Raw genomic sequence first — 54521 nt, 5'->3', positions numbered from 1 at the left:
GGTCATACAAGTGCCAGCTCGGCTTGCTGTCGGTGGCATCCCACACCAGCTTCAGTGGGCCCTTGCGCAACGAGGCGCTGCCGTTGATTTCCCAGCCCAGGGCTTCGTCATGGGCGTGGATCTGGCTGTCCTTGCCTTGCAGGTAGTTCAGCGCCGATGTGCCTTGCGGCGGCACGATATCGCGGTTGCGGTAGTTGACGCCGGGCATCGGCGCACCGGCCAGTTGCAGCAGGGTCGGCATGATGTCGCGGACGCTGGCCAGCTCTTCGCTGCGGCCGGCCTTGATGGTGGCCGGGTAGTAGACAAAGGCCGGTACGCGGATGCCCCCCTGGTAGGTGGTCATCTTGTAGCGACGGCTGGGCAGGGCACTGACCTGGGCCCAGGCCGAGCCGATCATCAGGAACGAATCGCGGCGGCCATAGTTGTCCAGACGGTTATCGAAGTTTGCCTTGATCCACTCGGGATCGACACGGGTGGCGTTCTCCGGACCGTTGTCGGACATGAACAGGATCATCGTGTTTTCCAGCTCGCCGGTCTTGCGCAGGTGTTCCACCAGGCGCCCCACCTCGGTGTCCAGCGCTGTGACCATGGCGGCGTATACCTCCATGGTGCGTGCGGACTGGCGTTTTTGTTCATCGCTCAGCGATGCCCAGCTCGGCACGCCTTCCAATTGTGCTTGCAGGGGGAAGTCGGCGGGCACCAGGCCGGCTTCACGCTGGCGCTTCAGGCGTTCGTGGGCGATGACTTCGTAGCCTTGGTCGTAACGGCCTCGGTACTGCGCCAGGTACGCATCCGGCGCCTGCAGCGGCCAGTGCGGCGCGGTATAGGCGGCAAAGGCGAAGAACGGTTTGTTGCTGGCCTTGCCTTGGTCGATCGCGTCGATCAGGCGGTCGGTGTACCAGGTGGTGGAATAGAAGTCGTCGGGCAGCGCGATCGGCTCGCCATTGTGGCGATAGGTGGCGCTGTAGTTCGACTGCAGGTCCATATTGGCCTGCTTGAAGTGCGCCGCGCCGCCTTCGAGCAGCACATAGGCCTGGTCGAAGCCGCGGTTGTGTGGCTGCTGGGCCGGTTGCATGCCCAGGTGCCACTTGCCGGCGATGTAGGTGCGGTAGCCGGCGTCATGCAGCAGTTCGGCGAGGGTCGCGACATTGGCACCGAGCACGCCTTCGTAGCCGGCGCGAACCTCTGCACCGGCCGGCAGGCGCTTGCGCGTCTCCGACATCATGCCCAGCCCGACCAGGTGCGGGTCGTTGCCGGACATCAGCATCGCGCGGGTCGGCGAGCAACTGGGCGCCGCGTGGAAGTCGAGCATCAGGCGGCCGTCAGCCAGCAGTTTGTCCAGGTTGGGCGTCTGGATTTCGCTGCCTAGGGCCGACAAATCGGAAAAGCCGAGGTCATCAGCGACCACCAACAAAATGTTTGGTTGTTTAACGGTTGGTGCGGCCATGGCGTGGCTGGCACCGAGCATGAGCACGCCGAGGGCGGCAAGGGGGCGGAGGCAATTCATGGGGGGACTCTTGTTTTTGTAATGGGCTCAAAGTAGCGCATGGCCTATGAATAGACCGTGCGCCCTGGATTCTAGCGACGGATGAATGAATGCCGCAGCCGTGCGCTGCAGAAGTGTGCGATTAGCGAACGCTTGATGTTGATCATTCCTCGTACACGTGTAGAACGCTATTGACGGCGCATATGGTTAACAAAAATAATCGTTAACAGAGTTATCCAGTTTGTAAGAACAATTATAAAAACAAGTGAAGGGAAATTCTGATGATCAAGCCGTTGAACGGGGTCTGCCTGCCCCTCATAGTGCTTTCGCTGTGCCAGTCCGCCCACGCGGCCAGCCCGCTCGAAGAGAGCCGGCCGGGGAGGCCAGGGGCCCCTCGCTGGATCGAGGACTACCGCTTTCTCGACGACCCCGCCAAGGCCACGGCCCCCTTCGATGGCCTGCGCTACCATCGGCTGTCAGAGTCGGCCTGGCTGCAACTCGGGGCTGAGGCCCGCTACCGAGCCGATGCTTCGGACAAACCCTTCTTTGGCCTGCGCGGGCTGAACGACGATTCCTATCTGCTGCAACGGCTGCAGGCCCATGCCGACTTGCACCTGTTCGACGATGCCGTGCGAACCTTCGTCCAGGTCGAGAATACCCGCGCCTTCGGCAAGGACTTGTACTCGCCCAATGATGAAAGCCGCAATGAAGTACGACAGGCCTTCGTCGATTTCAACTACGACTTCGCCGCAGGGCGCTATACCACGCGCTTAGGTCGCCAGGAGATGGGCTTTGGCGACCAGATGCTGGTCACCTACCGCGACTCGCCGAACATCCGCCTGAGCTTCGACGGCGTGCGCGCCAGCCTCAACCTCAAGGACGGACGCAAGCTGGATGCATTCGCTGTGCGCCCGCTGAAAATCGGTGAAGACAGTTGGGACGACGGCAGCAACAACAACATCAAATTTTACGGGCTCTACGGCACCTTGCCGCTGTCGGCGTCCTGGAACATGGACCTGTTGGCCTTTGGCCTGGAAACCGACGACCGTAGCCTGGCCGGCGAGTCGGGTGACGAGCAGCGCTACACCTTCGGCACGCGGCTGTTCGGCCGCCATCAGGCACTGGACTGGAGCTGGAACCTCGTTGGGCAGACCGGCCACCTGGGTAACGCGTCGATCCGCGCCTGGGCGCTGTCGAGCGACAGCGGCTTCACCTTCACCCATCCCTGGCAACCGCGCCTGGGCATGCGCATCGATGCCGCGAGCGGCGACAGTGACCTGGGCGACGGAAAAGTCGGCACTTTCGACCCGCTTTACCCACGCAATGGTGTCTATGGCGAAGCCAGCCTCACCACCCTGAGCAACATCATCGTGGTGGGGCCGACCTTCGGCTTCTCGCCCTGGCGCACGCTGCGCATCGAGCCGGGCATCTTCGAAGTGTGGAAACAGCGTGAGGAAGACGGCGTGTACATGCCCGGCATGAGCATGCTGGCCAACACCCGTGGCACGGGGCGCCATGTCGGCACCATCTACCGCGCCAGCACGCGCTGGCTTGCCACTCCCAACCTGACCCTGGACCTTGACCTGAAGTATTACGACGTTGGCTCGGCGATCAAGGATGCCGGCGGCGAAAATTCGTCGTTCGTCACCGTACGTGCCACGTTCCGCCTTTGACCACCCGACCGACAACAACAACAGAGGGCCACACATGCATCATTCATCTGCATCATCGGGCAAGGCCGTGCTCACCATCGGCTTGTGTTTTCTCGTTGCCTTGCTGGAAGGGCTGGACCTGCAGGCCACCGGCATCGCCGCGCCGCACATGGCCAAGGCATTCAACCTGACCCCTGCCATGCTTGGTTGGGTATTCAGTGCCGGGTTGCTGGGGTTGCTGCCCGGCGCGCTGATCGGCGGTTGGCTGGCAGACCGCTTGGGCCGCAAAGCGATCCTGATCGTGGCGGTGCTGTTGTTTGGCGGCTTCTCGCTAGGGACCGCCCATGCCCAAAGCTACGATTCGCTGTTGATCGCGCGGCTGATGACAGGGCTCGGGCTGGGGGCGGCGTTGCCAATCCTGATCGCCCTGGCCAGCGAGGCGGCGCCCGAGCGTCTGCGCAGCACAGCGGTCAGCCTGACTTACTGTGGTGTGCCGCTAGGCGGGGCGGTTGCGTCGCTGATCGGCATGGCCGGCGTGGGCGACGGCTGGCGTACGGTGTTCTACGTCGGCGGCATCGCACCGATCGTGATCGCCTTTGTGTTGATGATCTGGCTGAAAGAGTCCCAGGCATTCCGTACCCAAGGCGTTGCCAAGGCGGGCAGTGAGGGTGTGCTTGCCCAATTGTTCGGGCCGCAGCAGGCAAGCCGCACGCTGTTGCTGTGGGTGGCATGTTTCTTCACCTTGACGGTGTTGTACATGTTGCTCAACTGGCTGCCGTCGCTGTTGATCGGCCAAGGCTTCAGCCGGCCGCAGGCGGGCGCCGTGCAGATCCTGTTCAACCTGGGTGGGGCGGCGGGTTCGTTCCTGACCGGCCGGATGATGGACCGCGGTTTTGCCGGGCGGGCGGTATTGATCGCCTACGCCGGCATGCTGGCGTCGTTGGCAGGGCTGGGGCTGTCGAGCAGTTTCGGTCTGATGTTGCTGGCCGGGTTCACTGCGGGGTATTGCGCCATTGGTGGCCAGTTGGTGCTGTACGCGCTGGCGCCGACGCTGTATACGACCCAGGTGCGCGCGACGGGCTTGGGCGCCTCGGTGGCGGTGGGGCGCCTGGGTTCCATGGCCGGCCCTCTGGCGGCCGGGCAGATCCTTGCAGCAGGCGCAGGTGCGGGGGGGCTGCTGATGGCCGCGGCTCCGGGGCTGGTGCTCGCGGCGTTGGCGGCACGTGCGCTGCTGAAACACCGAGCCCGCACGCAAAGCCCGGAGGCGGGTGAGACTGCGGCCCAGGACCCTGCATAGCAACTCCCTGGATGGGCTAGTGCTGCTTGCGCAATGCCTCCTGCTCCGGTTCGGCGACCGTGACCCGGTTACGGCCCGATACCTTGGAAAGGTACATGGCGCTGTCTGCGCTGCTGAGCAAGGCGCTGAGCTCGGTGGCAGGGGCCTTCGCGAACGCTAAACCTATGCTTGCGGTGACCGGGTGTTGCTCATTTACACGCAGTTTGGCTATCAGGGCCCGCAGGCGCTCGGCAACCTCAATCGCCGTGTCTGGCGGCGTATTGGGCAGCAGGATGGCGAACTCCTCGCCGCCCAGCCTGCCGGCAATGTCGTTGTCACGCAGGCTGGCACTGATCGCTGCACCGATGCGCTGCAGCACCTGGTCGCCTGCGGCATGCCCGAACGTGTCGTTGATCTGTTTGAAATAGTCGACGTCCAGCATCAACACGGCCATGAATGCACCTGCGTCCTTGCACCGGGCGTGCTGCGTCGACGCGTTGTCGAAAAAAGCACGTCGGTTGTTCAGGCCAGTCAGTTCGTCCGTGCACGAGGCCACCATGGCCAGCCGATGCGCGCGTTGCATTTCGTGTTTCAGGCGCCAGGCCGTCGTCAATGCCGAGGACAGGCTTTGCGTCGCGCTGACCACGAACCAGGCGAACACCAGCACCGCCAAGGCTATCCCTTGTTGCAGTGTGGAAGGTTGCAACAGTAGCCAGCCCGTAGAAGGCAGCAGGACCAGGCCCATCGACACCAGGGTCATGTTGCGGTAGGAGGAGTAGCACGACACCGCGCTGACAGACATGCCCACGGCAAACAGCATGATCAGCGTCTGCCCCAGCGCGTCGTCGGCGGGCATTACGGCAAAGGCGCCCCAGCCCCAGATGGCCGCCGACAGCATCAGCGTGACCCAGTAACGCCACTCCCAGCGTTCGGCTGTGCGCTGGTTGGCCGGTGCTCGCAGATAGGCGAAGAACATGGCGGCACGCACGCCGGTCGACAGGCCCAACAACGTCATCCAGACGATGACCCTTTGCTGGTCGAAACGCTCCCAGCCCAACCAGCACAGCATTACGGCGGCCAGGAAGCTGCCAAGCACCGCAGGCGCTGACTGGACGAACAGTTGCTCGAGCCGATCCGTCCGTACGGAGTGCGCTATTTCATCGCGGGGATCAAGGTTTGTCATGGCTGGTGACGCCACTCGTGACCGGTAGCGGATACCTGCACTTTGATGGCGCCTTGGAAAAGCCTCCTGGCGTTCACATGTGATGCCCTTCGCCATGTTTGATTGCTGGATTCAGAAAGCGTTGCGGTAGGTAGTGGCAGTGCAGAACTGGCTATCACCACGGCTACGGCACCTGCGACGTTTTCCGCATTTCATGTCGTTGCGCGGATCCGTTCCTTGGCCGAAGGCCAGGTTTCCCTCGCAAGTTCCGTATCACGAACATAGCCTGTTTTCCGGCAATTCGAAAGCCAATCGATCGCGACGGCCAACAAGTGGTCGAGCAAGCCAAGGCAGCTTAGGGCGTTGCCCGAACCACTGGCGCCGACCAACGTGCAGGCTTTCAGAAATCGAACGTCACGCCGGCATACAGTGCACGACCGTCACCCGGGGAGTGCAGGGAAGCATCCGCACCGTCCGGGTCGTACCACACGTACTCGTAGTAGCGGTTGGTGAGGTTCTTCAACTGCAGGTCGACACTCACCGTTTCGTTGACCTTGTAGGTCGCGCCAAGGTTCGTGAGCACGTAACCGCCATACCGGCCCTGGGTATTCTCGCGTTCCAGGTAGTAGTTGGTCTGGCCATTCATCCAGGCCGTCAATTGCAGGGCAGGGGTGGCCTGGTAGCTGATGCCGGTGTTCCACAGGTGATGTGGCACGTGATCGATTTCCTGGCCTTTGCTGCCTGGTAACGCGCTGCTGGGCTCAAGGATCTTGGAGTATTGCCAGGAGTAGGACATCCACACCTCGGTGCGTTCGTCCGGGTGCAGGTTGACCTGCAGGTCATAGCCCCAGCGGCGTGTTTCGCCGACGTTGTCCGACTCGCCGCTCGGGTCGTTCAGGCGACGGCTCACTTCGCCAGAGGCGTCCTGACGCCAATAGGCCACGCGGCCATCGACCCAGCTGACCGGGGTGAACTTGACGCCGGTTTCCCAGCCTTCGTTGATCGACGGGGCCAGGTCCTCGTTGCGCGGCGGCACCTTGTAGGCTGCGGCGCCCGTCCCGACCTGGAAGGTGCGGCCCCAGTTGGCGTAAACGCTGGCGAACTTCCACGGCGAATAGACAATGCTGAGCTTGGGCTGCTTGATCAACCCGTAGTCGTTGATGTCGTAGTCCTGCCCGGTCATCTTGTTGGTGAAGTCGCCACTGATCTTGTCCACCCGATAGGCCGGAACGATCTTCAGCGATTCGAACGGCTCGATCTCCGCCTGTACATAGGCACCGACCGTGTTGAAGTCGAAGTCCTGGTCGCGTGTCTGCGCCTGGCGTACACGCTCCACGGTGCGGTAGCGCTCGCTACGGTTCTGTTGCTTCTGCACATCGCTGCCACCCTCCAGCGCGAAGGCGTGCAGCCAGTCCACCTGTGGCCGCCAGGTCAGCGAGGTGATGGCGCCGTACTGATCTTCGTAGGTGTCGCGTTCCTGCTGTGAACTGGTGCGCCAGTACTGCGTCCAGCGACGGTCGTCATAGGTGTTGAGGTAGGTCTTGGCCGACCAGGACAGGGTCTCGGCCAGGTCGGTGTCGAAGTGCACGCTGACCTGGTTCATTCGCCGCGTGCCTTTGTCCGTGGCGTTGTAGTCATTGCTCATGCGCGGGTGGTGGCGGGCGTCATCCTCGGTCAGGTAGCCGGCCTCCTGGGCTTCGGACTCGTAGTGGCGGGCGATCAGGCCAAGGCGGTAGCTGCCATCGTCAGGGGTATAGAACCACTTGCCGCCGAAACTGTAGCGTTCGGTGTCGGCATGGTCGCGGTAACCGTCGACCTGCTGGCGGGCGAAGAAGTAGTTCTGCGTCCAGTTGCTGGTCTCGATGCCCTTGGCCAGTTGCACCTCGCGGGTGTTGAAGCTGCCGTAGCGCAGGCGCGCCTTGTTGTAGTTGCCGCCGGTGCGCGTGTTGATGTTGACGTTGCCGGCGATGTTGTTCAGGCCATAGCGCGGGTCGCTGGTGCCGCGCACCACTTCGATGCTGTCGATGTCCATGGGGAACACCGAGTCGATGAAGGGCATGTTGCCGTCGTTGGTGTTGCTGGGGATGCCATCGATCAGCAACTTGACCGCGTTCACTTCGCCTTCGCCATTGAAGCCGCGGAACGAAAGCTTGCCGGAGGTGGTGCCTTGGTTGAACTCGGTGAGCATCACCCCCGGTGCCCGGCGGAACAGCTCCCAGCTGTAGGCAACCGGCATCTCCTCGAGGATGTCACCGCCCAGAATATCCACCGAACTGAGCACGCTGGTCGTCGCCAAGGGGCCGCTATTGGTGCCGGTCACATTGACCGCGCCGAGGGTGAGTACCGAGTTTTCGGCAGGCAGTGTTTCAGCGATGGCAAGTGACAGCGGGTTGAGGCCGAACAAGGCGAGCACGGGCAGTACGGCGCGTGCGGTACAACGGAACGCAGGCATGTGTGGTTTCCTGGCAAAAACGGTCGGGCAAGGTCAGGCGTCGTGCAGCGCACGCCATGACCACAAGACAGCAGCGACGGTTCAGGCCAGGGGTGAGGCGCGGGGATTCAGCCGAGGCCACTGTTCTCGTGGCAGCGGCAAGGCATGACGGTCTCCCAGTAGAAGGTCGGCCGGCCAGTAGCGGGGGAACAGATGGCGGTAGTAATCACCGCCTGCCAAGGCATGGCCGGCATGGCCACAACAGCAGTCACCACTCTGGTGCTTGGGTTCAGGGGAATGGTCGAGTTGCGGCAGGTCTGCCTTGAGCTGGTCCAACAGTGACTTGGGCAGGCTCTGGGCACCGTGCAGGCTGCAGAAACTGCCGAGAATCAACGACTGGCTGTCGAGGCGAGGTGATTGCAAGGCACGGTCGAGCGGCATCGCCAGCAGGTTGAACAGCAGGGCGAAGCAGGCGAACAGACAAAGATGTGCGCGAGCACGTGAAAGCATGAGTCACCCGAACGAACGTGGCGCGCATTAAGCCGCATCCGTTGCGGGCTGTACAAGTTCCGTGGTGCGCCATTTTGTCGCGGGCGTACCACGCTGAGGGCTCAACGACTGCGCATGCAGGCGGCCATCATGAACGTTCGGCTCAGGTTTTTTATTGGAATGCAGAGTCCAAGAGAGTGGCTATCCCTTCCGGTGTTTTATGCTTGGCAGGGTTCTCATCGGGCCAAACAAAAGCCGGGGCGTATTACCGTCCCGGCTTTTGTTTTTCAGAGAACAGCGGCAATCGCTTCGGTCGCAGCCAAACACGAAAGGCGCCCGGTCGGTGTCATCAGTAGCGCCACTGCACAGCGACTTCGAGGCTGCGCGGTTCACCCAGGTAGTACTGGGTGTTGGTCTGGTGGATGAAGCGGGCATACACCTCGTCGGTGAGGTTGCGCAGCCGCGCGCTGACTTGCACGTGCTTGTCCAGGTCGTGGGTCATGGACAGCCCGTAGACGGTGTACGACGGTACCCATGCGGTGTTGGCGGTGTTGGCGTACACCGATGAGACATAGCGGGCATCGGCCCCGACCTGCCAGCCGGGCGCCAGGTCGTAGGTCAACCAGAGGTTGGCCACGCGGTCGGGGATGTTGACCGGGTTCTTGCCCTTGCGCGAGTACACCACGCCGCCGATGGTCTCGTTGAATTCATCGTATTCGGCATTCACCCAACTGAAGTTGCCTGCCGCCAGCAGCTTGGGCGTGACCTTGAACGAGGCTGTCAGCTCGATGCCGGTGGAGGTCTGCTGGCCCGCCTGCTCGGTGGTGTTGGGCACGGTCGAGGAGGGCACGGAGATATCCTTGCGCACGATGCGATACGCCGCTGCCGTGGCCGAGCCGCGGCCGTCGAGGAAGTCGAACTTGCTGCCTACCTCGACCTGACGGCCGGTGCTCAGGTCGAAGTCGCCGACCTGGCTGATCGAGGCGCTGGTCAGGGTACCGCCTGGTGGTTCGGCCGAGGTGCTGTATTGGGTGTACAGGCTGACGTTGGAGGTCAGGTCATAGACCAGGCCCAGGCGACCGGTGATGGCGTCCCAGCGTCGGTCCAGCCTGGCTCGCGCCACATGGTCGACCACGTCAAAGTCGATATGGTCGTAGCGCAGTGCGGTGATCAATGACAGCTGATCGGTCAGGCGGGTACGGTTCTCGACGAAGGCCGAGGTGGTGTAGGTGGTGGTGGTTCTGCCCTTGGTCATGGGCGCGTCCATACCGGGGATATCGAGGAAGTGCCCGGGTTCGAAGCCGTTCGGGTCAACCGTGTCGAATGCCCCCTTGGACAGCGGGTAGTTGGTTTGCTGGTTGGTGCTGTAGTCCATGCCGAACGCCCAGTCGCTGGCCAGGCCGAACAACTGGCCCTGGTGGGTCAGCTCGAGCTTGTCGCCGTTGACCTCCTGGCCGTGCCGCTGGCGATAGCCGCCTGAGCGAGCGATGGCGCTGTTGTCGGCGTTGTAGCGATACACCTCGAGATTGCGGTAATCGCGCTGGCCGTTGTAGTGGTAGAAGGTATTACGCAGTTGGGTGTTGTCGTCGAAGCGGTAGTCGGTGATCGAGCGCAGCCACCGGGTGCGCTGCTCGTAGCGACCGTCTTCGACATTGTAGTTGTTGAAACGGTTGTGCTTGTCGATGTGCAAGGTACCGACCAGTGGCTGCAATACCGGTGTGCCCCAGTAGGGGCTGTCCTCTTGCTCTTCCAGGTATTCGATGGCCAGCGTGTGCGAGAGCTGATCGTTGATGTCGCTAAGCAGCGAGAAAGCCAGGTTGCCGGCCCCATTCTCCTGGCGATCGATATAGCCGTTGGTACTGGTGCGGCTGTAGTCGAGGCGGGCATAGTGGCGCGGGCCGTCGCCCGTGTTAAGCGCCTTGTTGAAGGCGACCGACGTTTCCATGGTGTCGTAGCGTGCATAACTGACGCGCCCTTCGAAGGTGTCTTCGTCACGGCTTGCCAGCCGGGTGATGAAATTGAGGCTGCCACCGACAGCGCCGCTGCCGTTGAGGAAGGAGGATGGCCCGCCGAGCAATTCGACGCGGTCGTAGATCCAGGCGCCCACCGGGCGCGCCGCGCCGCCATACTGCAAATTGATGCCATTGAACAACTGGCTGATCTGGGCACCGTTGAACCCTCGGTACGACACATATCCGCCCCAGCCGGGCGGAGCCGAGGCGTTAACCCCGGGCAGTGCATTGGCGGCGTCCTGGAAGTTACGTGCGCCGATGCGCTCCATGGTCTTGCGGTCGGCAACGCTGATGGAAGCGGGGTTCTCCCTGGCGCTGAGGTTCAGCCGTGAGCCGCTTTCGATGGGGCGATCAAGGTCAAGGCTGGTTGCCTCCTTGGGTTGATTGGCTGTGGCCGTGACATTGCTGGCCGGCAGGGTCAGGGTGTCATCCTGCGCCCAGGCACAGGTTGCGCTGCCAACGAGCAGCGCCAAAGTGGTCATGCGGAACATGCAAGGCTTCCTGGCTGAAATCGGTGAGCACACGTCCGCTGCCGATCAGGCGGCACGGGGACGTGGCGATGTCAGAACGCGAGAAGCGAAGCAGGAGAGGCGCGGGGATTGACCAGTGGCCAACGCTGCTTGGGCAGGCGTGGCGGAGGTTGGTTGGGTAAGGGGCTGCCCGGCTCGCCGGCGAGCAGGGTCAGCAGGCCGAAAAATACGGCCAGCAGCGTGGCGCTGAACAGGCTGGCGATCACGCAGTCACCGCCAGCAGGCAGGGCCGGATCGCTTAAGTCTTGCTCACCTTGGTACATGCCGCTGCTGTCAGCCGTGCACCAAGCGGCATCATCCATGCCAGCCAGGCGCAACCCGGCCATTTGCCCATGGCCCATGGCGCACAACAACGAGCCGAACAGGATGCTGAAATACAGCACCCAGGCGACCTGTGATCGTGTGTGGTGGGCCAGCTTCATGACGGGACTCGGCGTGACAACGGAATGATCAGGTTTGGAGTTGGCGACGGATTCTACATCTTCTGAAGCATCTGAACAGGGGGACTTTTCAAGCGCGAATATTCAATCGGGTACAGGCGCACGAGACTTATTGAACACCTATGAGTTCGGCAGCGAGAGCGCGGAGTTCGTCCTTGTCCTGTTGCAGCACAAGCCCATTGCCCGCGTGCGCAAGCAATCGCGCGGCATGCCGGCTGCAGGCGGGTTGAAATGCACGGGGGTTGATGTGCGCCAGGCTGACAAGGGCTTTGATCAAGCGCAGATTGACCTCCTGTAAAGCCGCGCCGTCCCGGCTGATCGGTGCAAAAAAATCGTCAAACAGGTCATCCGCCAGCAGTGCATGAACATAGACCTGCGGGCATTCGTTATCCGTGCTTTGCGCTACGGGATGCAGTTTCCCCCAACACGTCAGGCAGCGAATGCCGCGCCCAATGATGTCGATGGCTGTACCGGGATCATTTACCGCAGGGGACAGCGCTCGCGAGGCGATCTCTGACAACACCGAAAGCCCGAAGCGCGGGTCATGCTCGAACGTTCTCCTGAGGCCGATGGTCACGGCAGCGAAAATCTCGAGGTCCAGCGCGCCATTGTCATCGAGCGGCTCGCCATTCACGGCCACGGCCCGTGCCACCACCATACCCTCATGGACAAAGGTGCCAGGCAGGACTTCGAGATAAATTCGAATCTTGGTGTCCGTCGCAATCCTGTTTAGCGTAAGGACATCGATGTGCTGTACATAGCCGGTTTGGCTGCTTTTCACTTCATGGGCTACCCCAGGAAACTTGAAGTCAGGCGGGTAGGCTGCACCGCCCAGGCAAGGGTGTTCAACACGCTGCTCGATGGCTTTGATCACAGCTTTTTCGACACGGTCGATCGTCTCGCCCACGCGCCCTAGTTTGGAGAGGTGATCAATCCAGCGCAGCAAGGTGTAGATGATCAGAACCACAACCGCAATCGTCACGGTGAAAAGCACTACACGACCTTGTGTACCGTAGGCTCCGGTGCTCAGTGCAATGATACCGACGAGGCTGAAGAGAAAGGACCCGATAAAAGTGGCCAGAGCGTTCTGGGTCGTGGCGTCCTCCATGACCAGCGAAGTGGCGCGCGGGGTTACGCCACTGCTGGCGGCACTGTAGGCCGAGACCATTGTACTCAGCGAAAACGTCGTGACGGCAAGCATGCTCGAGGCGATGATGCCCAATATCTTGTCAACCGCATCTGCACCGATACGGGCAGGCAAGGTGACAGGGACCGCATCCTTGAGCACCACGGCCACCAACGCTGTAACCACCCCCAACAGGGAGAAAAGCGTTGCTCTGAACCAGAGACGCTTGGCAATTCTCGTAGCCAACCAACGCCAGCGAGCTATCATGAAGACCTCCTGTTGCCGAGAGTGTAGGCCCTTATGGGAAGTTGCAGTTATTCATAAGCTGTTCCTTCAATACCTCCACAGCTTTAGGCCTTCTGGGGGTGGACTTGTAAAGCAGGACGACCTGGCGCATGTAGCTGTCAGCCTCCGACACGGGTGTTGCATGTACGTCGTCAGTCTTCAATCCCGCCCAGTACGGGACAACAGAAGCCCCCATGCCTTTTGCGACCATGATGTGGATTGCATCTAGCGCATCCAGATTACACAGCACGTCGGGCTGCAGGTTATTGTCATCCAGGTATTGCTGTGCAATCTGCCCACCCCAGGCATTTGAGTCATATCGAATCAGGTTTCGCCCAAGAATCGTCGAGCGGACGTCGCTTTTGTCAATGGGGTCTTTGGTCAAAAGCATCAGGGGTTCTTCTCGAAGCACCTGCATACGCAAGGTTTTAGGGACAGTGAAGGGCGGACATACCATGATTCCCGCATCAAGCGCTCCGGAAGCCACGTGTTCGTAAAGACTGCGCGAGTCCCCTGGCGTGATGCGCAGCCTTAATTGCGGGGCAATGCTTGATAGCTGATTCATGGCCTCCGGCAATATGCCTGTCAACGCCGTAGAAATCGCGCCGATCTTGAGATAACCGGATAGGCAACTGGTGTCCAGATCTTCTTTCAGCTCTGCTGCCCCCTGGATCAGATCTCGAATCTTCGGCAACAACGACAGGCATTTCTCGGTCGGTTCGACAGCATGTGCGCTGCGGTTCAGGAGTTCGCACGCCAGCGATTTCTCGAGTGCTTGTATACGTTGGCTGACTGCAGGTGCTGTCAGGTTTTCCCGTCGAGCCGCCGCTGCAATCGAGCCAGTTTCTATTACTGCCATCAGGCTTTCGAGAAATCGAGTGTCCAAAACATTTCCTTTCGCTGAGAGATGGAAAAATGCGCTTTAGCACGTGCGCGAGGCTACGCTAACCTCCCCAAAAGTTCTATCAGAAACCCAAGAGGTTAGTTATGAAATCGTTATTTCATGTTTCATACCATGTTACAGATCTCGAAGCATCTCGTAACTTCTACGGTAACATTCTCGGCTGCAAAGAAGGCCGCGCGAGTGAAACTTATGTGGATTACGATTTCTTCGGTCACCAGATTTCGCTTCACAAAGGTGTGCCTTTTCCCACTACCCGTACCGGCAAAGTCGGCGACCATGAAGTGCTGATGCCGCATATCGGCTTGGTGCTGCATCTGGATGACTGGTTCGCGATGGCAGATCGCCTGGCGTTTCATGGTGTGCAGTTCGACATACCGCCGGTTGTACGATTCCCTGGCCAACCTGGGGAGCAGCGAACGATGTTTTTCCTGGACCCCAGTGGCAACCCGATCGAGATCAAAGGGTTCAAGGACTTTGAAGGTGTTTTTGCCACCTGATTGGCATAAACGTCCGGGACGCGCCTCCCGCTTTGTCTGCGTGAGGTAAGAGGCGTGTATCGGTGAGTGGCCACTCAATAAAAATAAAAGGTTCCAACGATGTGTTTGGCATTTTTGCCGGCCAATGTACAGTCCAAATTATAATAACTGGAGGACGTATGGCGAAGACTAGTCTGGTGACTAGAATTATTGCAGGTCTTGTGCTCGGAGTTGTAGTGGGGGCATTTCTCAATTTCTTTCCAGAGTACAAAGCCTGGATAACCAGCAACCTTTTGCAACCCGTCGGCGATATTTTCATCAAGATGATGAAGATGATTGTCGTACCCCTCGTATTCGCGTGCATGGTCGGCGCGATCGCAGGCAATGGTGATAACAAGGCGATAGGGCGGGTAGGGGTGAAAGCCCTGTTCTACTTCTTTGTCGTGACCAGCATCGCAATTGTTTGTGGCCTGTTGGTTGGCAACCTTGCACAGCCGGGCGTAGGGGCCAACTTGACGACCCTTGCAAACACCCAAACGCTCTTGCTTCCGTCTACCTCGGAGAACACAGGATTTGGTCAAGTCATCCTCAATATCATCCCGGACAATATCGTCGGTGCAATGGCGCAAGGGAAGCTGCTGCCTGTCCTGTTCTTCTCGGTCATGTTCGGCTTTGGGCTAAGTGCTCTGGACAAAGAGAAAAAAATGCCGCTGATCGCGGTAGTCAATGCCATTTCCGCGACGATGTTCAAAGTGACGCATATCGTGATGCATTACTCACCCATCGGGATTTTTGGCCTGATCGGCGTGACGGTCGCCAACTTCGGGCTTTCCGCATTGCTGCCTCTGGCAAAACTGATTGCCGTCACCTACATCGCGGTCATTCTGTTCGGCGTGGTCGTGCTGGGCGGCATCGCGAAGGTTGCAGGGATCAACATCTTCGACCTGATCAAGGCGATCAAGGATGAGTTGATTCTGGCGTTCAGTACTGCCGCCTCGGCGACTGTCATGCCCCAGCTGATTGAAAAGGTCGAGGCCTACGGTGCGCCGCGTTCGATTGCTACGTTGGTTATCCCTACGGGTTATTCCTTCAATCTGGATGGCGCATCGCTTTTCGTGGGCATCGGCACGCTGTTCATCGCGCAGCTCTATGAAATTCCCCTGAGCCTGGCTGACCAGGCGATGCTGATCATCATCATGGTGCTGACCTCCAAGGGCGCAGCCGGCGTTCCGGGGGCCATGTTCGTGATCTTGACCGCTACGCTGACCAGTGCCGGCCTGCCTGTGGAAGGTATTGCGTTCATCGCCGGAGTCTATCGCTTGATGGACATGCCTATCACGGCGCTGAATGTCTTGGGCAACGCACTGGCGCCTCTGGTTGTGGCGAAGTGGGAGAACCAATACCGGATGCCTGCTGCCCCGATGGTAGCTGCCGAGGAGCGTTCGCAGGCGACGACGGTTGCTGCGGGCGTTTTCGTCGAAACCGTCGACAAACCGGCTTAGCCAGGGGCCTGCGGGGTAGACCAGGCCGAGGCGTCGTGCGGATGCAGGCTTTCCAGGTGGCGGACGTGCACCTGGGTGTCGCGATAAGCGCTAAGGCATACCTGTATGCGCCGCGCAGCGTCCTCGACGAACATCAGGTTCTGCCCGTTGAGCGCTGCGAAAGCCTGTTCGTCAGCCCGTTTCACGGCGGTCTGAACCGGCGTGCGCAAAGCGCCTTCGACTTGGTCGATCAAGGCCAGCAACCCGAGATCCGGAGCATCGGCAGGCACCGTGACGCGCACTCGAGCTTCGCTGCGCTGGCTATGCGGCGTCGCCAGCGACGCGTTGCTGCGCAGCCACTGCGCGACGGCGCTGGCTTCCAGCAGTGGCTGGTCCTTGAAGGTTCGCAGGAAGCCGTCCTCAATCAACTGCCGGGAGAGAGCGGCCGAGCACGGGCAGGTCGAGGAGTAGCCTATCCTGACCTCGATACTCAGGTTCAGCGCCCCGCCGACCTTCGTCGCGAACACGTGAACCGGGTACGACTTCCATCCAGAGAGGCCCTCGGTCACCAGTGCAGGGCGGCGAACCAGCAAGTCGAAATCCAGGCGCAACCTGGCATTGCGGCTTTCGCAATCCTGATGGCTGTCGATCATCTCCTGCAACAGCGCAAAGAGGCTTGCCGGCGACACCGCCGCAGCCTGCCCCCAGGCGTCCAGCAGGCGATACAGCCTGGACATGTGAATGCCTTTGACATGCGGTGCCGGCAGGTCGACCTGGACATCCGCCCGCGCGTGCAGTTCACGCTGGTAGGTCGGTTCCTGGATCCTTACCGGCAGGTCGATACCCTGCATGCCGACCCATTGCAGTGGGCTGAGGCTGGGGGCCAGGTCGGTGACGGAAACATCGGGTAATGCTGAGCTCATCATGTATATCCAGTGGTGGGAGCCTTGCACGTGGCAGCAAGGCGTATGAATCAGTAGTAACCTTTGGAGCGCACCACCCCAGGCCATTCGCTTTCGACTAGCGCATAGAAGCGGTCAGGCTGGAAAGGTCGGCGTGCGCGGTAGACGAAGCTGGCGATGCCGTATCTTCCGTGTCGGGTGTGTGGGTGCCGCGCATTTCCTGTAGCCGAGCAGGAGGTCTTCGCGCAAGGTGCAGCAAATGCAGCCATTACTCATCTCCACCAGCTGTTCGTCGGTGCGTCACAGCTCGGCGCCACCCTCGCGTATCAGCGCGGCATCGATGTTCACGTCGCTCATGTCGTTGACGATCACCGCGACTCGCCGGCCTTCGCGGTTGTTCAGAATATGGTTGAGCAGGGTAGTCTTGCCCGCTCCGAGGAAGCCGGAAAGAACAGTGACGGGCAGCCGCGCGGCTTCGTTGGTAGGGGGGACAGGGGTGCTCATCGGGAGGCCTCATGATAAAGGGTGGTGCGCATGCGTGCGGCTCTGCTCAGTCCTCGCCTGCATCACGGCGAGTACAGGCGGCGCATTTACCGTGCAGCTCGATGACCGAGCTGCACAGCGAAAACACGTTCTGTTTCATCCAGTGCCCCAGGGCCTGGTTCAGGTGCGGTACGTTGAACTCATCGACATGGCCGCAGCTGTCGCAGATGGCGAACGCTCTGAAACCTGCTTCGCACTGGCTTAGGTAGGTGCAGCTGACATAAGCGTTCAAAGACTCCAGCCGATGAATCAACCCTTGCTCGGCCAGGTGGCCCAGCGCGCGGTAGATTTGCGTCGGCGCCCTGACACCTTCATTGCGCAGGCTGTCCAGAATGGCGTAGGCACTGAGCGGCTTGTCGGCTTGCTGAAGCGCCGTCAGGACACGTTGCTGATTGCTGGTCAGTTGCATGCAGGTCTCCTTCCGTTGGCGGGCAGTCTTCATTTTGTTCTGGATGCGAGATGTTATAAAGTAACAATAATAAAATGGCTAGCGAAATTGCCCGAAGCTTCGCTGGTTCGCAGGTCAATGGGAGTGCATATGGATCGTCGCCGAGTGCTGAAATTACTGCTTGCATGCCTGGCATTGCCGCTGCCTCTTGCGGCGCAAGCCGGGCAGGCGGTTAAACGGGTTTGGGTGAGCCGGTCGGGCAGCGTCACCAAGGTGTCGCTGGAGCTGACCGGGCCGGTGGCGGCGAAGCATTTCAGCCTCGCGGCGCCACCGCGGTTGGTTCTTGATCTTCCTCAGGCCAGCCTGCAGGCGTCACTGAACGATCTCGCCCTGGACGGCACTGCCGTCACAGCCGTGCGCAGTGGCATCACCGCGTCCGGTGACTTGCGTATCGTGCTGGACCTGGCCGACTCGGCAGTGCGCGGCGAAGTCCGCTCGCTCAGCACCGGGAGGCATGGCCTGGAGTGGGTACTCACTGGGCCACCGGTGGGCGTTGCGCCGGTAGCTGCCAAGCCCTTGGCGCGACAGCGCGACCTGTTGATCGTGGTAGATGCCGGGCATGGTGGCAAAGATCCCGGTGCAGTAGGGGCCAAGGGCGAGCAGGAAAAGCGCGTTGCGTTACAGATCGCCAAGTTGCTGGCCAAGCGCATCGATGCACAGAAAGGCTACAAGGCACGCTTGGTACGCAGTGACGATGTCTTCATTCCGCTGCGCAAGCGCGCCGAACTCGCTCAGCGGCTGAACGCGGACTTGTTCGTTTCGGTGCATGCCGATGCTGCACCGCGACTCACGGCGTCTGGGGCATCGGTGTTCGCCTTGTCGCAAGGGGGCGCGACGTCGTCGATGGCGCGCTGGATGGCGCAGCGGGAAAACGATGCCGACAGGGTCGCCGGGGGATTGCCGATCAAGCTGCGCGAGCGCGACCCCATGGTCGCCGGCGTGCTGCTGGACATGTCGATGAACTCGACGATCGCCACCAGCCTGGATCTCGGGCATCAGGTGCTCTCGCAGCTTGGGCTGGTGTCGGGCCTGCATCAAGCGCGGGTGGAACAGGCAGGTTTCGCCGTGCTCAAGTCGGCGGCAGTACCCTCGATCCTGGTCGAGACCGGTTTCATTTCCAATGCCGGAGATTGCCGGCGGTTGCATGATGCCCGTCATCAGCGCAAGGTCGCGGAGGCGATATTCGCCGGGCTGGACAGCTACTTCCGCCAGAAACCACCGGCTGGCAGCCTGATCGCGGCCAGGGGGCAGGCGTGATCCACGCTGCGTGTCCTGCAATGGCACAGGCATCATTGTGCGCGGGATCGCTCCCGGTAGCGCCGTGGGGTGAGCTTGAGGTTGCGCTGGAACACCCGGCGCATCTGCTCTTCCGAGCCGAAACCGCATTGGTCGGCAATGCGCTTGAGTGCAGTGTCCTCATCCACCAGTAACCGCCTTGCCTTCTCCATCCGCGCGCGCTCGATGAATGCCAAGGGAGAGCAGCCCGATTCCTTGTGGAACAATCGGCGCAAGTTTCGACTGCTCATGTTCGCGCGTTCGGCGAGTACCTCCAGGCTCAGCGGGCGATCAAGATTTTGCAGGATCCATAAGCGTAGGCGCCTGATCGCGGAGTGCGGGGTCATCTGGCTGTCCAGGTGCTGGCTGAACTGCGACTGGCCACCCGGGCGCTTCAGGAATACCACCAGCTCGCGGGCAATTTGCAGGGCCACTTCCTGGCCGAGGTCTTGTTCGACCAAGGCCAGGCTCAGGTCGATGGCAGCTGAAACGCCAGCACACGTCCATATGCGCCCTTGCTCGATGAAGATGGCATCGGAATTGACATTGACCGCGGGGTAATCATTGGCCAGCTTACTGGCGACGCTCCAGTGGGTGGTGACATCCAGGCCGTCTACGACCCCTGCTTTGGCAAGGAAAAATGCCCCCGAGCAAACACCTACCAGCCGATCGATGCGAGATGCGGCCTGCCTGCACCAGTCGACGATCAGCCGCTGCTCGGCAATCGCCGTGCCAATGTCACGCGCGCCGACAATCAATGCGGTATGAGGGCGTGGACTCGTACGAAGATCTTCGGCTTCCAGGGAGATCAAGGTGTCCGAACCTACCAAGCCGGGTTGTGGTGCCACCAGATGCAGGCTGTAGGTCGGAGGCAACCCTTCGGCCGCCTGACGTTTGTTGGCGTAGTCGAAAACGGTGAGTGCACCTACCGCCTCGATTGATTTGAAACCGGGGTAGATGACTATGTGCACCCTGCGTTCAGAAGTGGCTTCGTCAAACATTCGCAATCGAACTCCTTGGGCGCTTGCGGACAGATTTCGTACGGATCAGGCCACTTTCGGCCGCGTGGTCTGGCGCACGGAATCGCGCAGGTTAATGTTTTGAGAGTTATAACATTACATGGAGAGGCACATGAAAACACGCGCAGCTATCGCCTGGGGGCCCAATCAACCTCTTGAGTTCGAAGAGATCGACTTGCAGGGACCGAAAGAGGGAGAGGTGCTGGTTCGCATCGTCACCACGAGCCTTTGCCACACCGATGTATTCACCCTGTCCGGTCGGGACCCGGAAGGGAAGTTCCCGTGCATTCTGGGGCATGAAGGCGTCGGAATCGTCGAGGACGTGGGGCGGGGTGTCACCACTGTCAAACCAGGCGATCACGTGATCCCGCTGTATACGCCGGAGGATCCGAACTGCCCATTCATCAAGTCCGGCAAGACCAACCTTTGCCAGACCATCCGCAAAACCCAGGGGGAAGGGCTGATGCCCGATGGCACCAGCCGTTTCTCCTACAAGGGCCGCACGATCTTTCATTACATGGGCACTTCCACATTCAGCGAATACACGGTCCTGCCGGAAATCGCCGTGGCCAAGATCGACCCTGCGGCACCACTGGCCAAGGCCTCGATCATGGGCTGTGCGATTCCTACCGGGATCGGTGCGGTGCGCAATACCGCCAAGGTGCGGCCCGGTGACACGGTCGCGGTATTCGGGCTGGGCGCCGTCGGCATGGCGGTCATTCAGGGCGCGGTGTTACAGGGGGCGGGGCGGATCATCGGGATCGACGTCAACCCGAATAAGTTTCCGTTGGCCCTTTCCCTGGGGGCGACCGAGTGCGTCAACCCAAGGGATTTTCGCGAGCCGCTGCAGAACGTGATCATCGATATGACCAACGGCGGTGTGGATTTCTCGTTCGAATGCGTCGGTAATGTGGAATTGATGCGTGCAGCCCTTGAGTGCTGCCACAAAGGGTGGGGCGAAAGCATCATCATCGGCGTGGCAGGGGGCGGGGAGGAGATCGCCACGCGGCCTTTCCAGCTGGTTACCGGTCGCGTCTGGAAAGGCAGCGCGTTCGGCGGGGTGCTGGGGCGTTCCGAGTTGCCGGGGATGGTGGACGAGTGGTTGCGTGGGGAAATCAATGTCGACCCCTACATCACTCATAACATGGATCACGAATCGTTGAATCATGCGTTCGATCTACTCAAGCGCGGCGAAGCGATTCGCTCGGTCATTCATTATCGGGAGCGCGAGACCCTAAGCCACGATTTGCCTGGGGTGATCCTTGACCGCGACGGGCGCGTGATTGCAAAACCAGCACCCGAGCGCCCGGCTCCCACCCCTTTGACATGAAAATCTGAACGGGCGGACGCATTCACACCATCGGCGTGAATGCGTCCGCCAAGGCCACTCAACCCCGTTTCAGCCGCGTGGCGGCCTCCAGAGCGAAGTAAGTCAGGATGCCGTTGCACCCCGCACGTTTGAACGCCATCAATGCCTCCAGGATGACCGTGTCCGGATCCAGCCAGCCCTGATTGATCGCTGCCTTGAGCATCGAGTATTCACCGCTGACCTGGTAGGCGAATGTCGGTACGGCAAAGGTTGCCTTGACCCTTTGAATGATGTCCAGGTAGGGCATGCCGGGCTTGACCATCACCATGTCGGCGCCTTCTTGCAGGTCCAGCGCTACTTCGCGCAGGGCTTCGTCGCTGTTGGCCGGGTCCATCTGGTACGTGCGCTTGTCGCCTTTGAGCGTGGCCGCCGAGCCCAGCGCGTTGCGGAACGGGCCGTAGAAGCCGGACGCGTACTTGGCGGCGTAGGACATCAGCCGCACCTCGTTGAAACCGGCCAGGTCCAGTGCGGACCTGAGCGCGCCGATGCGCCCGTCCATCATGTCCGAGGGTGCCAAGGTGTCGATGCCGGCCTGGGCCTGGACCACGGCTTGGGCCGCCAGCACTTGCAAGGTTTCGTCGTTGGCCACGCGGCCTTGGCGCAGCACGCCGTCGTGACCATGGTCGGTGTAGGGGTCCAGGGCGACGTCGCCGATCAAGCCAAGGTTGGGGAATGTGGCCTTGAGCAACCTGGCGGCGCGGCAGATCAGGTTTTCCGCGTCGAGGGCATGGCTGCCCTCACTGTCCTTGCGCTGCGCCGGGGTAGCGGGAAACAGGGCAATGGCCGGAATGCCCAGCTCGACCGCCCGACCTACGTGATCCGGCAATTCGCTCAGGCTCACCCGTACCTGGCCCGGCATGGCAGTGATCGCCTCGTGTGTACCTGAGCCTTCCTTGAGAAAGACCGGCCAGATCAGGTCATCGCAAGACAGGCTGTTTTCAGCGACCAGACGCCGCGTCCATTCGTCAGCGCGGTTACGGCGCAGGCGCGTGGCCGGGAAAGAGCCCGTTGAGTTCGGGAAGTGGGCCACGGCTTTCATGCTTCGATGGAGGAATGGTGGCCGGTGATCAGCCACTGCTGCTCGATTCGTTCGAAGGTGAACAAAAAGCGCGCTGGCACTACCCGTTGCTCGCCGTCTTCGCGGTAGACAAAGGTGTACTGGCCGCCGACCACCACGGTGCCCAGCTTGCGGCTGACGCGTTTTTTGAACAACTGGATGTCACAGACCAGCCCGTCGTTGGCGAGGAAATTTTCGAAATAGTTGCGACGGCTGTCATCGCAGTCACGCACTTGGTTGGACAGGGTCGGTACCAGGATCGCATCCGGCGCATACAGCGCCAGTACCTGATCCACATCACGGGTAGCCACGGTAGCGGCCCAATGGTAGAGCGCTGCTTTGGCACCTGCCAGGCATGCCAGTTCGGTGTCGGCGTAGGTTTCGATGGAAGGGGCGGGGCGTGTTTCAGTCATGGCGTTGTACCTGCGCGAGTCGAAAAGATGAACAGTAGGGGCGTAATCTGCTAAGTTAACAGTGTTATAACATAACAATTATGGCAGGTCGCAAATCATGTTCCTTACCCTTGAGCAGGCAGCAGCGGATAGCCGCTTTGCCTTGACCGATGTGCTTCGCCACATACCCTGGAGCCCCCAGGGGCTGATCCCCGCCATCACTCAGCAGCATGACAGCGGCGAGGTGCTGATGCTGGCCTGGATGAATGAAGAGGCGTTGCTGGAAACCCTCGAGACCCGGCGGGCCTGCTACTGGTCGCGTAGCCGTGCGCGCTTGTGGCGCAAAGGCGAAGCCTCAGGGCATGTTCAGCATGTCCATGACGTGCGGCTGGACTGCGATGGTGACGCGTTGTTGGTGTTGGTAGATCAGCAGGGGGCCGCCTGTCACACGGGGCGTCGCAGCTGTTTCTACAACGCGATCCAGGGTGATCAGGTAGTGGTGACGGGTAATCCGGCCGAGGTGGGCGTATGAGCCGGATCATCATTCGCAATGCCCGCCTGGTCAACGAAGGTACCCTACAGGAGGCCGATGTCCTGATCGCCCATGGCCGTATCGAAAAAATCGCCCGCAGCATCACGGGCGTCAATGCGCCGATCGAAATCGACGCCCGTGGCCAATGGTTGCTCCCCGGCATGATCGACGACCAGGTGCATTTTCGTGAGCCTGGCGCTGCGCACAAGGGCACCATGGCCAGTGAGTCGCGCGCAGCAGTGGCGGGCGGTATCACCAGCTTCATGGACATGCCCAACACCAACCCGGCCACGCTGGATCTTGCCGCTCTGCACGACAAGAAAGCCCGCGCCGCCGCCACCTCGGTTGCCAACTACGGTTTTCATTTTGGCGTGAGCAAGGACAACCTCGATACCGTGGCGGCCCTCGACCCACGTGAGGTGGCGGGAGTGAAAGTGTTCATGGGTGCCTCCACCGGCGACATGCTGGTGGACGACCCCAGGGTGCTGGAACGGCTGTTCGCCAGCGTGCCGACCATCCTCCTGGCACACTGCGAGCATTCCCCGTCGATCCTGGCCAACGAAGCGCGCATACGTGAGCGCTACGGCGATTTCATTCCGCCGGCCATGCACCCGATCATTCGGGATGCCGATGCCTGCCTGCGCTCTTCGAGCCTGGCGGTGAAGCTTGCCAAGCAGTTCGGCACACGGTTGCATGTGCTGCACCTGACCACCGCCCAAGAGCTGAAGTTGTTCCAGCCTGGGCCGGTGCAGGGCAAGCAGATCACCGCTGAAGTGTGCGCGCACCATCTGCTGTTCGATGACCGTGACTATGCCAGCTTGGGCCACCTGATCAAATGCAACCCTGCCATCAAAACCCGGGAAGACCGGGACGCGCTGCGTCAGGCCCTGCTGTGCGACCGCATCGACGTCATCGGTACCGATCACGCACCCCACACCTTGGCGGAAAAACAACGCCCTTATGCCTCGGCGCCATCAGGTTTGCCGTTGGTACAGCACGCACTTCCGGCGCTCTTCGAACTGGTGGAGGAGGGCGTGCTGACAGTTGCCCAACTGGTGCGCAAGACCAGCCACGCCGTCGCGGATCTGTTCGCCATTTTGGAACGCGGTTACCTGCGTGAGGGCTACTGGGCGGACATGACGCTGATCGAGCGTCTGCCCGAGCCCCGCGCTGTCAGCCTCGATCCGGTTCTGGCGCACTGTCAGTGGACGCCGTTCGTGCACCATCGTTTTCATCACCGAGTGGCCACGACACTGGTCTCCGGGCAACTGGCCTGGCATGAAGGCCGGCTGGTCGAGGGCTGCCAAGGCTTGCCGCTGGCGTTCAACGCACGACGCGGTTGACCGCCATTTCTTCTCATTGACCTGAGCGCACCTGCAATGACCGAACAAGAGCTACTATCCCAACCGGAAGACGCCTACATGGACGCTGCCCAGCAAAGGTTCTTCCGTGAGCTGCTGCTTGCCCAGCGCAATGAGCTTCAGCAACGCATCGCTGAAGAATTCGAAGCGATCCGCGACTTCGAGCCCACCAGTGATCCCTCCGATATCGGCACGGCGGAGGAGCATCGTCAATGGCAATTGAGGCTGCTGGAGCGGGAGAAAAAACTGCTGGACAAGATCGACGAGGCCCTGGAACGCGTTGCCCGTGGCGAGTATGGCTGGTGCAAGGAAACTGGCGAACCGATTGGTCTCAAGCGGTTGCTGCTCAGGCCAACCGCCACCCTGTGCGTGGAGGCGAAAGAACGCCAGGAACGCAATGAGCGGCATATGCGCGACGATTGAGGGGGCCAATCGCTAGCCCAGCTGTTATCAGCCACGCCGAGATGTGCTGCCGCTCGCGACTCCAGCGTCCCTGGCATGTGGGTGGGGGCTTGCCCCCGCCCAGTCACAGCACCTTGTCGAGCGTGACCGGAAACTCCCTCACACGCTTGCCCGTGGCATGGTAGACCGCGTTGGCCACCGCGGCTGCCACCCCGACGACGCCGATACCGCCGGTCACCCGTGTTTTTGCAGGGCTTCAATCAACTGGGCCTTGGTCATGGTCGAGCGGCCCTTGATGTCTTTGCTGCGTGCCTCTTTCATGAGGCTCTCTTTGCTCTGCGATTCCAGCGACGCGTGAGATGTCCGCGAATGCCCCTGGCGAGTTTCAGCGGCGCGCTTGGCCGAATCCGAGCGTGCGGTCTTCTTCACGTGCGACGGTGTCCTGCTTCCCGAGCCTGCGTGTTTTTCACCACCACCGGATTGTTTGTTGACGGTGGCCCAGGCGCGTGCTTCGGCTTCATCCTTGCCCACGCCCTTGTCCTCGTAAGATTGCTCGATGTGTTCGGCCTTGCGTTTCTGCTTGTCCGTGTACTTGTCTTTGTCCCCGCGTGGCATGGTATTTCCTCCTGCGTGGGTGGCATGAACGGTTGAAGACCAGGGCAGAACTGACGCACCCGGTGATGGAAGGGTGATCCGTTTCCGGCTGAGCCACTGCCACCACCCGCGTCTGTGTCGCTACTACCAGAGCCATGACTGCCGGTTCCCGAGCCGCTGTCGGTACCGTCACCTCCGGTATTGTCCGTCCCATTGTCGTCAGTACCGCCATCACCCGTACCCATGGATTGTTCACCTTATGTTCGGCCTGGCGTGCGTGGGAGGGTGCCTTCTGAGCGACGGAAGGCGCTGCATCAGGTCGACGCGAGCGAGCGGCGCATTGCTCCAATGAAGGCGTTGATAACGTGCGGGGCACCCATGAGGCTGGTGCAATCAGGTGTGCGAAGTCAGTTTTCCAATGCAAGCGTTTTAGCTTGTCATGGACAAAATTTGTAAATGTTTTCTACTTGCAGCCTACTCGCGCCCGATAAATTCTTTCTTCGTGACGCCGGGCCCCTCTGACGGTTATACCGCCATGTCGGAGTCATAGTTGTTCAACTACGACTATAAAGGAGGGGCTCATGTCTGCCCTTAGTGCGTATCTCTACCAAGACGTTCTTGGTACTGACCTCTGGCTTTGGCTTTCCTTTTTCGCTGTTGTGCTAACACTATTGGCGCTTGATTTAGGTGTGCTGCATCGCGGGAATCGGGAGATTGGAGTCAAAGAGAGCTTGTTGCTGTCTGCGGGCTACATCAGTATGGGCCTTCTGTTCGCGGTCTGGGTGTACTTCCAGAAAGGCAGCGATGCCAGCATGGACTATGTGACGGGTTTCTTGATTGAAAAATCCCTGTCAATGGATAACGTTTTCGTGATTGCCCTGATATTCAGTTTCCTGGCCATTCCTCGGGAGTTCCAGCACCGAGTGTTGTTTTGGGGGATCATGGGGGTCATCGTCTTGAGGGCTATCATGATCGGCCTTGGGGCTGCGCTCATCGCCCAGTTCAGTTGGATACTTTACTGTTTCGGCGCTTTCCTGGTGTTCACCGGGGTAAAAATGCTCTTCGCTCGTGTCGATCATGCGCCTGACTTGGAAAACAACCGTTTCGTCAACTACCTGCGCACCCACCTACGCATCACCAAAGAATTGCACGGTCAACGTTTTATGGTTCGCGTACCTGACGCGTCAGGGAAAAGAATTCTATGGGTGACACCGCTCTTCCTTGCACTTATTTTGATTGAGTGTGCAGATTTGGTGTTTGCTGTTGATAGCGTGCCTGCGATTTTTGCCATTACACAGGATCCGTTCATCGTTTATACGTCGAACATCTTTGCTATTCTCGGCTTGCGAGCGCTCTATTTTGCACTGGCTGCCATGATCAGTCGCTTTGTTTACCTTAAGTATGCGCTGGCTCTGGTGCTTGTCTTTATTGGCGCAAAAATCTTCCTTCATGACGTTGTGGGTAAAGTGCCAGCCGAAATATCGTTGGGCGTTACAATCGGCCTGCTGATTGGTGGCGTGTTGCTTTCGCTTTGGAAAACCCGAGCGTCGGCTAACGCTCATTGAATAATTCGGACAGCTGAACGGCAGATCAAGGACAAGCACCGCAAGCATGGCATCAAAGGTGGCTGGGTGTGGCGCAGCCCGTGCGAAGAAGCAAAGCGTAGATTTTCCATCTCATGAGTCGCGCGGCATTCGTTGCGCATCATGCAACAGCTGAGCGACCTCCGTTACATCGGCCACGCTCTTGGCCAGAAGGACCTCGTACTCGGCCGTGAGGATCTTCGGCAGAATTACCAGCGATTGCGGATCGTCATCGAATGCCAGCAGGGTGTATGGCTTAGTGGGGCATCGTGACGACACCTGTTCAGACTTGATCGACATGCAGCCAACCATTCAGATGACGCAGATGTCCTGCGTACCGGCCAACGACGCGCAGCGTTCGCGTAGAAAGACCTGGAGGACCCTGACCCGCTCACTGACCTGAACCCTGTGCGGGCACATCAGGTAGACCGGCGCAGGCTCTCCCTGCCAGTCGGCGAACAAGGCACGTAACCGGCCGGCGCGCACATCCGTAGCGACATCGAGCCATGCCTTGTACACGACCCCGTGCCCGGCGAGCGCCCAGCGCCTGGCAACTTCGCCGTCGTCGCTGCGATAGTCACCGCGGACCTTGACCTCGCAGACCTCGTCACCACGCCTGAAACGCCAGTTATCGTAGGGACGCCCCTGGCGCTGGTAGACAATTGCAGAGTGCTCGGCCAGTGCCTGGGGCGAGGTTGGTTCACCCTGGCGGGCAAGGTAGGCGGGGCTGGCGCAGGCGACCCGATAATGCGCCTCCAGCACCGGCAGAGCCACCAGGGTGGAATCGACCGGTACGCCGAAGCGCAGTGCGACATCCACCGGCTCGCCGAACAGGTTGTTGGGGCGGTCGTTGAGCAACAGATGCAATTGCAGGTGTGGGTGCGAGGCGCGCAATTCATCCAGCCAACCCAGCAGCACACTACGGCCAAAGTCCGAAGGTGCCGCCAGCTGCAACACGCCGGCCAGTCCATGCCCGGCCCCGCGAACCGCCCGTTCACCCTCGTCCAATACGGCCAGGGCATTCCTCGCCGCCTCCAGATAGCGCTCACCCTCCGGCGTCAGGCGTTGCTGTCGCGTCGAGCGGGCGAACAGGCGAACCCCAAGGCGCGACTCCAGGCGCTTGAGCGCGAGGCTGGCTGCCGCGGGGCTGATATCCAGTTCACGCGCTGCGGCCGAGAGGCTGCCAACTTCGGCGGCTTTAACCAGCACTTTCAACTCAGCCAGACCCTGCATTTGTAAGTTTTCCTTATAAGTCATGTGCCAACGGCGGTATTTATCGCACATTTCCAATAAATGATCATGTAGGCACCGATAGAGCACGACTAGGTATCGCCCATGTCTCTCGATTTCAAATTCGACCACATAGCCTTCAACATCGGCGCCGATGACCACTTGCCCGCGTCGCTGCAGACCTTGCTTGGGGTGCAATCCGGCCCGCGGCCACCGTTCCCGTTTCCAGGCCAATGGCTGTATCAGGACGACCATGCCCTGGCGCACCTGCTGCAATGCGACGGGCTCGAGGCGACCCGCTTCAGTCACCTGGCCTTGAGCACGTGTCAACCGGCAGCGGTGGTGATGAAGCAGGTCAAGGCCAGCGAGCTGCCTCACCAGGTCGCCATCATGCCCGAGCAGCGGACCTGCCAGATATTCATCAGCCTGACCGATGAGTTCATCCTCGAACTCGATTGCCCTCTCGGTGAAGACCCGATCGATTTTACCCATGACTACCAGCACAACAGTCAAGCCCCCGTCTAACCAGGAGCCACCCATGTCCAGCCCGCTGAAACTCTTCACTCCATACGAACTCGGCCCCCTCACGCTGCCCAACCGCATCGTCATGGCACCAATGACCCGCTCACGCAGCACACAGCCCGGAGACGTGGCCAATGCGATGATGGCGCATTATTACGCCCAACGCGCCAGCGCCGGGCTCATAATCAGCGAGGCGACGCAGATCAGCCCTCAGGGCAAGGGCTATAGCTTCACACCGGGCATCTACAGCGCCGAGCAAGTGGCAGGCTGGCGGCAGGTTACCGACGCCGTGCATGCCAAGGGTGGGCGTATGTTCCTGCAGTTGTGGCATGTAGGCCGGATGTCCCACGCCAGCTTCCACGCCGATCGCCAGCCGGTGGCGCCTTCGGCGCTGCGTGCCGACGCGCAGGTATGGGTGGTCGGTGAAGATGGGGTAGGGCGGATGGTCGATGTCAGCGAGCCACGCGTCCTGAGCAAGGAGGATATCCTGGCGGTGATTGAGGATTACCGCCTGGCCGCCCGGTATGCGCGCGAAGCGGGGTTCGATGGGGTCGAGATCCACGCAGGCAACGGCTACCTGATCGACCAGTTCCTGCGCACCACCTCGAACCTGCGCGATGACGAGTACGGCGGCAGCCGCGAAAACCGTATCCGATTCCTGATCGACGTCACGCGCGCGGTCGCGGGGGAGATCGGCGCGCAACGCACTGGTGTACGCCTGGCCCCCTATATCACCGCCCGTGGCATGAACTGCCCGGACGTGATCCCGACCATCCTCCAGGCCGCCCAGTCGCTCGACGCCCTGGGTGTTGCCTATCTGCACCTGGCCGAGGCGGATTGGGACGATGCACCGCAGATTCCCGAACCCTTCCGGTATCAACTGCGCCGTGAGTTCAGCGGCGCGATCATCGTGGCCGGGCGCTATACCTTGGCGCGCGGCCAGGCGCTGCTCGACGCCGGCCTGGTGGACCTGGTTGCCTTCGGCCGTCCCTTCGTCGCCAACCCGGACTTTCCCGCGCGGCTCCAGCATGACTGGCCCCTGGCCGAGTTCGAGGGCAGCCGACTGTTCGGCGGTGACGAGGTGGGTTACAGCGACTATCCGGAATATCAATAACGTGAACGGCTGAACCAAGGTGCCCGGGGCGACGAGGCGGCTCATTTTCACCCTGGCCATGGAAGTATTCATGACCAGGGTCGATCAATCTCGGGCGCCGGGCACGCCAGACTCGATAAGCGCCTTGTCGGTTTACAACTCGATGTTCTGGCGCGATGAGCCGCGTTTTCCGACGGCTCGCTTATTGGCATTACCCCCTATCTGGAGGACTTCATGGGCGTCCACAAACTTGACCATTTCACCATCCGCACCCCGCTCTGGGTCGAAACCGCAGCGTTCTTCGAGCACGTCATCGGCCTGACGCCGGGTCCACGACCGGGGTTTCTTTTCCCTGGGTATTGGATGTATGCCGGCGACCAGCCGCTGTTGCACATCGCCAGTGTCCAGGGCGACCCAAAGGAACTGCAGATGTACCTCGGCGACAAGCCAGGCGGATATGGATCGGGTTCGCTCGATCATGTGTCGCTGCGTTGCGATGGATTGGAGCAAGTCCAGTCACGATTGCAATCCATGGGTATTGCGTTTCGTGAACGCGTCATTCCACAAATAGGCGAACACCAACTGTTTCTCGAGGACCCTAACGGCATAACCATCGAGATGATCTTCGACTACGTGCCGGGTCGTCGAATCGTTGGCCAGAGCATGTCGCACCTTGAGATAGAAACGCCTCACACCGTCAGCCCGGATTGACCACCGTTGGTGCGACAAGGATCTGCGGCCTACCTGCCTCCTGCTTGAGTTTTCCTCGGTATAGCGTCCAGGCGCGCCCTGCGCGTGCTTGACAATAACAACAGCACAAGGACCTCACCATGATCATGCTCGACACACCTGAATCGCGCCTGCAAGCTGCTGGCCTGACTTTGCCCAGCCCGGCACCGGCACTGGGCAACTATGTACCCTGGAGTATCGTCGGCAATACTCTGATGACGTCCGGACAGTTTCCCTGGATCGATGGGCAATTGCAGTACCGTGGCCGCTTGGGGCGCGATCTCGACCTCGGCCAAGGCTATGCGGCCTGCCACTTGGCGGCATTGAACGCGATCGCCCAGCTCAAGGATGCGGTGGGTGAATTGAGCCGGATCCGTCAGATTTACAGGCTCGAAGGCGTGCTCAATGTGGCCGAGGACTTCTACGATCATCCCAAGGCGCTGGATGGTGCTTCGGACTTGTTGGTGAGGGTCTTCAACGAGCGAGCCCGTCACACACGCATGATCTGGTCCAACCCGGTGATGCCCATGGACGGCTTCTGCCTGGTGTACCTGTTCGCTGAAATCGATGCCCAGTGAAAGGGAGCCATGATCATGATCCAGGCCAACAAACTGTTCTTCGCCAGTTGCCTGTCGCTGTTGGTGACCTCGATGATCTTTTCCATCCGTGCGGACGTTCTGCAATCGATCGGCGACGATTACCACTTATCCAACGCGATGATCGGCTTGACCATCTCATCGGTGTTCTGGGGTTTCACCCTGGGTATCATTGCCTGTGCCTTGATCGTTGACTGGGTTGGCATGAAATACCTGCACATCGTATCGGGGCTGGGCTACCTCATGGGTATCGCGATGATTCTATTGGCGCCGGCCAACCGCAGCGGGCAACCGATCGACGATGTCTTCGCGGCCACGGGCACCACCGTGCTTTATCTCGGCTTCCTGCTAACCGGTATTTCCCAAGGCATTGTCGAGGGTGTGACCAACCCGCTGGTCGCAACACTGTTCAAAAATGACAAGCGCCGCATGCTCACCCGGCTCCATGCGTGGTGGCCGATGGGCCTGATCGTCGGTGGTTTGACCGCCTGGGCATTGGGGCTACTCGAGCTGCCATGGCAGGCCAAGCTGGCGGTTGTGGGCCTGCCTGTACTTGGTTATCTGATGCTGGTCATTCCCTTGCGTTATCCCAGTACCGAACGGGTCAGTGCCAGGGTATCGAGCAGTGTCATGTTCGCCCAGATGAAGCGCCCACTGTTTATCGTACTCATGCTGTTGATGTGGGTGACGGCGGCAACCGAACTGGCGCCGGACCAATGGTTCGCAAAGATTATGGCCGACCTGTTGCCTCAGCTGGGTAGCAACAGCATTTTGCTGCTGGTCTATACCGCAGGCTTGATGTTCATCCTGCGCCAGTATGCGTCGAGCTGGGTCTTCTCGCGCTTTTCCCCTTTTGCCGTGCTCACGTTCAGCGCTGTACTGGCATTGTCAGGCTTGCTGGGGCTGGGGATGACGGGGCAGGGCGGCCTGTCGGGCCACTGGGCCGGTGCAGCCGCGTTGCTGTGCGTCACGGTGTTCGGGATCGGCAAGACGTTCTTCTGGCCCACCATGCTTGCGATCACCAGCGAGTTGCTACCCCGGGGCGGGGCACTGTTGATCAACTTGATGGGGGGCGCCGGCATGCTATCGGTCATGGTGGCTGTACCGGCAATCGGCTCGTTGATGGACCGCTACACGACTGCCAGTGCCTTGTTGCTGGTCGCGTGGTTGCCGGGCTCGTTGGTCATCGCCTTTGCCGTCTTGTGGGTGTACACCCGTCGAAGCGGCGGATATCGACCGGACCTGCTCGAGGCGCCGCACTGAAGGGCGCTCCAGCGACTTCCATCCTATGCCTTGATGTGTCTGAAGATTGATGCGGCGCCGGCACCGACCCATTGAGCACTTGTTGATGGCCAGGGAGCCCGAATTGCTCTAGCGCTATGCCAGCAATCGGCACTCGACACAGATGTGATGGGTATTTTCACTGCAGCCGTGAAAGTGTTGATGCGCAGTCCAGGTTACTCCGGGTGAGCAGCCCGGAGATACTGAAACATACCTCGAGGCATGCCTTACCACGCCTGCCTTGGACAACCGAACAGGAGCACGATATGAACCGACAGGATCAACCCCTATTTTCCCTTGCCATCCTCAAGGCCAGGCAAGGCCAGGCACCGGCACTGAAAGCGGCTTTGCTGGCCTTGATTGAGCCAACCCGAGCGGAGTCCGGTAACCGCGACTACATGCTGTTCGAACGCAGCGACGAGCCCGGGACGTTCTACATGCGCGAAGCGTTCGACCACCAGCAGGCCCTGGACACGCACTTGGCCACTGCACACTTCCAGCGTTTTGCCGAGCAGGCCAACCAGTTATTGGCGGAGCCCTTGCAATTGATCTTCCTTGATCCGGTTTCGTCTGCCGTTGCACCCCATCCCTGAGGGGAGGCAGGCAATGCGACCGGTCAAGCGCAGGCAATTCATCCAGGCCCTAGCCACTGTGGCATTGCTGCCAACGGCATTGGCGCATGGGCGCATGCAAGAGAGAGGGGCAAACATGGTCAGGCTCGGCGTAACCGACTTGTCATTTCACCATGCAACAGCAGCGGTCGTGGCTTTGGTGTTGCAACGCATGGGTTTCGTGGTAGAGCGTTCCAGCGCGCCTCACGAGCGTAACTTCGAGCGTCTGCGCGAAGGCGTGATCGACATGCTCGCGTCGGCGTGGATACCTTCAAGCCATGGACTTTACAAGGCACAAGTGGAAGAGCAGGTAGCGACCCAAGAACTGGGGCTGCATTACACGCCCTATGCATTATGGGGGGTTCCCGATTATGTACCGGAATCGATGGTCGCGTCGGTGGAGGACCTCCTTGACCCCAGCGTCAGCGCACGCATGTTCAAACAGATTCAAGGTATAGGGGCGGGTGCCGGCATTACCCGCTTTTCACTGAAAATGATGGTCGACTATGACCTGGTGGGTGCTGGGTACAGTTTCCGTACCGGGACCCAGGAACAATGCGTCACCGCCTATGAGCAACTGGTGCGTGAGGGCAAGTGGGGAATAGTGCCGCTCTGGCACCCGCAGTTCCTGCATCACAGCTATCGGATCCGCGAGCTCGAGGACCCCAAGGGCTTGCTGGGTAGTGTTGACCGGGCCGTATTGCTTGCACGGGATGACCGGCTATCGGGTTTCAGTGCCGCACAGCTGCAGGTGCTCGACAACATCCGCCTGGACAACATCATCGTGGCCGAGCTTGACCATGCCATCAACCGTAGCGGCGTGAGCCCTGACGAGGCAGCGCGCGCATGGTTCGAGAAACACCCACAGGTGTTGGCTTCGTGGTTGCGCCCTGTGACCTGAGTGTACGGACCACCCGTTGGGCGCGATGTTGCAAGCTGGTGGAGTATCGTGCCCAGCGTTGCGCCTGGTGTGCTGAAGCACCCGGAATACAGGGGATTGAGGATGTTGGATGGGGACATTCCCGAAGACAAATAAACAAGGCGGATTCATCAAAGACCATGATTTAACATAATATGCATTATGGGCAACTTCATGCAGGGCTATCTGGGCCGTGGATGGACAGATTTGAAGCCAGGACAGCGACCTCAGCATGGTCACCCTGATCATAAACGATCACAGCGTCATGCAATCGGACAGCGACTACGATGAGCTACGTTACAACAAACTCAGCTCTGAACGCTCGGGATGTCTTCGGGATTTGACTTCCAGTGACTACGCCGGATCGGCGACAGGTGAAATATACCCAAGATCAAATCCTGCTATGGCGTTGTGAAATCAGGTTATCGTTCTGCTCGAGTGAACTTGCTGATCGAGCGGCCAAATATCGCTGTTCAAACCTTCAGTGTTGGGAGGAAATCGAAGCATCTGGTTTAGAGGCGCAATGACGTCATGCTGCGGCCCAGTGTGATCGCCGTGCTTGTAGATTTATCGGTCTGTCATCCATAGCTGACAGAACTGCCGCCGTCATGGCAGATCAGCGACACATGCCGATAGCATTTATGAGGCCGTAACGAGCACCGCCTTGGCCGCGCTCAGGTTCCTTGAATGCTGGCGGCGAAGATCCCTTGCTAGAGCTATTTTCTGGCTCAGTGCCTCATTGCAAGGAGCATCATTCATAGCCTTATCCTCACGCCAATACCCTTCATTATCTGGTGATATGCAAAGCATCACGAGCTCGTTGCTGTACGACGTAAATCGTACTCAGCCCACGCATTTTCCAAATATCGAGCACTGGTACGAAGCTCCCCAGGGCTACACATCAAGATGACCAGATCACGCCTTTCTGCACTGTGTCGCAGCGTCGTACGAGCATTACGGGCTCTCTGAGGGGGCGGCACTCAGTGATTTCTCCTGAAATGAGGCATACGTAAGAGGCTTCAAACCTTGGAAAAGATAAAGTACCCTGCCCTTTAAATGATGGTGTTCAATTATAACTATGCTAAATATTCATTTAGTAGAGTTACACTCAGTAAGTGCCGGGTGATCAGTTCGATCAAAACTTCGTTGTGTATCGTCAAACCCTGCCCTGACGACTGCGAAAGTTTTCCGCAACATTGAACAATCCCATACCGACGAGCATCGCGATCACGAACAGCCAGGCTTGCCAGTACCCCCCGGCGAGCAACACCAACGCCGGCCCCGGACAAACGCCGGCCAGCCCCCAGCCTATGCCAAAGACCAGGCTCCCACCGACAAGTCGACGGTCGATGTCACGCCTGGCAGGCAGCTGTATCTTACCTCCCAGCGCAGCCGTGGTGTGACGCCGCGCCCAGGTCATAGGCAACAGTGCGGCACCTATCGCACCCACCATGACCAGTGCCAGCGACGGGTCCCACTGCCCGGCAATGTCGAGAAACCCTAACACCTTGGCGGGGTTTGCCATGCCGGATAGCAATATCCCCATGCCGAATAGCAACCCTGCAATGAAGCCACTGATCCGCTTCATTTCACGCTCCTGAAAAAAGATGCCTGACCACGAAGACCGTGGCAAAGCCGGCGGCCATGAAGCACAGTGTCGCCACTGCCGAACGGGGCGACAGGCGTGACAGGCCACAAACGCCATGGCCACTGGTGCAGCCACCGCCATAGCGAGTACCGAGGCCTACCAGAACTCCCGCGACCATAAGCAGCCAAGGCGCCATACTGAAATGAACCGGAGGCATTGCCGAGAACAGTTGCCATAAAAGTGGCGCGGCAATGAGTCCCAACAAGAAGCACACTTTTTCGCCCCGCCCTTCCCCGCCACTTTGCAGCAGAGAACCGAGCAAACCGCTGATGCCCGCGATGCGCCCGTTCGCAACGGCGAACAGCCCAGCGGCCAAACCGATCAGTGCCCCGCCTGCCAACGCCGACCACGGCGTGAAGGCAGCCATATCAACAAACATCTCAGCGCTCCATTGTCGTATTAGAGACAAAAACAGATTCCATCTTAACGCTAGAGAGCGACCTCATGACACTTCCCAGCATGCGGTGCCCGCGTCCAAGCCTGCTGCAGAAACGATAGAAGCGAAACAATAAAGTCAGCTGACCGGCGCAGACCTGATCGTCAGGATGCTGCACGGCGCATGGCTGAGAAGCCGCTCGGTGGTATCGCCGATCACCTTGGCCCAATGCCTGGCCTGCACGACGCCGACAACCACTGCATCGATCTTCAGCGTGGCGATGTAGGTCTTGATCACGCGCAGGGGCGCGCCTTCGCTGAAATACCGGTGCGTGTGGGCAACGCCATGTGCATCGGCCAACGCATCGAAAGGCAACTGCAGTGACTCACGTAACTGGTTCGCCCAGGGGCCGGCAAGGTCAGGGTTGGCCAGCATGGCGATGGGCAGGTCGTAAGCCGAGAGCAGGTGCAACTGGCCCTTGCATTGAGCAGCCAGTTGCTGACCTGCCGCGATCAGGGCATGGTTGAGGGCATCCTTGTGTGGCGACGGGTTGGCGACATCCACTGCGACCAGAATGTTGCGGGGGGTGGCTGGGGCATTCGCCGGCACGAACAACAACGGCGTCTCGCACCCATGCAGCAACGCTTGGTCTAGCGAGGTCCGGGCGATCTGCTCGAGCAGGGAGTGGCCCGGGCAGTCCTTGATCACCAGGTCAGGTGCGTAGCGGGCAATGCAGGCTGGCAGTTGATCACGCGGATTGGAGGCTTCTACGGCCTCGAAACCTGGCCGAGCCCCCACGAACTGCTGCTCATCGAGCAGCGCTTTGAGTTCGGTGCTGAAGTGCTCGAATGAGACCGAAGGTACCGGGTCCTCCTGCAATTCATGACGCAGGCGCAGTTCACCCGACTCATGGATGCCCAGTACTTGTAAACTTGCACCCGACGCCGCAGACAATGCCATGGCCCAGGACAGCGCTGTATTGGCTTGGGCCTCGGTCATGATGAGCAGAATCCGGCGATACGGCGTCATGGGCACCTCCCAGCGCGGCGTTTGGGGTGTATGCGATTGTCATTATCGAAGCCGGCGCTGGTTCGTTCTTGATAAATATCAAGGCCCCCAGGCGCCATAGCGCCACTTTACGGCTGAACCGATGCGCCGTCATCGGGGCGGCCATCACTGTCCTCTACCGACTCCAGGCGCGCATCGTGGCTCGGGTTTGCCAAGGATTGATGCGCGCGATCTGGCTCGAAGCGTTCCCGCCGTTACTGCCGCAGGCCAATGAGCTACCATCCATGCGTTGGTCGACAACTTGAAATGAACCGCCACACAGGGCAAGAGTACCTTCGCGATGTTCACTGTCACGCTGATCAACATGCTGGTCGTGATACTGGTGGTGATCATTCACTACGAATGCCTGCTGCGCCTGAATGACTGGCTACCCCGCCTCAAGCTCTGGAGCCGGTTTCGCATCGTAGCGGGCGTGTTCGGCGCACTGCTGGCCCATGCGCTTGAGGTCTGGTGCTTTGCCCTGGTGTATTACCTGATGGCCCATGCCGACGGCTGGGGCACGCTCAGCGGCAATTTCGACGGGAGTTTCCTGGACTGCGTGTACTTTTCCTTCACCACCTATACCACCATTGGTTTCGGCGACATCACCCCTGACGGGCACCTCAAATACCTTACTGGCCTGCAGGCATTGACTGGCCTGGTGCTGATCACCTGGACCGCTTCGTTTCTCTTCCTGGAAATGCAGAAGTACTGGAAAGCCAAATAGAAGCCGGAGCGTCCTTGCTCCTGAAGCGTTCCCGAACGTCGTTCACTCGCTACTCTTGATCGGAATCACTTTTTCCGGGTGAATGGCTTCGGCACGCTTTGGCAGATGTACCCGCAGTACACCGTTGGCGAACTCTGCATTGATTTTTTCAGCATCGACTTCGCGGGGCAATTGGAAAACCCGCTCGAAGCTGCCGTAGTGCCGTTCTGACAGGTGATACTCCTTGCGCTTTTCGTCGCGTTCTTCCTGCTTCTCTCCGCGAATCACCACATTCCCATTGACCAGCTTGATTTCGATGTCCTTGTCGTCCACGCCTGGCAATTCGGCACTGATGCGAAATTCATCGGCCAGTTCGCTGATATCCATCGCCGGCATGCCATGGCTGAAAAGGTCGCGACGCCAGAACGGCTCTACGTCAAACGGCGTGTGGCTGAACGGTGTGCGTAAAGGCCGGCGCCCGAAATCCTCGAACAGGCTGTCGATCTGGCGCCGTAACTGCTGGAATGGCCGCCACTGATCCGATGTTTCGGCGCTGGGCGGCGAAGCCTTGGCAGGCTGGGCGGCTGTGGGAGTATCAGGTACTTTCTTGGCTGCTTCGGACATGGCGACCTCCTCGAATGAGTTATGCCTCGCTGGGAGACGCCTTGATCTTGAGCCTGCAGCTAACCCCACGCTTGACCTTTATCAACCTGCCTGCGGCAACCTTTGCCTGCCCCTTTTGCTCCTGATCAACGGCCGGTGAGACTGCCGCCTAATGGGCTGGTAGCCGTGCAATTGACAACTATCAAGTCGGTGCAAGGCCATGCGACGAAACTGTATCTCCACTGTTCATTCCAGACGTGTGAGGATACCGCCATGGCTCCAGTCAACCCCTCCCCTCAACCTGCCCCCACCGCGTTTCCGGTGCCATCCGGCGAGCATTGGATCGATGCTCTGGACAATGGCACCCATGTACTGATCAGGCCGTTGCAAGCCAAGGACAGGCAGCGCGAAAGGGCCTTCATCGAACGGTTGTCACCTGAATCACGGCACTTTCGCTTCCTGTGCCAGATCAAGGAGCCCGGTGAAGCCATGCTCGACCAGTTGATGGCGGTCGATCAGGACCGACAAGCGGCCTTCGTCGCCCTCGCGCATGTCGACGGCGAACTGCAAGAAGTGGGCATTTCCCGTTACGCCGCTTGTGATGCCAAGGATGAATGCGAATGCGCGGTCACGGTTCTCGACAGCTGGCAACACCATGGTCTCGGCCGTTTGCTGCTCAAGCACCTGACTGATCATGCGCGGGCAAAAGGTTTTCGGCAGATGTATTCGATCGATTTCGCCGCCAACCAGGCAATGCGTGACATGGCCAAGGCAGCAGGATTTACCACGACCACCGACCCTGATGATCCGAGCCAGGTAATCCATCGGCTTGTACTGAGCTGAACCGAAGCCGCCGCGCCATGACCGGTCCTGACGCGGCGGCCAGCATCTTATTCAAGGCATGGTTGCCTGAGGCTCCTCGGGCAGCAGGTCGAACTGTTTGAGGCAGCGCTGCTCATCATCGGGTGTGAGTACCTTCAAGCCGCTCACCTCCTGCATGGGCGTTTCGAGCAAAGCCATGCGCAGCACCCCGTTGCGCTCCATGAAGGTCTGCGCCAGGCACGTGCACACCGGTTTGCCGACCAGTGCGGTGAGTTTTTCATCTTCGGGTACGTCCACTTGAGCCTGCAGGTTGGCTTCGCAGTTCGCCACGATCTGCGTCACCGAGCGTCCTGCCAACCACAAGGCGCCTGTGCCCAGCAGCCCCAGGCACAACAGCACCACCAGCAGGATGTTCGACTCCCGGGCCACCGAGCGAAGGAACGCCAGCCTGGCCTGCCAGCCTGCCTCCTGGCCGTTGAAAATGGCCCTGCCGACAGTGCGCTTCACGCCTCGCTGCACCGCCCAGCCTAGCGCCACACTCAGGGCCAGCAAGGCCAGTATCACGGCCGGATCGTGCATGGGCAGGCGCCAGGTCGGGCTCAGCCCGTGGTAGGCCGATGCGGCGAGTAGCAAGACCAGAATCGCCACGATCCAACCCAGGCTGCCCTTTGGACGATGCATCCAGGCTCTGAGTCTTGCCCTTGCTTGTGTGTTCATGAATACCTCCCGCGCCACCCCAGGCTCTGTATGAAAAGCCTTGATACTCGTTGATGCTGCGTTGGAAACAGCCCCTAGCGCACAGGGTCGATGGCAACCGTTTCCTGATGCTCAGGCACGCACACCTGCCAGCCGAGTTCGAGGCTGATCCGCCGCCGCAAGGTGTCGGCTGCGTGTGGCTCGCCATGAATGACATAGGTCTGACGCGGTGGCCGGGTGAACCCGCGTAACCATTCCATGATTTCATCAGCATCGGCGTGCGCAGAAAGATTCTCCATCGCATGCACCTGTGCACGGATGGGCACGTCCTCGCCGTGCAACCGCACGCTGTGGGCGCCCGCGACGATATCGGCACCCCGCGTCCCCCCGGCTTGAAAGCCCGAGAACAGAATGCTGTTGCGTGGGTTGGGGGCCAGCGCCTTGAGGTGGTGAAGCACCCGTCCACCGGTCGCCATACCACTGGCGGCGATGATCACTGCGGGCTCGCGCAGCTGGTCCAGGTGCCTGGACTCGTCGACCGTGCGGACGATGTGCGTGCCCCTGCACATGGCGGCGCACTCGGCTGCTGTCAGCCGGTGTTCACTGCGGTACTGCTGGTACAGGACAGTGGCATCGGTGGCCATCGGGCTGTTCAGGTAGACCGGGATATCAGGGATCAGCCGGTCGCGCTTGAGCGTGTACAGGTAGTACATGAGCAGTTGGGCACGGCCGACAGCGAACGAGGGCACGAGGGTAATGCCGTGGCGCAGGAGCGTTTCGTTGATGACCTTGGCCAGGTACTGTTCGGTCGATTCGGCCGGATGCTGGCGATCCCCATAGGTAGACTCGATCAACAGCACGTCCGTCGTCCTGACCAGTTCAGGCGCACGCATGATCGGATCCTGAGGGCGGCCGAGGTCACCCGAAAACAGCACGGTCTGCCCTTCGGCGCTGATCTGGACCGTGGCTGCCCCCAGAATATGTCCGGCGGTACGCAATAGCAGCTCCATGCCCTCGGCAATCAGGGTCACCTGGTGCAACTCTACGGGATGAAACAGTGCCAGGACCCTTTTGGCATCCTGCTCGGTATAGAGCGGTTGCGCCGGTGCATGCTTGGAGTAACCGTGGCGATTGGCATGGTCGGCCTGCTCTTCCTGCAGCCGCGCACTGTCGAGCAAGAGGATTTCCGCCAGGGCGCAAGTCGCCGGCGTGGCGTAGATCGGCCCGCGGTAGCCTTCCCGAACCAGCACCGGTAGATAACCACTGTGGTCAAGGTGGGCATGGGTCAGCACCACCGCATCGAGCGCACGCAGCGCCGGGGGCAGTGGCTGCCAGTTGCGCAGGCGCAGTTGCTTGAACCCCTGGAAGAGTCCGCAGTCGACCAATACCCGCGTGCTGTCACGGGTCAACAGGAATTTGCTGCCGGTCACGGTCCCGGTGCCGCCAAGAAAAGTCAGTTGCATGGCCAAGGCTCCCAACTTTCGGCTATTTGGGGATGAACGGCGAGCACACTGCACGGTGGGCGGCTGACGATACGCTCGGTGGTGTCACCCAACAGTTTGTCCAGGCCCTTGGGCTGTACCACGCCCATCACCACCGCGTCGATGTCCAGTGCTGCGACCTGTTCACGGATCACCTGTACCGGGCCTCCTTCCATGAAATGTCGGCGGTCCGGCGCGACGCCTTCGGCATCGGCCAGCGCTTCGAAAGGCTCCTGCAGTGCCTCGCGCATCTCGTCGATCCACGCCTGGGTGACATTCATGTCCGAGGCAAATACCCCTGCCAGGTTGTAGGCCGATAGCAGATGCAGGTGCGCGTCACACTGTAACGCCAGCGCCTGGCCAGCACGAATCAGTCCACGATTGAAGCACGCCTGGACGGCAGGCGTCTCGCTGAACGCAGTATCCACGGCGACCAGCACACGCCGCGGCAATGAAGTGGCCGCCGCCGGCACGAAATGGCTGACGCCTTTGAAACCTCGCATCAGCGCACAATCCAGTGGGGTGCCGAACATGCGCATCAGGGCCGACGCGGCTTCGCTGTCCTTGATGACCATATCCGGCTGCAGTTCACTGATGTAATCGATCGCCTGGCTGCGGATATCCTCCGCATTCAGGCTGTCGACCGTCAGCGTCGTACCGCTGCCCCGATGCCGTTGGACCAATCCCGTCAACTGAACGCGATAATGCTGGTACTGGCGCTTGATATCGGCCTCGTTCAGCCGCTCTTCGCGCAGAAGGTGCTCCTCGCTCGGCTCGAACAGGCCCAGCACATGCACGCTGGCACCGCTGACTTGCGCCAAGGCAAGGGCTCGGCGCAAAGCGGCGGAATGCGGATCGACCTCGCTCAGCAGCACCAGCAATTGTCGATATTGCCCCATGGTGAACCTCCGCGCTTACGTCAGTGGATGTGATGCTGACGATGTTCCGCGCGCAGGATCGATGTTGCTTGATGCAGATCAGAAAACTGCTACCCAGCCTGAACTTGATGATTGTCAGAACCTAACCGGCCCGTCACGTTAAAACGGCTGCACCAGGCAATGATCGGGTAACGGGAGGCGTCATGAACGGGCAGCAAACAGCACAGCCACAGACCTGCGAACACTGGGTCGAAAACCTCGAGGACGGTTCGGCGGTGCTGATCCGCCCCTTACGCGAGGAGGACCACGAACGGGACAAGCGTTTTCTGAGCACAATCACTTATGAATCACGGCGTTTTCGTTTCATTGCCGGACTCAGCGGCGGCTTGCCCAGCCTGGACACGCAATGCATGCCCGTGGACTATCAGCAGCGCATGGCCTACGTCGCCTTGGCTCATGTGGACGGTAAATTGCAACAGATCGGCGTCAGCCGTTATGCAGGCCTACCTGGCAGCCAATGTTGCGAATGCGCAGTGGCGGTCAGCGAAGACTGGCAGCGCAAAGGGTTGGGCAAGCGCCTGATGCAGCACCTGATTGCAGCCGCACGACGCAATGGCTTTCAGTGCATGGTTTCCCGGGATCTGGCCAGCAATTATGGCATGCACCGGCTGGTCAAGGCACTAGGCTTCACCTCACGCTACCCTGGCGGGGATGTGAGCGAGATCCTGCACGAACTTGACCTGCAGCCTTGAAAAGACAAGGCCCTTGCGGGCCTTGTGCTTCAGCCTTGGGAGCGCTCTGGAGAAATCACCAGCACGCTGCTGGACAACCGATGCAAAACCCGCTCGGCAGTACTGCCGATGAACCAGCCGATGCCATGGTGGTGATAACTGCCCATGACCAGCACGTCGATATCATTGTTATCCATGAATATCGCCAAGGCCTTTGCCGGGTCGCCTATGCGCATGTGGCGGTGTTCGACGGCGATCCCGTTGCGTTCGGCAAGCTCCTGGAAGGCAGCACTCTGAGCGTCATGCAAGGTCCGGGCGTGGTTCGAATCGAACAGGAACGAATGTTCCCGGCTGCCGCCTGCATCCAGGTACATGGAACCCAAGTCGTAGGCATACAGCAACTCGATCTGTGCATTGCACTGCAATGTCAGTTTCAGCGCTTCGCTGATGATCTGGTCGTTGAAACCTTCGAACTGATCCTCAGGCCTGGACAGGTCCACCGCCGCAAGAATCCTGCGTGGCAACGCGTGGCTGGCCTTGTGTACCAAGTGCAAGGGGGTTCGCGTTTCACGCAGCAACTGGATATCCAGCGAGGTGAACATTGCGCGCATCCACCAGGGCTCATGCTCGAACGCCTTGATCAGCATGGCGAACGGCTGCTCACGCAAGTGCACCAGGATCTCGTTCAAGGGTTGCTGTACCCACACCACCTCGGTTGTGACGATGACACCACTGCGCCGCATCGATGTCGCCTGGGTTTCCAGCCATTCACGGTGCTGCTGCACGTAACCCTCGCGCATGACTGCCAGCGCCTGGTCATTCACCAGGCCCGCCGTGGCAAGCCCTTCCACGTAGTCGAAAGCCACGATGTGCAGCGCCATCCCCTTGGCCTTGGCCAACGCAGCAGCCCGGTCATAGACCGGGGTTCGGCGCATCAGGGGGGAGGCGATCAGCAGCAGTCTTTGCGGAGTTTCCATGGCACACCTCTGAGGTTGCGATACGTAGCTCAAGCATCTGCCACCCAGGTCTTGCGAATTTGATGTTTATCAACTGGAGGCACCTTCTGACAAACGGCATTGCCCATGGCGCAACAACTTGACGCGGATCAATGTCTCGACACTTCGCAGGCGCACCCTGTACCCATACCAACATTCACTTCAGGCGCCGCAGGCGTGCCATGGTGATAACGCCCTGAGCTTCACCTGCGCTGCCGGCAGGGACGCCTTCATTCTGCATTGTCTACCGATACATGCTTTGGAGGCTCTGATGAACGTTTACGTCGAGAAGAACACTGTGCAGGGACGCTGTTGGGTGCGCATGGATCACTGGCGGGTGAGTTTCAGTACGGCTGCCGAAGCCGAGCGGTTTGTCGAGCGACTTACAATCCGCCTCAATGCCCCCCACTCGCGTGACATGCTGGCCGATTGGTCGCCCCATACCGGGGTTGCCACCGGGCACGGTGCGCGTAACGGCACTGGGGCCCAAAGCGGCCTCCGAAGTGCAAAGGAGGCCTGAGATGCCTGGCCAGCTGAAGGTCACACGGCTCGACTCGCCCAACGAGTCGTCCAAGGCAAACCCTATTCACCTGAAACCGCTGGCGAACCACTGCAGGGATTGCCGGGTCAGCGGCCTGTGCCTCCCCACCGGCCTGCCGGTTGACGACGACAGCTGCCTGGGCGCGTTGATAGGCCCACGCCTTCGCATTCGCAAGGGCGCCGCGCTGTTCAATGCCAACGATCCGCTGACCATGCTCTATGCCGTCCGCTGCGGCAGTTTCAAGACCAGCCTGAACACCGCCGAGGGGCAAGGCGTGGTGATCAACTTCTGGATGCCGGGCGATGTACTGGGCCTCGATGCCATTGCCACAGAGCACCATGTCTGCGACGCCATTGCTCTGGAAGACAGCGAAGTCTGTCCCGTCCCCTATCGCCGCTTGCAAACCCTGGCGCGTGACTTTCCGGTCCTGCAGCAAAGCCTCAATCGCTTGATGAGCCGGGAGATCGTGCGTGAGCACGGGCGTGTGCTGATGCTGTGCAACCTTACTGCAGAACAGCGGCTGGCCAGCTTCCTGGTAGGGCTCTCCAGGCGCTTCGTCAGCCGCGGTTATTCTGCCCATGGCTTCATGTTGCGGATGTCCCGAGAAGACATGGCGTCGTACCTGGGATTACGCCTGGAAACCGTATGCCGATCCATCGCCCACCTGCGGGCGCTGGGTCTCGTCGACCTGCATGGCAGGTTGGTAGAAATTCTCGATATGCCTGCACTCATGGCACTGGAACAGGGCGGCGGTGAATGTGAGGTCAAGGGCCCCTGAAGGCACCCTGCTCGGACGCCGTAGATGTTGGCCACGACGCTGTGACGCGAGCATTCCTTTCAAGCCAACCCGCCAAAACGCTTGTAGAAACCCTCGCTCACGTCCGGCAATGGGCCATCTGCTGTCTCCAGCGCTGCATTCAACCATTCTTCGGCCTTGGCAAACACCAGTCGATAGAGGTTGCGGCACAACTGTCGCGCGGCCCTTCCCTCCCAGTCCCCTGGCAGTAGCTCGTCGGGTAGTTGCGGGTCGCGCAGCAGCAGGCGGCGGTACTCGTGAATCAGCAGCGTGCGTGCCAGGAAGCAATCTTGAGCATCGAGCAACGGCTGCTCTTTCAAACCTTGCCACAGCGGCCTGAACAGCTGGATGAACTCGCTGTATTGCTGCCCCAGTTCGTCGATACGCCAGCTTTCCCGCACCTGGGCGCGCATGGCCTTGGACGCGAGTACCTCTTGGGTGTGGGTTTCGAAGACGATGCTGTCGTCGCTGGCTTCAAGATCACGCAACGTGGCCGCCAGGTCGGCACGATCTGCCCGTGGGCAGCCCAGCAGGTTCGGTGCCATGACGCCAAACCCCTGCCACTCCAGTTCTTCACGCACCGCCTTGCGTTTACCCGTCTCGAGTTGCGACAGCAACACCAGCGTCCAGGCCCCGTCCCAGGCCGGCTGGCTCGGGCTGTAGACGCGCTTGAAGGCTTTTTCGAAACGCCGACGGCCAGTGCCGGTCAGGCTGTAATAACTGCGTCGCCCAACCTTTTCTGCAGTGAGCCAACCTTCTTTGGTCAGGCGAAAGATCGACGTGCGGATCAACCGTTCATTGATGCCGATCGGCTCCAGCAGGTTGATCAGGCTACCGAGCCAGACTGTACCGCCGTGCGGCTCGATGGCATCGCCGTACAACGTGATGATCAGGGAACTGGCGCGGATTGGCGTCTGCTCCTGAAAGCGGGTAATCAAGTGGTTCAGTGGGGCGAGATTGCTCATGGGCGAACTGTGCGCGGATAAAGCACCGACTATACCTGTGCGGCGGGCCGCCTGGCCATTGCGTGTCACTGCCAGGCTCATGCGCTCGCCTGGCCCTTGGGCCTGACCCCAGTGTCTTCCATGCGCGGGCGCCCCGGCTCTGCCTCGGCCAGCGGCGGGCATTCGACCATGCTGCTCATGCAGCGCCGCGCCAGGTGCTGGTACTCCGCCGTCCCGCGCTGTTTCCAGGCCAGTTCCTGCTCGCTCAGTGGGCGTTTGACCTGGGCTGGTGACCCCATCACCAGGCTCTGCGCCGCGCATTCGAAGCCAGCTTTGACGAAGGCGGTGGCCGCGACGATGCAGCGTGGTGCGACATGGGCGCCATCCATCACCACGGCGTTCATGCCGATCAATGAATCTTCGCCCACGCGACAGCCGTGCAGCACCGCGCCATGGCCGACGTGCCCGTTACGCTCCACTACGGTATCGCCCCCCGGGAAACCATGCATCACGCAGGTGTCCTGCAAGTTGGCGCCCTCCTCCAGCACGATGCGGCCGAAATCGCCCCTGAGCGATGCCAGTGGGCCAATGTAGCAGCGGGGGCCGACGATGACGTCGCCGATCAGGACTGCGCTGGGGTGTACGTAGGCTGTCGGGTGAACCACGGGCGTCAGGCCGTCCAGTCGATAGCAAGGCATCGCATCACTCCTGAAATGATTTGAAATGTCAGTCGATCTTGTATCAGAAGCTGTTTGATCGTCAATCGTGTATCGCTTGTGTTGATCTAATGCTGTCATACAAAAATCAGCTGAAAATACCCGTAAATACACAGGACAAACGATTCATCTGCAAATATTGCGGTGGAGCGGTGATCGCTGGAGAACACATGATTAGATACGTAAATGTATTTTTGATATTGCATATATGTATCACATAGAGCATATACTGGCCTCACCTGGTCGTGATCCCGCATTACGCCCCTGCAAACAATTCCAAGAAATGCCGGCCCCGCGATGTGCCGTGCGTGCAGCCAGAGGAACCCGAGATGCCGCGATATATCGATGTGCAGGCGCCCGAACACGGCGTTCAGCTCATTACCCTGCAACGGCCCGAGGCCTTGAACGCCCTGAGCACCGAGTTACTGGCACAACTGGCTGCTGCGTTGCAGGCTGCCGGGGACGACGAGCGTGTCCGAACTGTAGTGATTACGGGCAGTGCCAGGGCTTTCGCCGCAGGCGCCGACATTGGCGAGATGGCCGATCGCGACCTGGTCGGCATCCTTAATGACCCCCGCGTAGCGCATTGGCAAAGCATCGCTGCATTCGCCAAGCCGCTGATTGCCGCAGTCAACGGCTATGCCCTGGGTGGCGGCTGCGAACTGGCAATGTGCGCCGACATCCTCATCGCCAGTACCGACGCCCGTTTCGGCCAGCCGGAAATCAACCTGGGCATCATCCCCGGTGCTGGCGGCACCCAGCGCCTGTTGCGCGCCGTCGGTAAGCCGTTGGCCATGCAGATGGTGCTGACGGGGGAGCCCATCACTGCCCATCGCGCCCAGCAGGCCGGCCTGGTCAGCGAAATTACCCAGCCCGAACTCACCGTAGAACGCGCCATGCAGGTTGCCCGCAGCATCGCCGCCAAAGCGCCGCTGGCCGTGCGCCTGGCCAAGGAGGCGCTACTGAAGGCCGGTGATACCGACCTGGCCAGCGGTCTGCGCTTCGAGCGCCATGCGTTCACTCTGCTGGCTGGCACCGCCGACCGCGATGAAGGCATCCGCGCCTTCCAGGAAAAGCGCCAGGCCCGTTTCCAGGGGCGCTGAACTTCATTCTCTCGACTGACGGAGCGAGCCTGTCATGACTTTCCAGCACATCCTGTTTTCCATCGAGGACGGCGTCGCCCTCCTTTCGTTGAACCGCCCCGAGCAGCTGAACAGCTTCAATACGGCCATGCACCTGGAGGTGCGCGAAGCGCTCAAGCAAGTGCGCCAGAGCAGTGAAGCACGGGTGCTGCTGCTGACGGCTGAAGGCCGCGGCTTCTGCGCCGGCCAGGACCTGTCCGACCGCAACGTTGCCCCAGGCGCCGAGATGCCAGACCTGGGCCAATCGATCGACAAGTTCTACAACCCGCTGGTGCGCACCCTGCGCGACCTGCCATTGCCGGTGATCTGCGCGGTCAACGGCGTGGCTGCCGGAGCCGGTGCCAACATTCCCTTGGCCTGCGACCTGGTGCTGGCCGCACGCTCGGCCAGCTTCATCCAGGCCTTCTGCAAGATCGGCCTGGTGCCGGATTCCGGCGGTACCTGGCTGCTGCCGCGCTTGGTCGGCATGGCCCGGGCCAAGGCGCTGGCCATGCTGGGCGAGCGCCTTGGCGCCGAACAGGCCGAGCAATGGGGGCTGATCCATCGCGTGGTGGATGATGCCGCGCTGCGTGACGAAGCCCTCACCCTCGCCCGCCAGCTCGCTGCCCAGCCTACCTACGGCCTGGCACTGATCAAGCGCAGCCTCAATGCCAGTTTCGACAACGGTTTTGAGGCGCAGCTGGAGCTGGAGCGCGACCTGCAGCGCCTGGCCGGGCGCAGCGAGGACTACCGCGAAGGCGTGAGCGCCTTCATGAACAAACGCTCGCCAGCCTTCAAGGGGCGCTGAACATGGGCGCACTCGCAAGCAATGCGCAGGTGGCGGTGATCGGTGCCGGCGCCATGGGCGCCGGTATTGCCCAGGTCGCGGCCCAGGCCGGCCACCCCGTCAAGCTCTACGATAACCGCCCGGGTGCTGCCGCCCAGGCAGTGGAGGGTATCGATCGCCAACTGGCCCGGCTGGTTGAGAAAGGAAAGTTGCTGGCCGCTGAACGCGAAGCGATCAATGCCCGCCTGTGCCCGGTCGAGACACTCGAGGCCTTGGCTGATGCCGGCCTGGTGATTGAAGCCATCGTCGAAAATTTGCAGGTGAAGCAGGCGCTGTTCAGTCAGCTCGAAACCCTTTGCGCAGTCGACTGTATCCTTGCCAGCAATACTTCGTCACTGTCCATCACCAGCCTTGCTGCGGGCCTTGAACGCCCGCAGCACGTGGTCGGTATGCATTTCTTCAACCCGGCACCGCTGATGGCGCTGGTCGAGGTGGTGTCGGGCCTGGCAACCGACCCGACAGTGGCCGCACGCATCTACGCCACTGCCCAGGCCTGGGGCAAGCAGCCGGTCCATGCGCGCTCTACACCCGGTTTCATCGTCAACCGGGTAGCGCGGCCGTTCTATGCCGAAAGCCTGCGCCTGATGCAGGAAGGTGCCGCCGATTGCGCCAGCCTGGATGCGCTGATGCGTGACGCGGGTGGCTTCCGCATGGGGGCGTTCGAGCTGACCGACCTGATTGGCCATGACGTCAATTACGCGGTCACCTGTTCCGTATTCGACGCTTTCTATGGCGATTTCCGTTTCCAGCCTTCGCTGGTGCAGAAGGAACTGGTGGACGCCGGTCGCCTGGGTCGCAAGACCGGCCAAGGCTTCTATCACTATGCCGAAGGCGTCGAGCGCCCGCAGCCGGCCGAACTGCACAGCTCCGCCGGTGCAGCGGCCTGCGTTGTCGAGGGCAACCTGGGGGTGATGCAGCCGCTGGTCGAGCGCCTGCGCCAAAGCGGCATTGCCGTGACCCAGCGCGCCGGTAGTGGCCTGATCCAGGTGGGCGACGCCACCCTGGCCCTGTCCGACGGCCGGCTGGCCAGCCAACGTGCCCGTGAGGACGGGCTGCGCAACCTGGTGCTGCTCGACCTTGCGCTGGACTACAGCAGCGCCACCCGCCTTGCCATCAGCTGGTCCGCCGATACCACTGACAGCGCCCGTGACCAGGCTGTAGCCCTGCTGCAGCGCGCAGGCTTGAAAGTGACCGGCATCGCCGACCTGCCGGGCCTGGTGGTACTGCGTACCGTGGCAATGCTCGCCAACGAGGCCGCCGATGCCGTGCTGCAGGGCGTCGGCAGCGCCGCCGACATCGACCTGGCCATGCGCGCCGGCGTCAATTACCCCTGCGGCCCGCTGGCCTGGGCGGCAAACATAGGTATTGCCCATACCCTGCGCGTGCTCGACAACCTGCAGCGCAGCTACGGCGAGAGCCGCTACCGCCCTTCCCTGTTGTTACGCCGCTGCGAAGCCAAAGGAGGCACCCTGCATGACTGAAGTGCAACTGGCACAAGCCTGTGCCGACGCCCTGTACGCCCGTGACCCGGCCACTCAGGGCCTGGGCATTACCCTGCTGGATGCCGGCCCAGGTCGGGCCAGCCTGCGCATGCCGGTGCGTGCCGACATGATCCAGGGGCATGGCACCTGCCATGGCGGTTTCCTGTTCGCGTTGGCCGATTCGGCGTTTGCCTTCGCCTGCAACAGCTACGACCAGGCCACGGTGGCGCTGGGCTGCAGCATCGACTACCTGGCCCCGGCGCTGCGCGATGACGTGCTCACCGCCCACGCCAGTGAAGTCAGCCGCAAAGGCCGCACCGGCCTGTATGACGTGCGCATCGACAACCAGCGCGGTGAATTGGTGGCGATGTTCCATGGCAAATCCTACAAAGTGCGCGGCACCGTGCTGGCGCAGGAGACGCAAGATGAATGAACCGACCCACGCCGATGCCTTGATCATCGACGCCGTGCGCACCCCCATTGGCCGCTATGCCGGGGCCCTGAGCAGCGTGCGCGCCGACGACCTGGCGGCCATCCCGCTCAAAGCCTTGATCCAGCGCCACCCCGAACTGGACTGGAAAGCCATTGATGACGTCATCTTCGGCTGTGCCAACCAGGCCGGCGAAGACAACCGCAACGTGGCTCACATGGCGAGCCTGCTGGCCGGGCTGCCAGTCGAAGTACCAGGGACCACGATCAACCGCCTGTGCGGTTCCGGCCTGGATGCCATCGGCAATGCGGCACGTGCCCTGCGCTGTGGTGAAGCAGGGCTCATGCTGGCCGGCGGTGTGGAATCCATGTCGCGTGCGCCGTTTGTGATGGGTAAGTCGGAACAGGCATTCGGGCGTGCGGCCGAGCTGTTCGACACCACGATCGGCTGGCGTTTCGTCAACCCACTGATGAAGACTGCCTACGGCATCGATTCGATGCCGGAAACCGCAGAAAACGTGGCTGAGCAGTTCGGCATCTCGCGCGCCGACCAGGATGCCTTTGCCCTGCGCAGCCAGCACAAGGCCGCAGCAGCTCAGGCCCGCGGCCGCCTGGCGAGGGAAATCGTGCCGGTCGAAATCCCGCAACGCAAAGGCCCTGCCAAAGTGGTCGAGCATGACGAGCACCCGCGCGGCGACACGACCCTGGAGCAGTTGGCTCGGCTCGGCACGCCGTTTCGTGAAGGCGGCAGCGTAACGGCGGGTAATGCCTCCGGCGTGAATGACGGCGCGTGCGCCCTGCTGCTGGCCAGCAGCGCTGCGGCCCGCCGCCATGGCCTGAAAGCGCGCGGGCGCATCGTCGGCATGGCTGTGGCCGGGGTCGAACCCAGGCTGATGGGCATCGGTCCGGTGCCTGCGACCCGCAAGGTGCTGGCGCTCAGCGGCCTGGCACTGGCTGACATGGATGTCATCGAACTCAATGAGGCCTTTGCCGCCCAAGGGCTGGCCGTGTTGCGCGAGCTGGGCCTGGCCGACGACGACCCACGAGTCAACCGCAACGGCGGCGCCATCGCCTTGGGCCATCCACTGGGCATGAGCGGTGCTCGATTGGTGACCACTGCCTTGCACGAGCTTGAAGAAACGGCCGGCCGCTACGCCCTGTGCACCATGTGCATCGGCGTAGGCCAAGGCATTGCCATGATCATCGAGCGCCTCTGAGCGGCTCAGACCCTGCGCTTGTTACCGAACTGAACGCAGCCGTATATGCTGCCTCCATGACACTCACCGCGTGGCCTGCAACCGCTGCCGCGCGGCGTACAAGAACAATTCGAGTGAAGCCATGAACATGTACCATGATGCCGATCGTGCCCTGCTGGACCCGATGGAAACCGCCAGCGTCGATGCCCTGCGCCAGCACCAGCTGGAGCGTCTGCGCTGGAGCCTGAAGCACGCCTACGACAATGTGCCGTTGTACCGCCAGCGCTTTGCCGAGTACGGCATCCACCCTGATGACCTCAAGTGCCTGGAGGACCTGGCGAAGTTCCCCTTCACCGGCAAGAACGACCTGCGCGACAACTACCCCTACGGCATGTTTGCCGTGCCCCAGGAAGAAGTGGTGCGCCTGCATGCCTCCAGTGGCACCACCGGCAAGCCGACGGTGGTCGGCTATACCCAGAACGATATCGACACCTGGGCCAATGTGGTTGCCCGTTCGATTCGTGCGGCCGGCGGGCGCAAAGGTGACAAGGTGCATGTGTCCTACGGCTACGGGCTGTTCACCGGTGGGCTCGGCGCGCACTACGGTGCCGAACGCCTGGGCTGCACCGTGATCCCCATGTCCGGTGGACAGACCGAAAAGCAGGTGCAACTGATTCGCGACTTCCAGCCCGACATCATCATGGTCACCCCGTCCTACATGCTCAACCTGGCTGATGAAATCGAGCGTCAGGGCATCGACCCGCACGACCTCAAGCTGCGCCTGGGTATTTTTGGTGCCGAGCCGTGGACCGACGAGCTGCGCCGCTCGATCGAGCAGCGTCTGGGCATCAATGCCCTCGATATCTACGGCCTTTCGGAAATCATGGGGCCCGGGGTGGCAATGGAGTGCATAGAGACCAAGGACGGCCCGACCATCTGGGAAGACCACTTCTATCCCGAGATCATCGACCCTGCCACCGGCGAGGTGCTGCCGGATGGCCAACTGGGCGAGCTGGTATTCACCTCGCTGAGCAAGGAGGCATTGCCGATGGTGCGTTATCGCACCCGCGACCTCACCCGGCTGCTGCCCGGCACCGCTCGGCCGATGCGGCGGATCGGCAAGATCACCGGTCGCAGTGACGATATGCTGATCATTCGCGGGGTCAATGTGTTCCCGACTCAGATCGAGGAACAGGTGCTAAAAATAAAACAGCTTTCTGAGCTTTATGAGATTCATCTGTATCGCAATGGAAATCTGGACAGTGTCCAGGTGCACGTGGAGCTGCGTGCAGAGTGCCAGCACCTTGACGAAGGCCAGCGCAAGCTGGTTGTCGGGGAGTTGAGCAAACAGATCAAGACTTACATCGGTATCAGCACCCACGTGCACCTGCAGCCCTGCGGCACGCTCAAGCGCTCCGAAGGCAAGGCGTGCCACGTGTTCGACAAACGGTTGGCCAGCTGACCCATTCGGCTGCCATTTCGGCCCCGGCATTGTCCGGGGCCTTTTTTTGCCTGCGTGCTGCCGGGCACACGCTGCTGCCCGACAGCCCTCTTGCCTGTCAACGTGATACACAAATCTCACTTGATACACATAAATGTGTTTGACGTTATGTTTTGTATCGCTTACAAATGACTCATGCCTTAGCAGGAGTCGCAGCACATGTACGCACAGCTAGTGGAAACCGGAGTCAAGCGCATCAAGTCGCTGGAAGAGATGTCCCCCGAAGAACGCAACTTCCAGGAAAAGATCGACGCCGAAATCAAGATCGAAGCCAAGAACTGGATGCCCGAGGCCTACCGCCAGACCCTGATCCGGCAGATCTCCCAGCACGCCCACTCTGAAATCGTCGGCATGCTGCCCGAAGGCAACTGGGTCACCCGTGCCCCCAGCCTCAAGCGCAAACTGCAGCTGATGGCCAAGATCCAGGACGAAGCCGGCCATGGCCTGTACCTGTACAGCGCCATGGAAACCCTGGGGGCGGACCGCGACGAAGAGATCGCCAAACTGCACAGCGGCAAGGCCAAGTACTCGAGCATCTTCAACTACCCCACCCTCAGCTGGGCCGACATGGGCGCTGTGGGCTGGCTGGTGGACGGCGCCGCCATCGTCAACCAGGTGGTACTGCAGCGCACCTCTTACGGCCCCTACTCCCGCGCGATGATCCGGATCTGCAAGGAAGAGAGCTTCCACCAGCGCCAGGGCTACGAAATGCTCCTGACCATGATGCGCCAGGGCACCCAAGCCCAGCGCGACATGGT

General features: G+C 60.7%; 55 protein-coding genes and 2 pseudogenes (2 of these 57 running past the window's edge). 28 read left to right on the top strand and 29 right to left on the bottom strand.

What is annotated here, in order from left to right:
- Positions 1-1507: the 5' portion of an arylsulfatase gene (locus ACF8GF_RS10900; protein ID WP_392460679.1), read on the bottom strand. 158 nt of this gene lie to the left of the window's left edge; the window shows 1507 of its 1665 coding nt (coding positions 1-1507); the start codon lies at positions 1505-1507; its stop codon lies off the left edge, out of view.
- Positions 1508-1767: 260 nt separating this feature from the next.
- Here ACF8GF_RS10900 and ACF8GF_RS10895 point away from each other — a divergent pair, with 260 nt between their 5' ends.
- Positions 1768-3159, top strand: coding sequence for an alginate export family protein (locus ACF8GF_RS10895; RefSeq protein ID WP_392488612.1), 1392 nt, complete (start codon positions 1768-1770; stop codon positions 3157-3159).
- A 34-nt stretch (positions 3160-3193) separates the two neighbouring features.
- Complete coding sequence (mhpT, locus tag ACF8GF_RS10890) at positions 3194-4435, top strand: 3-(3-hydroxy-phenyl)propionate transporter MhpT (protein ID WP_176684175.1); 1242 nt, start codon at positions 3194-3196, stop codon at positions 4433-4435.
- 16 nt (positions 4436-4451) lie between these two features.
- On the opposite strand, the gene ACF8GF_RS10885 is transcribed toward mhpT, so the two are convergent.
- From ACF8GF_RS10885 to ACF8GF_RS10855, 7 genes are all read right to left on the bottom strand, one after another.
- Entirely contained in the window at positions 4452-5510 is a 1059-nt protein-coding gene (locus ACF8GF_RS10885) for a diguanylate cyclase (RefSeq protein ID WP_392488622.1), read from the bottom strand.
- Positions 5511-5976: 466 nt separating this feature from the next.
- On the bottom strand, positions 5977-8028 hold the full coding sequence (locus ACF8GF_RS10880; RefSeq protein ID WP_392488611.1) for a TonB-dependent receptor: 2052 nt from the start codon (positions 8026-8028) through the stop codon (positions 5977-5979).
- A gap of 81 nt (positions 8029-8109) precedes the next feature.
- Complete coding sequence (locus tag ACF8GF_RS10875) at positions 8110-8517, bottom strand: DUF2946 family protein (protein WP_392488610.1); 408 nt, start codon at positions 8515-8517, stop codon at positions 8110-8112.
- A 328-nt stretch (positions 8518-8845) separates the two neighbouring features.
- A complete protein-coding gene (locus tag ACF8GF_RS10870) occupies positions 8846-10999 on the bottom strand; it encodes a TonB-dependent receptor (RefSeq protein ID WP_392488609.1) in 2154 nt (717 codons plus the stop codon).
- Positions 11000-11070: 71 nt separating this feature from the next.
- The gene (locus ACF8GF_RS10865) at positions 11071-11460 is read right to left on the bottom strand and encodes a DUF2946 family protein (protein WP_176684179.1); all 390 of its coding nucleotides are present in this window, start codon (positions 11458-11460) and stop codon (positions 11071-11073) included.
- 127 nt (positions 11461-11587) lie between these two features.
- Positions 11588-12871, bottom strand: a complete 1284-nt coding sequence (locus ACF8GF_RS10860) for a DUF2254 domain-containing protein (RefSeq protein ID WP_176684180.1) — start codon at positions 12869-12871, stop codon at positions 11588-11590.
- A gap of 31 nt (positions 12872-12902) precedes the next feature.
- Positions 12903-13775 (bottom strand): LysR family transcriptional regulator, encoded by an 873-nt coding sequence (locus tag ACF8GF_RS10855; RefSeq protein WP_176684181.1) that lies wholly within the window; start codon positions 13773-13775, stop codon positions 12903-12905.
- 101 nt (positions 13776-13876) lie between these two features.
- Here ACF8GF_RS10855 and ACF8GF_RS10850 point away from each other — a divergent pair, with 101 nt between their 5' ends.
- Positions 13877-14290, top strand: coding sequence for a VOC family protein (locus tag ACF8GF_RS10850; protein ID WP_021784645.1), 414 nt, complete (start codon positions 13877-13879; stop codon positions 14288-14290).
- A gap of 158 nt (positions 14291-14448) precedes the next feature.
- The gene (locus ACF8GF_RS10845; protein WP_176684182.1) at positions 14449-15771 is read left to right on the top strand and encodes a cation:dicarboxylate symporter family transporter; all 1323 of its coding nucleotides are present in this window, start codon (positions 14449-14451) and stop codon (positions 15769-15771) included.
- Here the strand turns inward: ACF8GF_RS10845 and folE2 are convergent.
- The 4 genes and pseudogenes from folE2 to ACF8GF_RS10825 all read right to left on the bottom strand — a co-directional run bounded on the left by folE2 (position 15768) and on the right by ACF8GF_RS10825 (position 17604).
- Positions 15768-16673, bottom strand: a complete 906-nt coding sequence (gene folE2, locus ACF8GF_RS10840) for a GTP cyclohydrolase FolE2 (RefSeq protein ID WP_392460683.1) — start codon at positions 16671-16673, stop codon at positions 15768-15770. The two genes, ACF8GF_RS10845 and folE2, sit on opposite strands and share 4 nt — an antisense overlap.
- 50 nt (positions 16674-16723) lie before the next feature.
- Positions 16724-16921: a GTP-binding protein gene (locus ACF8GF_RS10835; RefSeq protein ID WP_392488608.1), complete on the bottom strand. Its 198-nt coding sequence runs from the start codon at positions 16919-16921 to the stop codon at positions 16724-16726.
- A pseudogene (locus tag ACF8GF_RS10830) lies at positions 16884-17156 on the bottom strand (GTP-binding protein); the annotation flags it as partial. The pseudogene ACF8GF_RS10830 and the gene ACF8GF_RS10835, both read right to left, overlap by 38 nt.
- A 46-nt stretch (positions 17157-17202) precedes the next feature.
- Positions 17203-17604: a Fur family transcriptional regulator gene (locus tag ACF8GF_RS10825; RefSeq protein ID WP_392488607.1), complete on the bottom strand. Its 402-nt coding sequence runs from the start codon at positions 17602-17604 to the stop codon at positions 17203-17205.
- Between the two features lie 129 nt (positions 17605-17733).
- On the opposite strand from ACF8GF_RS10825, the gene ACF8GF_RS10820 reads away from it, so the two are divergent.
- Complete coding sequence (locus tag ACF8GF_RS10820) at positions 17734-18900, top strand: N-acetylmuramoyl-L-alanine amidase (protein WP_392488606.1); 1167 nt, start codon at positions 17734-17736, stop codon at positions 18898-18900.
- A gap of 32 nt (positions 18901-18932) precedes the next feature.
- On the opposite strand, the gene ACF8GF_RS10815 is transcribed toward ACF8GF_RS10820, so the two are convergent.
- Positions 18933-19919 carry a GlxA family transcriptional regulator gene (locus ACF8GF_RS10815; RefSeq protein ID WP_392488605.1) on the bottom strand — a complete coding sequence of 329 codons (987 nt, stop codon included), beginning with the start codon at positions 19917-19919 and terminating at the stop codon, positions 18933-18935.
- 130 nt (positions 19920-20049) lie between these two features.
- Here ACF8GF_RS10815 and ACF8GF_RS10810 point away from each other — a divergent pair, with 130 nt between their 5' ends.
- The gene (locus ACF8GF_RS10810; protein WP_176684187.1) at positions 20050-21267 is read left to right on the top strand and encodes an S-(hydroxymethyl)glutathione dehydrogenase/class III alcohol dehydrogenase; all 1218 of its coding nucleotides are present in this window, start codon (positions 20050-20052) and stop codon (positions 21265-21267) included.
- A gap of 58 nt (positions 21268-21325) precedes the next feature.
- Here the strand turns inward: ACF8GF_RS10810 and hemB are convergent, their stop codons facing one another.
- Both hemB and ACF8GF_RS10800 read right to left on the bottom strand, forming a co-directional pair.
- The gene (hemB, locus tag ACF8GF_RS10805) at positions 21326-22345 is read right to left on the bottom strand and encodes a porphobilinogen synthase (protein WP_392519742.1); all 1020 of its coding nucleotides are present in this window, start codon (positions 22343-22345) and stop codon (positions 21326-21328) included.
- Positions 22342-22776 (bottom strand): DUF4440 domain-containing protein, encoded by a 435-nt coding sequence (locus tag ACF8GF_RS10800; RefSeq protein WP_392488603.1) that lies wholly within the window; start codon positions 22774-22776, stop codon positions 22342-22344. The genes hemB and ACF8GF_RS10800 overlap by 4 nt, the downstream gene beginning before the upstream one ends.
- 97 nt (positions 22777-22873) lie before the next feature.
- Here ACF8GF_RS10800 and hisI point away from each other — a divergent pair, with 97 nt between their 5' ends.
- Genes hisI through dksA form a run of 3 tightly spaced genes read left to right on the top strand, consistent with a single transcriptional unit; the run spans position 22874 to position 25071 of the window.
- Positions 22874-23287: a phosphoribosyl-AMP cyclohydrolase gene (gene hisI / locus ACF8GF_RS10795; RefSeq protein ID WP_392488602.1), complete on the top strand. Its 414-nt coding sequence runs from the start codon at positions 22874-22876 to the stop codon at positions 23285-23287.
- Positions 23284-24630, top strand: coding sequence for a dihydroorotase (locus tag ACF8GF_RS10790; RefSeq protein WP_392488601.1), 1347 nt, complete (start codon positions 23284-23286; stop codon positions 24628-24630). The genes hisI and ACF8GF_RS10790 overlap by 4 nt, the downstream gene beginning before the upstream one ends.
- 36 nt (positions 24631-24666) lie before the next feature.
- Entirely contained in the window at positions 24667-25071 is a 405-nt protein-coding gene (dksA, locus tag ACF8GF_RS10785) for an RNA polymerase-binding protein DksA (RefSeq protein WP_064493495.1), read from the top strand.
- A 103-nt stretch (positions 25072-25174) separates the two neighbouring features.
- Here the strand turns inward: dksA and ACF8GF_RS10780 are convergent.
- A pseudogene (locus ACF8GF_RS10780) lies at positions 25175-25282 on the bottom strand (hypothetical protein); the annotation flags it as partial.
- A 2-nt stretch (positions 25283-25284) separates the two neighbouring features.
- Complete coding sequence (locus ACF8GF_RS10775) at positions 25285-25665, bottom strand: termination factor Rho (protein ID WP_339533469.1); 381 nt, start codon at positions 25663-25665, stop codon at positions 25285-25287.
- Between the two features lie 560 nt (positions 25666-26225).
- Between ACF8GF_RS10775 and ACF8GF_RS10770 the strand changes: the two genes are divergently transcribed.
- Positions 26226-27209, top strand: coding sequence for a TerC family protein (locus ACF8GF_RS10770; RefSeq protein ID WP_176684193.1), 984 nt, complete (start codon positions 26226-26228; stop codon positions 27207-27209).
- Between the two features lie 111 nt (positions 27210-27320).
- On the opposite strand, the gene ACF8GF_RS10765 is transcribed toward ACF8GF_RS10770, so the two are convergent.
- The gene (locus tag ACF8GF_RS10765; RefSeq protein WP_176684162.1) at positions 27321-27527 is read right to left on the bottom strand and encodes a hypothetical protein; all 207 of its coding nucleotides are present in this window, start codon (positions 27525-27527) and stop codon (positions 27321-27323) included.
- A gap of 12 nt (positions 27528-27539) precedes the next feature.
- Positions 27540-28460 (bottom strand): LysR family transcriptional regulator, encoded by a 921-nt coding sequence (locus tag ACF8GF_RS10760; protein ID WP_176684194.1) that lies wholly within the window; start codon positions 28458-28460, stop codon positions 27540-27542.
- A gap of 102 nt (positions 28461-28562) precedes the next feature.
- Between ACF8GF_RS10760 and ACF8GF_RS10755 the strand changes: the two genes are divergently transcribed.
- The 7 genes from ACF8GF_RS10755 (at position 28563) to ACF8GF_RS10725 (ending at position 34190) form a co-directional block, all read left to right on the top strand.
- Entirely contained in the window at positions 28563-28982 is a 420-nt protein-coding gene (locus tag ACF8GF_RS10755; RefSeq protein ID WP_176684195.1) for a hypothetical protein, read from the top strand.
- 13 nt (positions 28983-28995) lie between these two features.
- Positions 28996-30093, top strand: a complete 1098-nt coding sequence (locus ACF8GF_RS10750; protein ID WP_392488600.1) for an alkene reductase — start codon at positions 28996-28998, stop codon at positions 30091-30093.
- A 213-nt stretch (positions 30094-30306) separates the two neighbouring features.
- The gene (locus ACF8GF_RS10745) at positions 30307-30783 is read left to right on the top strand and encodes a VOC family protein (RefSeq protein WP_176684196.1); all 477 of its coding nucleotides are present in this window, start codon (positions 30307-30309) and stop codon (positions 30781-30783) included.
- A gap of 119 nt (positions 30784-30902) precedes the next feature.
- Entirely contained in the window at positions 30903-31379 is a 477-nt protein-coding gene (locus ACF8GF_RS10740; protein WP_218115492.1) for an Atu1372/SO_1960 family protein, read from the top strand.
- A 15-nt stretch (positions 31380-31394) separates the two neighbouring features.
- Positions 31395-32660 (top strand): sugar MFS transporter, encoded by a 1266-nt coding sequence (locus ACF8GF_RS10735; protein ID WP_176684197.1) that lies wholly within the window; start codon positions 31395-31397, stop codon positions 32658-32660.
- 284 nt (positions 32661-32944) lie between these two features.
- Positions 32945-33271: a putative quinol monooxygenase gene (locus tag ACF8GF_RS10730; protein ID WP_176684198.1), complete on the top strand. Its 327-nt coding sequence runs from the start codon at positions 32945-32947 to the stop codon at positions 33269-33271.
- A gap of 13 nt (positions 33272-33284) precedes the next feature.
- Positions 33285-34190 carry a glycine betaine ABC transporter substrate-binding protein gene (locus tag ACF8GF_RS10725; RefSeq protein ID WP_370853131.1) on the top strand — a complete coding sequence of 302 codons (906 nt, stop codon included), beginning with the start codon at positions 33285-33287 and terminating at the stop codon, positions 34188-34190.
- Positions 34191-35364: 1174 nt separating this feature from the next.
- On the opposite strand, the gene ACF8GF_RS10720 is transcribed toward ACF8GF_RS10725, so the two are convergent.
- The 3 genes from ACF8GF_RS10720 to ACF8GF_RS10710 form a co-directional block, all read right to left on the bottom strand.
- Positions 35365-35796, bottom strand: a complete 432-nt coding sequence (locus tag ACF8GF_RS10720) for a DUF6691 family protein (protein ID WP_176684199.1) — start codon at positions 35794-35796, stop codon at positions 35365-35367.
- A 1-nt stretch (position 35797) separates the two neighbouring features.
- Positions 35798-36235 (bottom strand): YeeE/YedE family protein, encoded by a 438-nt coding sequence (locus ACF8GF_RS10715; protein WP_176684200.1) that lies wholly within the window; start codon positions 36233-36235, stop codon positions 35798-35800.
- A gap of 135 nt (positions 36236-36370) precedes the next feature.
- The gene (locus ACF8GF_RS10710) at positions 36371-37261 is read right to left on the bottom strand and encodes a universal stress protein (RefSeq protein ID WP_392488599.1); all 891 of its coding nucleotides are present in this window, start codon (positions 37259-37261) and stop codon (positions 36371-36373) included.
- Between the two features lie 319 nt (positions 37262-37580).
- Between ACF8GF_RS10710 and ACF8GF_RS10705 the strand changes: the two genes are divergently transcribed.
- Complete coding sequence (locus ACF8GF_RS10705; protein WP_176684202.1) at positions 37581-38006, top strand: potassium channel family protein; 426 nt, start codon at positions 37581-37583, stop codon at positions 38004-38006.
- Positions 38007-38048: 42 nt separating this feature from the next.
- Here ACF8GF_RS10705 and ACF8GF_RS10700 read toward each other — a convergent pair whose 3' ends face one another.
- On the bottom strand, positions 38049-38609 hold the full coding sequence (locus ACF8GF_RS10700; protein WP_176684203.1) for an Hsp20/alpha crystallin family protein: 561 nt from the start codon (positions 38607-38609) through the stop codon (positions 38049-38051).
- A 252-nt stretch (positions 38610-38861) separates the two neighbouring features.
- Here ACF8GF_RS10700 and ACF8GF_RS10695 point away from each other — a divergent pair, with 252 nt between their 5' ends.
- Positions 38862-39431, top strand: a complete 570-nt coding sequence (locus tag ACF8GF_RS10695) for a GNAT family N-acetyltransferase (protein WP_176684204.1) — start codon at positions 38862-38864, stop codon at positions 39429-39431.
- Positions 39432-39482: 51 nt separating this feature from the next.
- Here ACF8GF_RS10695 and ACF8GF_RS10690 read toward each other — a convergent pair whose 3' ends face one another.
- The 3 genes from ACF8GF_RS10690 to ACF8GF_RS10680 all read right to left on the bottom strand — a co-directional run bounded on the left by ACF8GF_RS10690 (position 39483) and on the right by ACF8GF_RS10680 (position 42486).
- A complete protein-coding gene (locus tag ACF8GF_RS10690) occupies positions 39483-40091 on the bottom strand; it encodes a hypothetical protein (RefSeq protein ID WP_176684205.1) in 609 nt (202 codons plus the stop codon).
- Positions 40092-40201: 110 nt separating this feature from the next.
- Positions 40202-41569: an MBL fold metallo-hydrolase RNA specificity domain-containing protein gene (locus tag ACF8GF_RS10685; protein WP_392488598.1), complete on the bottom strand. Its 1368-nt coding sequence runs from the start codon at positions 41567-41569 to the stop codon at positions 40202-40204.
- Complete coding sequence (locus ACF8GF_RS10680) at positions 41560-42486, bottom strand: universal stress protein (RefSeq protein ID WP_392488597.1); 927 nt, start codon at positions 42484-42486, stop codon at positions 41560-41562. The genes ACF8GF_RS10685 and ACF8GF_RS10680 overlap by 10 nt, the downstream gene beginning before the upstream one ends.
- 182 nt (positions 42487-42668) lie before the next feature.
- Between ACF8GF_RS10680 and ACF8GF_RS10675 the strand changes: the two genes are divergently transcribed.
- Complete coding sequence (locus ACF8GF_RS10675) at positions 42669-43217, top strand: GNAT family N-acetyltransferase (RefSeq protein WP_176684208.1); 549 nt, start codon at positions 42669-42671, stop codon at positions 43215-43217.
- A 29-nt stretch (positions 43218-43246) separates the two neighbouring features.
- Here ACF8GF_RS10675 and ACF8GF_RS10670 read toward each other — a convergent pair whose 3' ends face one another.
- The gene (locus tag ACF8GF_RS10670) at positions 43247-44173 is read right to left on the bottom strand and encodes a universal stress protein (protein WP_176684209.1); all 927 of its coding nucleotides are present in this window, start codon (positions 44171-44173) and stop codon (positions 43247-43249) included.
- Positions 44174-44712: 539 nt separating this feature from the next.
- Between ACF8GF_RS10670 and ACF8GF_RS10665 the strand changes: the two genes are divergently transcribed.
- Positions 44713-45510, top strand: coding sequence for a helix-turn-helix domain-containing protein (locus tag ACF8GF_RS10665; protein ID WP_176684211.1), 798 nt, complete (start codon positions 44713-44715; stop codon positions 45508-45510).
- Between the two features lie 59 nt (positions 45511-45569).
- Here the strand turns inward: ACF8GF_RS10665 and paaX are convergent, their stop codons facing one another.
- Positions 45570-46493 (bottom strand): phenylacetic acid degradation operon negative regulatory protein PaaX, encoded by a 924-nt coding sequence (gene paaX, locus ACF8GF_RS10660; RefSeq protein ID WP_176684212.1) that lies wholly within the window; start codon positions 46491-46493, stop codon positions 45570-45572.
- A gap of 77 nt (positions 46494-46570) precedes the next feature.
- Positions 46571-47170 carry a phenylacetic acid degradation protein PaaY gene (gene paaY / locus ACF8GF_RS10655; protein ID WP_392488596.1) on the bottom strand — a complete coding sequence of 200 codons (600 nt, stop codon included), beginning with the start codon at positions 47168-47170 and terminating at the stop codon, positions 46571-46573.
- Between the two features lie 347 nt (positions 47171-47517).
- Between paaY and paaF the strand changes: the two genes are divergently transcribed.
- The 7 genes from paaF to paaA form a co-directional block, all read left to right on the top strand.
- Positions 47518-48291, top strand: a complete 774-nt coding sequence (gene paaF / locus ACF8GF_RS10650) for a 2,3-dehydroadipyl-CoA hydratase PaaF (protein ID WP_209966092.1) — start codon at positions 47518-47520, stop codon at positions 48289-48291.
- 34 nt (positions 48292-48325) lie between these two features.
- Positions 48326-49117, top strand: a complete 792-nt coding sequence (paaG, locus tag ACF8GF_RS10645) for a 2-(1,2-epoxy-1,2-dihydrophenyl)acetyl-CoA isomerase PaaG (RefSeq protein WP_392488595.1) — start codon at positions 48326-48328, stop codon at positions 49115-49117.
- A 2-nt stretch (positions 49118-49119) separates the two neighbouring features.
- A complete protein-coding gene (gene paaH / locus ACF8GF_RS10640) occupies positions 49120-50637 on the top strand; it encodes a 3-hydroxyacyl-CoA dehydrogenase PaaH (protein ID WP_392488594.1) in 1518 nt (505 codons plus the stop codon).
- Positions 50630-51070, top strand: coding sequence for a hydroxyphenylacetyl-CoA thioesterase PaaI (gene paaI / locus ACF8GF_RS10635; protein WP_176684217.1), 441 nt, complete (start codon positions 50630-50632; stop codon positions 51068-51070). The genes paaH and paaI overlap by 8 nt, the downstream gene beginning before the upstream one ends.
- The gene (pcaF, locus tag ACF8GF_RS10630) at positions 51063-52283 is read left to right on the top strand and encodes a 3-oxoadipyl-CoA thiolase (RefSeq protein WP_176684218.1); all 1221 of its coding nucleotides are present in this window, start codon (positions 51063-51065) and stop codon (positions 52281-52283) included. The genes paaI and pcaF overlap by 8 nt, the downstream gene beginning before the upstream one ends.
- 121 nt (positions 52284-52404) lie before the next feature.
- On the top strand, positions 52405-53724 hold the full coding sequence (gene paaK / locus ACF8GF_RS10625) for a phenylacetate--CoA ligase PaaK (protein ID WP_176684219.1): 1320 nt from the start codon (positions 52405-52407) through the stop codon (positions 53722-53724).
- A 198-nt stretch (positions 53725-53922) separates the two neighbouring features.
- Positions 53923-54521 carry the 5' portion of a 1,2-phenylacetyl-CoA epoxidase subunit PaaA gene (gene paaA, locus ACF8GF_RS10620; RefSeq protein WP_010954157.1) on the top strand. The gene runs 391 nt beyond the window's last position, so 599 of the gene's 990 nt are visible here — the first part of the coding sequence; the start codon lies at positions 53923-53925; its stop codon lies off the right edge, out of view.

It is taken from the genome of Pseudomonas sp. yb_5 (genome assembly GCF_043103865.1).
GTDB classification, from domain to species: Bacteria; Pseudomonadota; Gammaproteobacteria; order Pseudomonadales; family Pseudomonadaceae; genus Aquipseudomonas; species Aquipseudomonas putida_Y.
The sequence above is the reverse complement of the archived record's forward strand: the minus strand, read 5'-3'. Positions and strand labels throughout refer to the sequence as shown.

What these genes read in the sequence shown, in the direction of transcription:
- ACF8GF_RS10685 (WP_392488598.1), bottom strand. Translation starts at nt 41,569, where the DNA reads ATGCAACTGACTTTTCTTGGCGGCACCGGGACCGTGACCGGCAGCAAA.
- ACF8GF_RS10695 (WP_176684204.1), top strand. Translation starts at nt 38,862, where the DNA reads ATGGCTCCAGTCAACCCCTCCCCTCAACCTGCCCCCACCGCGTTTCCG.
- ACF8GF_RS10770 (WP_176684193.1), top strand. Translation starts at nt 26,226, where the DNA reads ATGTCTGCCCTTAGTGCGTATCTCTACCAAGACGTTCTTGGTACTGAC.
- ACF8GF_RS10680 (WP_392488597.1), bottom strand. Translation starts at nt 42,486, where the DNA reads ATGGGGCAATATCGACAATTGCTGGTGCTGCTGAGCGAGGTCGATCCG.
- hisI (WP_392488602.1), top strand. Translation starts at nt 22,874, where the DNA reads ATGTTCCTTACCCTTGAGCAGGCAGCAGCGGATAGCCGCTTTGCCTTG.
- ACF8GF_RS10705 (WP_176684202.1), top strand. Translation starts at nt 37,581, where the DNA reads ATGTTCACTGTCACGCTGATCAACATGCTGGTCGTGATACTGGTGGTG.
- ACF8GF_RS10730 (WP_176684198.1), top strand. Translation starts at nt 32,945, where the DNA reads ATGAACCGACAGGATCAACCCCTATTTTCCCTTGCCATCCTCAAGGCC.
- ACF8GF_RS10760 (WP_176684194.1), bottom strand. Translation starts at nt 28,460, where the DNA reads ATGCAGGGTCTGGCTGAGTTGAAAGTGCTGGTTAAAGCCGCCGAAGTT.
- mhpT (WP_176684175.1), top strand. Translation starts at nt 3,194, where the DNA reads ATGCATCATTCATCTGCATCATCGGGCAAGGCCGTGCTCACCATCGGC.
- ACF8GF_RS10825 (WP_392488607.1), bottom strand. Translation starts at nt 17,604, where the DNA reads ATGCAACTGACCAGCAATCAGCAACGTGTCCTGACGGCGCTTCAGCAA.
- paaY (WP_392488596.1), bottom strand. Translation starts at nt 47,170, where the DNA reads ATGCCTTGCTATCGACTGGACGGCCTGACGCCCGTGGTTCACCCGACA.
- ACF8GF_RS10775 (WP_339533469.1), bottom strand. Translation starts at nt 25,665, where the DNA reads ATGCCACGCGGGGACAAAGACAAGTACACGGACAAGCAGAAACGCAAG.
- ACF8GF_RS10815 (WP_392488605.1), bottom strand. Translation starts at nt 19,919, where the DNA reads ATGTTTGACGAAGCCACTTCTGAACGCAGGGTGCACATAGTCATCTAC.
- ACF8GF_RS10665 (WP_176684211.1), top strand. Translation starts at nt 44,713, where the DNA reads ATGCCTGGCCAGCTGAAGGTCACACGGCTCGACTCGCCCAACGAGTCG.
- dksA (WP_064493495.1), top strand. Translation starts at nt 24,667, where the DNA reads ATGACCGAACAAGAGCTACTATCCCAACCGGAAGACGCCTACATGGAC.
- hemB (WP_392519742.1), bottom strand. Translation starts at nt 22,345, where the DNA reads ATGAAAGCCGTGGCCCACTTCCCGAACTCAACGGGCTCTTTCCCGGCC.
- ACF8GF_RS10715 (WP_176684200.1), bottom strand. Translation starts at nt 36,235, where the DNA reads ATGTTTGTTGATATGGCTGCCTTCACGCCGTGGTCGGCGTTGGCAGGC.
- ACF8GF_RS10860 (WP_176684180.1), bottom strand. Translation starts at nt 12,871, where the DNA reads ATGATAGCTCGCTGGCGTTGGTTGGCTACGAGAATTGCCAAGCGTCTC.
- ACF8GF_RS10700 (WP_176684203.1), bottom strand. Translation starts at nt 38,609, where the DNA reads ATGTCCGAAGCAGCCAAGAAAGTACCTGATACTCCCACAGCCGCCCAG.
- ACF8GF_RS10725 (WP_370853131.1), top strand. Translation starts at nt 33,285, where the DNA reads ATGCGACCGGTCAAGCGCAGGCAATTCATCCAGGCCCTAGCCACTGTG.
- ACF8GF_RS10755 (WP_176684195.1), top strand. Translation starts at nt 28,563, where the DNA reads ATGTCTCTCGATTTCAAATTCGACCACATAGCCTTCAACATCGGCGCC.
- folE2 (WP_392460683.1), bottom strand. Translation starts at nt 16,673, where the DNA reads ATGAGCTCAGCATTACCCGATGTTTCCGTCACCGACCTGGCCCCCAGC.
- ACF8GF_RS10865 (WP_176684179.1), bottom strand. Translation starts at nt 11,460, where the DNA reads ATGAAGCTGGCCCACCACACACGATCACAGGTCGCCTGGGTGCTGTAT.
- ACF8GF_RS10850 (WP_021784645.1), top strand. Translation starts at nt 13,877, where the DNA reads ATGAAATCGTTATTTCATGTTTCATACCATGTTACAGATCTCGAAGCA.
- ACF8GF_RS10845 (WP_176684182.1), top strand. Translation starts at nt 14,449, where the DNA reads ATGGCGAAGACTAGTCTGGTGACTAGAATTATTGCAGGTCTTGTGCTC.
- ACF8GF_RS10735 (WP_176684197.1), top strand. Translation starts at nt 31,395, where the DNA reads ATGATCCAGGCCAACAAACTGTTCTTCGCCAGTTGCCTGTCGCTGTTG.
- ACF8GF_RS10740 (WP_218115492.1), top strand. Translation starts at nt 30,903, where the DNA reads ATGATCATGCTCGACACACCTGAATCGCGCCTGCAAGCTGCTGGCCTG.
- ACF8GF_RS10675 (WP_176684208.1), top strand. Translation starts at nt 42,669, where the DNA reads ATGAACGGGCAGCAAACAGCACAGCCACAGACCTGCGAACACTGGGTC.
- ACF8GF_RS10690 (WP_176684205.1), bottom strand. Translation starts at nt 40,091, where the DNA reads ATGCATCGTCCAAAGGGCAGCCTGGGTTGGATCGTGGCGATTCTGGTC.
- paaX (WP_176684212.1), bottom strand. Translation starts at nt 46,493, where the DNA reads ATGAGCAATCTCGCCCCACTGAACCACTTGATTACCCGCTTTCAGGAG.
- ACF8GF_RS10875 (WP_392488610.1), bottom strand. Translation starts at nt 8,517, where the DNA reads ATGCTTTCACGTGCTCGCGCACATCTTTGTCTGTTCGCCTGCTTCGCC.
- paaG (WP_392488595.1), top strand. Translation starts at nt 48,326, where the DNA reads ATGACTTTCCAGCACATCCTGTTTTCCATCGAGGACGGCGTCGCCCTC.
- paaI (WP_176684217.1), top strand. Translation starts at nt 50,630, where the DNA reads ATGACTGAAGTGCAACTGGCACAAGCCTGTGCCGACGCCCTGTACGCC.
- ACF8GF_RS10720 (WP_176684199.1), bottom strand. Translation starts at nt 35,796, where the DNA reads ATGAAGCGGATCAGTGGCTTCATTGCAGGGTTGCTATTCGGCATGGGG.
- paaF (WP_209966092.1), top strand. Translation starts at nt 47,518, where the DNA reads ATGCCGCGATATATCGATGTGCAGGCGCCCGAACACGGCGTTCAGCTC.
- ACF8GF_RS10820 (WP_392488606.1), top strand. Translation starts at nt 17,734, where the DNA reads ATGGATCGTCGCCGAGTGCTGAAATTACTGCTTGCATGCCTGGCATTG.
- ACF8GF_RS10765 (WP_176684162.1), bottom strand. Translation starts at nt 27,527, where the DNA reads ATGTCGATCAAGTCTGAACAGGTGTCGTCACGATGCCCCACTAAGCCA.
- ACF8GF_RS10710 (WP_392488599.1), bottom strand. Translation starts at nt 37,261, where the DNA reads ATGACGCCGTATCGCCGGATTCTGCTCATCATGACCGAGGCCCAAGCC.
- paaH (WP_392488594.1), top strand. Translation starts at nt 49,120, where the DNA reads ATGGGCGCACTCGCAAGCAATGCGCAGGTGGCGGTGATCGGTGCCGGC.
- ACF8GF_RS10670 (WP_176684209.1), bottom strand. Translation starts at nt 44,173, where the DNA reads ATGGAAACTCCGCAAAGACTGCTGCTGATCGCCTCCCCCCTGATGCGC.
- pcaF (WP_176684218.1), top strand. Translation starts at nt 51,063, where the DNA reads ATGAATGAACCGACCCACGCCGATGCCTTGATCATCGACGCCGTGCGC.
- paaK (WP_176684219.1), top strand. Translation starts at nt 52,405, where the DNA reads ATGAACATGTACCATGATGCCGATCGTGCCCTGCTGGACCCGATGGAA.
- ACF8GF_RS10745 (WP_176684196.1), top strand. Translation starts at nt 30,307, where the DNA reads ATGGGCGTCCACAAACTTGACCATTTCACCATCCGCACCCCGCTCTGG.
- ACF8GF_RS10810 (WP_176684187.1), top strand. Translation starts at nt 20,050, where the DNA reads ATGAAAACACGCGCAGCTATCGCCTGGGGGCCCAATCAACCTCTTGAG.
- ACF8GF_RS10870 (WP_392488609.1), bottom strand. Translation starts at nt 10,999, where the DNA reads ATGTTCCGCATGACCACTTTGGCGCTGCTCGTTGGCAGCGCAACCTGT.
- ACF8GF_RS10835 (WP_392488608.1), bottom strand. Translation starts at nt 16,921, where the DNA reads ATGGCTGCATTTGCTGCACCTTGCGCGAAGACCTCCTGCTCGGCTACA.
- ACF8GF_RS10800 (WP_392488603.1), bottom strand. Translation starts at nt 22,776, where the DNA reads ATGACTGAAACACGCCCCGCCCCTTCCATCGAAACCTACGCCGACACC.
- ACF8GF_RS10880 (WP_392488611.1), bottom strand. Translation starts at nt 8,028, where the DNA reads ATGCCTGCGTTCCGTTGTACCGCACGCGCCGTACTGCCCGTGCTCGCC.
- ACF8GF_RS10895 (WP_392488612.1), top strand. Translation starts at nt 1,768, where the DNA reads ATGATCAAGCCGTTGAACGGGGTCTGCCTGCCCCTCATAGTGCTTTCG.
- ACF8GF_RS10790 (WP_392488601.1), top strand. Translation starts at nt 23,284, where the DNA reads ATGAGCCGGATCATCATTCGCAATGCCCGCCTGGTCAACGAAGGTACC.
- ACF8GF_RS10750 (WP_392488600.1), top strand. Translation starts at nt 28,996, where the DNA reads ATGTCCAGCCCGCTGAAACTCTTCACTCCATACGAACTCGGCCCCCTC.